At 43.5% G+C, this 57671-nt stretch carries 56 protein-coding genes, 3 tRNA genes and 3 riboswitches (1 of these 62 only partly in view); of the genes, 50 read left to right on the top strand and 9 right to left on the bottom strand.

Translation table 11 applies throughout. From position 1 onward, the window contains the following. Positions 1–470: 470 nt before the first annotated feature. Positions 471–659: a 4Fe-4S binding protein gene (locus V6C27_00920; protein MEG6614987.1), complete on the bottom strand. Its 189-nt coding sequence runs from the start codon at positions 657–659 to the stop codon at positions 471–473. Positions 660–825: 166 nt separating this feature from the next. Between V6C27_00920 and V6C27_00915 the strand changes: the two genes are divergently transcribed. The 5 genes from V6C27_00915 to V6C27_00895 all read left to right on the top strand — a co-directional run bounded on the left by V6C27_00915 (position 826) and on the right by V6C27_00895 (position 2666). Further along, positions 826–1173: a hypothetical protein gene (locus tag V6C27_00915; GenBank protein MEG6614986.1), complete on the top strand. Its 348-nt coding sequence runs from the start codon at positions 826–828 to the stop codon at positions 1171–1173. Between the two features lie 140 nt (positions 1174–1313). Next, positions 1314–1757, top strand: a complete 444-nt coding sequence (locus V6C27_00910; protein MEG6614985.1) for a hypothetical protein — start codon at positions 1314–1316, stop codon at positions 1755–1757. A gap of 19 nt (positions 1758–1776) precedes the next feature. Further along, complete coding sequence (locus tag V6C27_00905) at positions 1777–2271, top strand: hypothetical protein (GenBank protein MEG6614984.1); 495 nt, start codon at positions 1777–1779, stop codon at positions 2269–2271. Between the two features lie 15 nt (positions 2272–2286). Beyond that, positions 2287–2472, top strand: a complete 186-nt coding sequence (locus V6C27_00900) for a cap-binding protein (GenBank protein MEG6614983.1) — start codon at positions 2287–2289, stop codon at positions 2470–2472. Next, positions 2469–2666, top strand: a complete 198-nt coding sequence (locus V6C27_00895; GenBank protein MEG6614982.1) for a hypothetical protein — start codon at positions 2469–2471, stop codon at positions 2664–2666. The genes V6C27_00900 and V6C27_00895 overlap by 4 nt, the downstream gene beginning before the upstream one ends. A 53-nt stretch (positions 2667–2719) precedes the next feature. On the opposite strand, the gene V6C27_00890 is transcribed toward V6C27_00895, so the two are convergent. Next, a complete protein-coding gene (locus V6C27_00890; protein MEG6614981.1) occupies positions 2720–3013 on the bottom strand; it encodes a zinc-ribbon domain containing protein in 294 nt (97 codons plus the stop codon). Between the two features lie 244 nt (positions 3014–3257). Between V6C27_00890 and adhE the strand changes: the two genes are divergently transcribed. From adhE to V6C27_00850, 8 genes are all read left to right on the top strand, one after another. Next, positions 3258–5822 (top strand): bifunctional acetaldehyde-CoA/alcohol dehydrogenase, encoded by a 2565-nt coding sequence (adhE, locus tag V6C27_00885; GenBank protein ID MEG6614980.1) that lies wholly within the window; start codon positions 3258–3260, stop codon positions 5820–5822. A 314-nt stretch (positions 5823–6136) separates the two neighbouring features. Next, the gene (locus V6C27_00880) at positions 6137–6385 is read left to right on the top strand and encodes a hypothetical protein (GenBank protein ID MEG6614979.1); all 249 of its coding nucleotides are present in this window, start codon (positions 6137–6139) and stop codon (positions 6383–6385) included. A gap of 78 nt (positions 6386–6463) precedes the next feature. After that, positions 6464–6661: a hypothetical protein gene (locus tag V6C27_00875; protein ID MEG6614978.1), complete on the top strand. Its 198-nt coding sequence runs from the start codon at positions 6464–6466 to the stop codon at positions 6659–6661. A gap of 58 nt (positions 6662–6719) precedes the next feature. Beyond that, complete coding sequence (locus V6C27_00870; GenBank protein MEG6614977.1) at positions 6720–7004, top strand: hypothetical protein; 285 nt, start codon at positions 6720–6722, stop codon at positions 7002–7004. A gap of 76 nt (positions 7005–7080) precedes the next feature. Further along, complete coding sequence (locus tag V6C27_00865) at positions 7081–7689, top strand: rhomboid family intramembrane serine protease (protein ID MEG6614976.1); 609 nt, start codon at positions 7081–7083, stop codon at positions 7687–7689. 16 nt (positions 7690–7705) lie between these two features. Next, positions 7706–8002 carry a hypothetical protein gene (locus V6C27_00860; protein MEG6614975.1) on the top strand — a complete coding sequence of 99 codons (297 nt, stop codon included), beginning with the start codon at positions 7706–7708 and terminating at the stop codon, positions 8000–8002. Positions 8003–8112: 110 nt separating this feature from the next. After that, positions 8113–8961, top strand: coding sequence for a methyl-accepting chemotaxis protein (locus V6C27_00855; GenBank protein ID MEG6614974.1), 849 nt, complete (start codon positions 8113–8115; stop codon positions 8959–8961). A 61-nt stretch (positions 8962–9022) separates the two neighbouring features. Then, positions 9023–9430 (top strand): zinc ribbon domain-containing protein, encoded by a 408-nt coding sequence (locus V6C27_00850; GenBank protein ID MEG6614973.1) that lies wholly within the window; start codon positions 9023–9025, stop codon positions 9428–9430. Positions 9431–9466: 36 nt separating this feature from the next. Here V6C27_00850 and V6C27_00845 read toward each other — a convergent pair whose 3' ends face one another. After that, positions 9467–9919, bottom strand: a complete 453-nt coding sequence (locus V6C27_00845) for an N-acetyltransferase (protein ID MEG6614972.1) — start codon at positions 9917–9919, stop codon at positions 9467–9469. Between the two features lie 108 nt (positions 9920–10027). On the opposite strand from V6C27_00845, the gene V6C27_00840 reads away from it, so the two are divergent. Further along, complete coding sequence (locus V6C27_00840) at positions 10028–10768, top strand: NAD-dependent deacylase (GenBank protein MEG6614971.1); 741 nt, start codon at positions 10028–10030, stop codon at positions 10766–10768. Positions 10769–10828: 60 nt separating this feature from the next. Then, positions 10829–11536: an endonuclease/exonuclease/phosphatase family protein gene (locus V6C27_00835; GenBank protein MEG6614970.1), complete on the top strand. Its 708-nt coding sequence runs from the start codon at positions 10829–10831 to the stop codon at positions 11534–11536. A gap of 8 nt (positions 11537–11544) precedes the next feature. Here the strand turns inward: V6C27_00835 and V6C27_00830 are convergent, their stop codons facing one another. After that, positions 11545–12333, bottom strand: coding sequence for a LysM peptidoglycan-binding domain-containing protein (locus V6C27_00830; GenBank protein MEG6614969.1), 789 nt, complete (start codon positions 12331–12333; stop codon positions 11545–11547). Positions 12334–12335: 2 nt separating this feature from the next. After that, positions 12336–12466, bottom strand: a riboswitch (cyclic di-AMP (ydaO/yuaA leader). Positions 12467–12646: 180 nt separating this feature from the next. Here V6C27_00830 and V6C27_00825 point away from each other — a divergent pair. The 7 genes from V6C27_00825 (at position 12647) to V6C27_00795 (ending at position 22180) form a co-directional block, all read left to right on the top strand. Further along, positions 12647–12721, top strand: a tRNA-Arg gene (locus tag V6C27_00825). A 162-nt stretch (positions 12722–12883) separates the two neighbouring features. Continuing rightward, a riboswitch (glycine riboswitch) is annotated at positions 12884–12968 on the top strand. Next, positions 12969–13068: riboswitch (glycine riboswitch) on the top strand. A 129-nt stretch (positions 13069–13197) separates the two neighbouring features. After that, entirely contained in the window at positions 13198–14583 is a 1386-nt protein-coding gene (locus V6C27_00820; protein MEG6614968.1) for a sodium:alanine symporter family protein, read from the top strand. 200 nt (positions 14584–14783) lie between these two features. After that, the gene (locus tag V6C27_00815) at positions 14784–14996 is read left to right on the top strand and encodes a FeoA family protein (GenBank protein ID MEG6614967.1); all 213 of its coding nucleotides are present in this window, start codon (positions 14784–14786) and stop codon (positions 14994–14996) included. 11 nt (positions 14997–15007) lie between these two features. Then, positions 15008–16969 carry a ferrous iron transport protein B gene (gene feoB, locus V6C27_00810; GenBank protein ID MEG6614966.1) on the top strand — a complete coding sequence of 654 codons (1962 nt, stop codon included), beginning with the start codon at positions 15008–15010 and terminating at the stop codon, positions 16967–16969. Between the two features lie 15 nt (positions 16970–16984). Next, on the top strand, positions 16985–17143 hold the full coding sequence (locus tag V6C27_00805) for a hypothetical protein (protein ID MEG6614965.1): 159 nt from the start codon (positions 16985–16987) through the stop codon (positions 17141–17143). Positions 17144–17512: 369 nt separating this feature from the next. Next, positions 17513–21958, top strand: coding sequence for an FAD-dependent oxidoreductase (locus tag V6C27_00800; GenBank protein ID MEG6614964.1), 4446 nt, complete (start codon positions 17513–17515; stop codon positions 21956–21958). Positions 21959–22104: 146 nt separating this feature from the next. Continuing rightward, positions 22105–22180, top strand: a tRNA-Val gene (locus V6C27_00795). A 108-nt stretch (positions 22181–22288) separates the two neighbouring features. Here the strand turns inward: V6C27_00795 and V6C27_00790 are convergent. From V6C27_00790 to V6C27_00780, 3 genes are all read right to left on the bottom strand, one after another. After that, positions 22289–24685: a homocysteine S-methyltransferase family protein gene (locus V6C27_00790; protein ID MEG6614963.1), complete on the bottom strand. Its 2397-nt coding sequence runs from the start codon at positions 24683–24685 to the stop codon at positions 22289–22291. Further along, positions 24654–25355 (bottom strand): hypothetical protein, encoded by a 702-nt coding sequence (locus V6C27_00785; protein ID MEG6614962.1) that lies wholly within the window; start codon positions 25353–25355, stop codon positions 24654–24656. The genes V6C27_00790 and V6C27_00785 overlap by 32 nt, the downstream gene beginning before the upstream one ends. Positions 25356–25510: 155 nt before the next feature. Continuing rightward, positions 25511–26740, bottom strand: coding sequence for a LysM peptidoglycan-binding domain-containing protein (locus tag V6C27_00780; GenBank protein MEG6614961.1), 1230 nt, complete (start codon positions 26738–26740; stop codon positions 25511–25513). A gap of 234 nt (positions 26741–26974) precedes the next feature. Here V6C27_00780 and V6C27_00775 point away from each other — a divergent pair, with 234 nt between their 5' ends. The 3 genes from V6C27_00775 to V6C27_00765 all read left to right on the top strand — a co-directional run bounded on the left by V6C27_00775 (position 26975) and on the right by V6C27_00765 (position 28711). Beyond that, positions 26975–27367, top strand: coding sequence for a hypothetical protein (locus V6C27_00775; protein ID MEG6614960.1), 393 nt, complete (start codon positions 26975–26977; stop codon positions 27365–27367). Between the two features lie 72 nt (positions 27368–27439). After that, positions 27440–27643 carry a hypothetical protein gene (locus tag V6C27_00770; GenBank protein MEG6614959.1) on the top strand — a complete coding sequence of 68 codons (204 nt, stop codon included), beginning with the start codon at positions 27440–27442 and terminating at the stop codon, positions 27641–27643. A gap of 123 nt (positions 27644–27766) precedes the next feature. Beyond that, positions 27767–28711 carry a quinate 5-dehydrogenase gene (locus V6C27_00765; protein ID MEG6614958.1) on the top strand — a complete coding sequence of 315 codons (945 nt, stop codon included), beginning with the start codon at positions 27767–27769 and terminating at the stop codon, positions 28709–28711. A 125-nt stretch (positions 28712–28836) separates the two neighbouring features. On the opposite strand, the gene V6C27_00760 is transcribed toward V6C27_00765, so the two are convergent. Then, positions 28837–29772 carry a peptidoglycan-binding protein gene (locus V6C27_00760; protein ID MEG6614957.1) on the bottom strand — a complete coding sequence of 312 codons (936 nt, stop codon included), beginning with the start codon at positions 29770–29772 and terminating at the stop codon, positions 28837–28839. Positions 29773–29934: 162 nt separating this feature from the next. On the opposite strand from V6C27_00760, the gene V6C27_00755 reads away from it, so the two are divergent. From V6C27_00755 to V6C27_00675, 17 genes are all read left to right on the top strand, one after another. Beyond that, entirely contained in the window at positions 29935–30534 is a 600-nt protein-coding gene (locus tag V6C27_00755; protein ID MEG6614956.1) for a GerMN domain-containing protein, read from the top strand. 160 nt (positions 30535–30694) lie between these two features. Beyond that, the gene (locus V6C27_00750; protein MEG6614955.1) at positions 30695–32548 is read left to right on the top strand and encodes an N-acetylmuramoyl-L-alanine amidase; all 1854 of its coding nucleotides are present in this window, start codon (positions 30695–30697) and stop codon (positions 32546–32548) included. Positions 32549–32692: 144 nt separating this feature from the next. Then, entirely contained in the window at positions 32693–33115 is a 423-nt protein-coding gene (gene glmS, locus V6C27_00745) for a methylaspartate mutase subunit S (protein MEG6614954.1), read from the top strand. A 12-nt stretch (positions 33116–33127) separates the two neighbouring features. Further along, entirely contained in the window at positions 33128–34516 is a 1389-nt protein-coding gene (gene glmL / locus V6C27_00740) for a methylaspartate mutase accessory protein GlmL (GenBank protein MEG6614953.1), read from the top strand. A gap of 14 nt (positions 34517–34530) precedes the next feature. Then, a complete protein-coding gene (locus V6C27_00735; GenBank protein MEG6614952.1) occupies positions 34531–35982 on the top strand; it encodes a methylaspartate mutase subunit E in 1452 nt (483 codons plus the stop codon). Between the two features lie 147 nt (positions 35983–36129). Further along, the gene (locus V6C27_00730; GenBank protein ID MEG6614951.1) at positions 36130–37377 is read left to right on the top strand and encodes a methylaspartate ammonia-lyase; all 1248 of its coding nucleotides are present in this window, start codon (positions 36130–36132) and stop codon (positions 37375–37377) included. Continuing rightward, a complete protein-coding gene (locus tag V6C27_00725; GenBank protein MEG6614950.1) occupies positions 37377–38354 on the top strand; it encodes a 2-hydroxyacyl-CoA dehydratase in 978 nt (325 codons plus the stop codon). Before V6C27_00730 ends, V6C27_00725 begins: the two co-directional genes overlap by 1 nt. Before the next feature lie 9 nt (positions 38355–38363). Continuing rightward, entirely contained in the window at positions 38364–39137 is a 774-nt protein-coding gene (locus tag V6C27_00720) for an acyl-CoA dehydratase activase (protein ID MEG6614949.1), read from the top strand. Between the two features lie 31 nt (positions 39138–39168). Continuing rightward, positions 39169–39951, top strand: coding sequence for an MBL fold metallo-hydrolase (locus V6C27_00715; protein MEG6614948.1), 783 nt, complete (start codon positions 39169–39171; stop codon positions 39949–39951). A gap of 24 nt (positions 39952–39975) precedes the next feature. Continuing rightward, positions 39976–40929, top strand: coding sequence for an alanine-tRNA synthetase second additional domain-containing protein (locus V6C27_00710; GenBank protein MEG6614947.1), 954 nt, complete (start codon positions 39976–39978; stop codon positions 40927–40929). Positions 40930–40949: 20 nt separating this feature from the next. After that, positions 40950–41699: a ribonuclease PH gene (rph, locus tag V6C27_00705; protein ID MEG6614946.1), complete on the top strand. Its 750-nt coding sequence runs from the start codon at positions 40950–40952 to the stop codon at positions 41697–41699. Then, positions 41700–42314, top strand: a complete 615-nt coding sequence (locus tag V6C27_00700) for an XTP/dITP diphosphatase (protein ID MEG6614945.1) — start codon at positions 41700–41702, stop codon at positions 42312–42314. Between the two features lie 7 nt (positions 42315–42321). Beyond that, complete coding sequence (locus V6C27_00695; GenBank protein MEG6614944.1) at positions 42322–42795, top strand: metallophosphoesterase; 474 nt, start codon at positions 42322–42324, stop codon at positions 42793–42795. 137 nt (positions 42796–42932) lie between these two features. Next, positions 42933–43006, top strand: a tRNA-Gly gene (locus V6C27_00690). Between the two features lie 465 nt (positions 43007–43471). Next, positions 43472–44446 carry a substrate-binding domain-containing protein gene (locus tag V6C27_00685; GenBank protein ID MEG6614943.1) on the top strand — a complete coding sequence of 325 codons (975 nt, stop codon included), beginning with the start codon at positions 43472–43474 and terminating at the stop codon, positions 44444–44446. A gap of 148 nt (positions 44447–44594) precedes the next feature. Continuing rightward, positions 44595–45722 carry a putative sulfate/molybdate transporter gene (locus V6C27_00680; protein MEG6614942.1) on the top strand — a complete coding sequence of 376 codons (1128 nt, stop codon included), beginning with the start codon at positions 44595–44597 and terminating at the stop codon, positions 45720–45722. A 213-nt stretch (positions 45723–45935) separates the two neighbouring features. Beyond that, positions 45936–47828 (top strand): methyl-accepting chemotaxis protein, encoded by a 1893-nt coding sequence (locus V6C27_00675; GenBank protein ID MEG6614941.1) that lies wholly within the window; start codon positions 45936–45938, stop codon positions 47826–47828. 219 nt (positions 47829–48047) lie between these two features. Here the strand turns inward: V6C27_00675 and V6C27_00670 are convergent, their stop codons facing one another. After that, a complete protein-coding gene (locus V6C27_00670; protein ID MEG6614940.1) occupies positions 48048–49043 on the bottom strand; it encodes a DUF4003 family protein in 996 nt (331 codons plus the stop codon). Positions 49044–49142: 99 nt separating this feature from the next. Here V6C27_00670 and V6C27_00665 point away from each other — a divergent pair, with 99 nt between their 5' ends. The 8 genes from V6C27_00665 to V6C27_00630 form a co-directional block, all read left to right on the top strand. Continuing rightward, entirely contained in the window at positions 49143–49988 is an 846-nt protein-coding gene (locus V6C27_00665; protein MEG6614939.1) for an SPFH domain-containing protein, read from the top strand. An 8-nt stretch (positions 49989–49996) separates the two neighbouring features. Next, the gene (locus tag V6C27_00660; protein MEG6614938.1) at positions 49997–50164 is read left to right on the top strand and encodes a toxin-antitoxin system HicB family antitoxin; all 168 of its coding nucleotides are present in this window, start codon (positions 49997–49999) and stop codon (positions 50162–50164) included. A gap of 203 nt (positions 50165–50367) precedes the next feature. Beyond that, positions 50368–51006, top strand: a complete 639-nt coding sequence (locus V6C27_00655) for a Crp/Fnr family transcriptional regulator (protein ID MEG6614937.1) — start codon at positions 50368–50370, stop codon at positions 51004–51006. A gap of 226 nt (positions 51007–51232) precedes the next feature. Beyond that, entirely contained in the window at positions 51233–52732 is a 1500-nt protein-coding gene (locus V6C27_00650; GenBank protein ID MEG6614936.1) for an SLC13 family permease, read from the top strand. 30 nt (positions 52733–52762) lie between these two features. Beyond that, positions 52763–54523: an adenylyl-sulfate reductase subunit alpha gene (locus V6C27_00645; GenBank protein ID MEG6614935.1), complete on the top strand. Its 1761-nt coding sequence runs from the start codon at positions 52763–52765 to the stop codon at positions 54521–54523. 18 nt (positions 54524–54541) lie between these two features. Further along, positions 54542–54850, top strand: coding sequence for a 4Fe-4S binding protein (locus tag V6C27_00640; GenBank protein MEG6614934.1), 309 nt, complete (start codon positions 54542–54544; stop codon positions 54848–54850). Between the two features lie 74 nt (positions 54851–54924). Next, positions 54925–56802: a methyl-accepting chemotaxis protein gene (locus V6C27_00635; GenBank protein MEG6614933.1), complete on the top strand. Its 1878-nt coding sequence runs from the start codon at positions 54925–54927 to the stop codon at positions 56800–56802. Between the two features lie 184 nt (positions 56803–56986). Then, positions 56987–57671, top strand: the 5' portion of a protein-coding gene (locus V6C27_00630; GenBank protein MEG6614932.1) for a metallophosphoesterase. It continues 470 nt past the right edge of the window; 685 of the gene's 1155 nt are visible here — the first part of the coding sequence; its start codon is at positions 56987–56989; the stop codon falls past the right edge of the window.

Here is a 57671-nt window from a genome sequence, read left to right as displayed (position 1 = left end):
CAATGCCTCTATTAATTATTTGTTAAGGCCGCACTGATTTTAGCTTTATTAAGTATTTATTTATTAAAGAAAAAAAATATGAATTAAGTTAAGTTATTCACAATAGGTTGGTAATTATATATTATTTTAAATGCATTTAACGAATTTTCTTAATAATTATTAGACATTAAAGCTAAAAACCCTTTAAATTTTGTATTTTACAATAAACTTTTTTTGTTAAATGCAGAAGTGCCATTATTTAAAATAAATGATTTCTTTACAAATGTAAAGTAAAAATTACTTTATAATAATTGCAGGTGAAATTGTATGTTGTAGTCACTATCACAAGACTTAAAAAATTAATATTATTGGGTAATTAAATAATTTTTAATGCAGTTCATAAATTATTACTGTATAGATAGCGTATATTGATATAAATATAAGGGGCTGAGAATATTATTCTCAGCCCCTTGGTAAATCACTAAATATTTTTATAGCTCTTGGATGGTGTAGCATTCGTTAGGGCAAATGCCAACACAGGTTTCGCAACCCATGCAGTCAGCAGCATCACCAGTTACTTCTGCTTTACCGTCAACCATTTCCAGAATACGAGCTGGGCATGGATCTACACAAGAACCACAGCCATCACATTTGTCATTGTTTAAATTTACCATGAACATTTCAACATCAACCTCCCTATAGTTATATAACTAGTTAGACAAGCAACAACTAAATTATGCCGTATAGTGTCGAAAAAAGCAAGGGTAAAAAATATATATTTAAAGGATATTATTGTCACGGTGTCAAAATATTAAATCTTGAAACAATAATTAAGGGGGCTTGTAAATGTTAACTGACTATTCCAAGTTACTTGTGGATAAAACCGATCAACAGGGTGTGGTAGAGTTTACTATAAAAGATGAAGAGTTTTTTAATAATGATGTGAAAGAAGTAACCTTGTTCTATAGCATTGTAGGTGCTGCCCGTTTTAAGTTGTTTCGTAACCACAAGTTTGAATTAATCTTGGTGCATGTAACTGATGATTGGATGAGGCAAGCTAAAGTAGATGTTAGCCCATACAAAGATCAATTAGATGTGAAAATCACTTGGGATGATGCCACCGATACATTGTCAATTCGGGGATTAAATGAAAGCGATTTTCATACTGTGCAGGCCATGCAAATTGATAATTGATGAGTTCGGTATGTGGGCATTAAATATGGAAATACTTACAATATCTAGATGGTTTGAAACTTGTTGATTTTATGGTAGCATTAGTTACTATATGGTACATTTAACATAGTAAAATTAATGACAAGACTAGGAGGATATTAATGAAACTACAGCAGTCTATTGAAGAAATTATTGAAGAGTACGGTGGTGCTGCTTACAGCCCAGATTTTGGAGCCTGGGCAGAATTGGCTTACGAAGAGAACGGCCAAGAATATACCAGAACCACCATGATTATTGGCAACCCCCAATGGACCGGGGCTTTGGAATTGGCAGATGGAGAATATTTGTGGAAATGGGCTTACGATAGTGAAAATCACTTGTATTTCTTACTGCTTACTTGGCATACCGGACTGCGTTTGCCCATCGCCTTTGATCAACAAGGTGCTGGCAAAATGTTCAGTGATCCCGAGGCAAAGAAGAAATTTGATGTGATGGTGGTGGACCAGCCAGTAATGCCCAGTAACTGGGATGATGGAAACTTGAAGTTTTCGGTATTGTGGGATGTAGAGTTTAAAAAGGCTGAAGGAGCAACCTGGCCTGAATAAAATTTGCCGGGAGGAAATTATGGCTGCGAGAAGAAAAGAGAGACCCGTTAGTAAGGGATTATTGCAGCGGGTATCTATATACATCAGGGACAATTCCATTAATGGTGTTTGTGCTCAAGATCTGGAGACCATTGCCTACCATCTGGGAATGACGGTGGAACTGGTGGGGAAGGTTATTGATCAATTAAAGGATCAGGGACTGATTATCGCTAGAGAGAACGACAATCCTTTATTGCCCACCGCTTATATTTATGTGGGCGATGGGGCGGCCAGTAAATTGGTTTTAGAAGTGGGGCAGATTAGCGATAGCATTATTAACCAGCTAGATCAAATGTCATTGGATCAGGTTAAAGAAATAATATTAGATTATGACAGCAAAGTCAGGGAACTATTATATGAAATGCAGCAACAAACCCAAGAGGTTGAAGCCTACAGAAGTTTTAAGGAAAACATAGTAAAAACCCTTGATGCTGCAGACGGCTTGGTACATATTATTGCTAAAAAGCGACCTTAACATGGGGGCTGACAGATGACGATACTGGAAGCATTGCAAAAATGGGAGAACGACACAATAGTATATATTCACTATACCAGAGAGCAGAGGGTCAGCGAGTATAACGAGGGTGTTGCCGATGGCATGCAAACGGCTTTGGATTCCCTTAAAGCTTATTTGAAAGATTGTACTGATTATAATGGGGGGAGTGAGAACAGTTGAGTCAGTCAGTATATAGCGTGGTTAAGATTTACAATAATGAGCCCGATGATGTGGCAGTATTTGATAGCGAAGACGCTGCGGTGGCTTACGCTGATGAATTGGCAGACAGAGAAGACTATCAAATGATTTCTATAATATGGACCAAATTAAATAACACCAACATGCAGGTTACTGTAAAAGAAATGAGAAAATAATCAAATATAAAAAAACCCAGGTCAAAGGACCTGGGTTTTTACATTATCTATGCTTAGTAACGTCTGCTAGCGTTAAAGCAGTCACGGCAATATACCGGACGATCTCCGCTTGGGCGGAATGGCACTTGAGTTTCTACACCACATTCTGCACATATTGCTGTGTGCATTTCACGCTGCTGACGAGGACGACCGTTACCATTGTTTCTTTGTTTACGGGCTGCTCTGCAGCCAGGGCAACGTACTGGTTCGTTTTGTAGGCCCTTCTCAGCATAAAATTCTTGTTCGCCGGCTGTGAAGATGAACTCTTCGCCACAATCTCTGCAAGTTAAGGCTTTGTCTGAATACACCAAGGATCTCTCCCACTTGTAATAATACTCCCTAAGGTTAATTAAACTATAGAGGCACCTTGATTATAACCCAATTGCTATATAATTACAACTGGTTGATTAAAAAATTCACAAAATTCGTGCAGCGTAAAACTTACATAGCTTTATTAATTTTAGTAAAAAATAGTTATGAAATAAACGATGTCTACTGTGTTGGAGGTGACCATAATTGACTGATAATAACAGCAATCCACAGGTTTTGGACATGATTAATGGGTTAGTAGAAAAAGCAACTGTGGCTGCAGAGGATTTTTTAAAGCTGGATCAAGGACAGGTGGATAGCGTGGTTAGGGCTATGGCCTTGGCGGGGGTAGAGAAGCACATGGAATTGGCAAAATTAGCAGTGGCAGAAACCCAAAAGGGCGTCTATGAGGATAAAATCACAAAGAATATTTTTGCCACCGAATATATTTATCACAGCATTAAATACCAAAAGACGGTGGGAATTATCAGCGAGAACGAGGAAGAAGATTACTATGAAGTGGCAGAGCCAGTGGGAGTGGTGGCAGCAGTAATTCCGGTAACCAATCCTACATCCACCACCATGTTTAAAGCGCTGATTTGTGCCAAGACCCGGAACCCGGTAATATTTAGCTTTCATCCCGGTGCCCAGCAATGTAGTGTGGAAGCGGCCCGTGTAATGTATGAGGCCGGTCTCAAGGCCGGTGCCCCAAAGGACTTTATTACATGGATAGAGCAACCTTCCATTGAAGCCACCCAAACTTTAATGCACCACCCGGGGGTAGCATTAATTTTAGCCACCGGTGGGGCCAAGTTGGTGTGTGCCGCTTATAGCGCTGGCAAACCAGCATTGGGTGTTGGCCCTGGTAACGTCCCTTGTTATATTGAAAAGACTGCCAAAATTGAACGGGCCATTACCGACTTAATTCTTAGCAAAACCTTTGATAACGGATTGATCTGTGCCTCTGAGCAAGGGGTAATTGTGGATAGGGCGGTGGCCGATAGGGTAGAAATGTTGCTAAAACAAAATGGCTGTTACTTTTTAAGTCCAGCGGAAGTGGAACAGTTGACCAAAATTGCCACCAGTGCAGACTGCTGTCATATTAACCCGCAAATAGTGGGAAAGCCAGCGACGGTAATTGCGCAAATGGCGGGTTTGAATGTGCCCGATACCACCAAAATACTAGTGGCACCCCTTGAGGGGGTGGGGCCGGATTATCCGCTATCCCAGGAAAAGTTGTCGCCGGTGTTGGCATATTATGTAGTGGACAACTATCGACAGGGTATTGAAAGATGTGTGCAGATGGTTGAATTTGGTGGCTTAGGGCATTCAGCAGTTATTCATTCTGAAAACAAAGATGTTGTGCAAAGGTTCTCTGATACCGTCAGAGTGGGACGAATAATTGTCAATTCGCCCTGTACCCATGGTGCCATTGGGGAATTGTATAACACCAATGTACCTTCATTAACCCTTGGTTGTGGTTCCTATGGGCGCAATTCCACCACCTCTAACGTCAGTGTCCATAATTTGATTAATGTTAAACGGGTGGCAAAGCGTAAAGAAAAGATGCAATGGTTTAAAATACCGGAACGGATTTACTTTATGCCCGGTTCAGTGCAGTACCTGACAAAAATGCCCGATATAGAGAGGGCCTTAATTGTCACCGATAGGATGATGACTAAACTGGGTTATGTGGATAAAGTTGCGTATCATTTGAAAAAACGTCAAAATCAAGTGGCCATTGAAGTCTTTGATCAGATTGAGCCAGATCCGCCATTGGAAATGGTGGTTAAGGGTGTGGAAGTGATGCGCAATTTCAAACCGGATACCGTCATTGCCTTAGGGGGCGGGTCAGCCATTGATGCAGCCAAAGGGATGTGGCTGTTTTATGAACATCCAGAGATGGAATTTGAATTTCTGCGGCTGAAGTTTTTGGATATTCGTAAGCGCACCTATAAATATCCAAAGTTGGGGCGCAAAGTTAAACTGGTGGCCATTCCCACCACCAGCGGCACCGGCTCAGAGGTAACCGCCTTTACCGTGATCAGTGATCAGGGAAAACAAATTAAATATCCCTTGGCAGATTATGAGTTGACCCCAGATGTGGCCATAGTGGACCCAGATTTTGTAATGTCCGTTCCCCCTAATGTCACTGCCGACACCGGTATGGATGTACTTACGCACGCCATTGAAGCCTATGTGGCCACAATGGCATCGGACTATACCGATGGGTTAGCGATGAAAGCCATAGAGTTGGTATTTCGATATCTGCCCGTTGTATATCGCAACGGTGATGATGCCAAGGCCCGTATGCATATGCACAATGCCTCTACCATTGCAGGCATGGCCTTTACCAATGCATTTTTAGGTATTAACCATAGCTTAGCCCATAAACTTGGGGGACAGTTTCATATTTCCCATGGCCGGGCCAATGCCATTATGCTGCCCCATGTAATTGCCTATAACGCATCGTTGCCCAGCAAATTTGTTTCATTCCCCAATTATGAATACTATGTGGCCCATATGAAATACCAAGAAATTGCTAAGCACCTGGGACTACCGGCCAGTACGCCGGAAGAGGGAGTGGCCAGCTTGATCAATGCCATTGAAAATTTGATGCAACAGTTGGAAATGCCGCGGACAATTGCTGAATGTGGCGTTGAACCCAACGAGTTTAACGCCGTTGTGGATGAGCTGGCCGAGCGGGCCTTTGAAGATCAGTGCACCACCAGTAATCCGCGGATGCCGTTAATTACAGAACTGGCCCAATTGTATCGCCAAGCCTACGGTCAGCCACTGCCACAATAAAAAAGGGACCCCGTCATAAACCATTGACGGGGTCATTTTACTTCTATTTCACAGGGCTTAATTTCTTCTAAACCTACAGAATCAAGAATTTCATCCATCAGCTCTTTATTGGCAGCAAAAATATCAATGGTGACTTGTTCCTTCATAAATAAATACCTCCTTAAAAAGGTTAGACTTTATCATTATATGCAGACAGGATAAAAAGATTACTAAAAGAAATGTAATATTATAGAATAGTCTACAGGAATCACCATTATACTGTTGAATTCTTGCATTGTTACGGTAGAAACAATTTTAAGAAGGGTGGAAAAACAATGACCATTAAAATTGATGTGGGCGAATTTGTAAAAAAACACCAGGAAGAAATAGAAAGTTTGGTATACATTGCCCTTGATCGTGCCGGTCAAAAAGTAAAGCAACAAGTGGATGCTGGTTTAATCAAAGAAGACTTAGGGGATGTGATGCCAGTAATGCTGCATGAAATGTTGCGTACCCACACGGTATATGTACTGAGATTGGCCGCAGAAATGATTGAAGAAAGCACAAAGGATTTAGAAAAATAAACCAATTTAACCTCTAGACAAAAACAAATGTTTGGTATAATATAAACCAAACATTTGTTTTATGGGAGGTTTTGAGTTATGCAGACAGTGGCTCAAAAACATACGCTAGTTATTGGACATAAAAGGGTGCGGCGCATAAATAATGTGTCCTTAACGGACCAGGTGGCAGACTGGTTAGAAGGGCCAGATACAAATAGCGATAAATTATTTGCTTATGGAGTTTGCCTCGCCTCTGGTATTATGCTTATTGGTAAAATGACCGCATTATTACTGTAAAAATTAGTCTGTATACTAGCTGTTAATTTACCACAACTTATCAAGTGGAGGTATACAAATGGATAACTTAGATGAAGACAAATTGGGAAAACTATTGTTAGAGTTATACAATGCTCAAAAACAGATATTATTTCAAGAAATGATGGTAGAAATCTTTATGAAGCAGACTAAACTGACGGAAGGACAGATGATTACTGTTCTAAAAGCCATGTTGGAACATCGGTGGCTGGTGGCCGATGCTGTTAAAGAAAAGATGTTTTTGCGCCCTGGTTTTGTATTGAGCTTTCCGGTGGTGATAAGCAGCAAAGGCCTCGACTACCTAAAAAGTAAAGGCTTAGTCTAATTGGAAGGCGGAGATTAACACGATACCACTTAAAGATGATATTCCATCTTCGAAGGTACCCATTGTTAATTACCTATTGATTATTATTAATGTTTATGTGTTTATACAACAGGTTTCCTTAGGCCCTTACATGGATGAATTTATTGCCAAATATGCAGTGGTACCCTATCATTTATTAAATTACTACGGACCAATTGAGACCATAGCTAAGTTGACCACCACGATGTTTTTACATGGTGGTTGGATGCATATGTTGGGCAATATGCTTTATCTGTGGATTTTTGGTGATAATATTGAAGGAAGAATGGGGCATGTTAAATACCTTGTTTTCTATTTAATTACCGGTTATGTGGCCACCTTGACCCATGTCTATCTTTTACCAGATTCCACAGTGCCGATGGTGGGGGCCAGCGGGGCCATTGCCGGTGTGTTGGGTGGTTACTTTATACTTTTTCCCCGGGCTAAAGTGCTCACGCTGTTGCCAATCTTTATATTTATAACTTTTGTTCGTATTCCGGCACTATTATTTTTGGGATTATGGTTTATATTACAGGTACTCAATCAAGCCATGGTTTCGTCACCGGATGCCCAAAGTGTTGCTTGGTGGGCACATATTGGTGGCTTTGTGGCAGGGGCAATATTAATCAAGTTTTTTAGTAACAAGCCACAGATTAAATATTATTAAACTTGGGGGTAATACAATGGCAGCAAGGGATGATAAATATTACATAGTAAAGCAACCGGACGAACAATTACACCAATTGCTGGTGGCAGATGTTGAAAATGGTACCCTAAAAGCCCTGAGTAAAATTAATCGAGATCAGTCCATTGTCTACAAAGTATTTATGGAGGACAAAAGCAAAAAAATAAAAGTGCTGGTGGATGGTGAAGGGGATAACGCAGATTACTGCCGGGCCATCAATAACATTGAAGAAAAAATGCTTATTCCCTACGGCAAAACCTGGCAGCGGGTAAAGCCAATAATTATTGAAAGATAACATAGAATTCACCAATTATTGTCTGTGGTTAGCAGGAATGTTCAAAATTTTATAGAAACTTATTAAAAACGTCGGACATAATATTTGAAATATCGTTTTGAGGTGAGTATATGATAACTACGGCAATAGTGGGTGGAGGCAATGGTGGAGCTGCCATGTTGCGGGCCTTTCAGGGAATTCCCGATGTCAAAATCATTGGTATAGCCGATCTAAATGACGACGCGGTGGGTATGCAATTGGCTAGAGAAATGGGTATTGCTACCTACAATGACTTTATGGAAATGTTAAAAATACCCGGTTTGGAAGTAATTATTGATGTAACTGGCGTTAAGGCAGTGCGGGAAAAAATTGAAGCCAATATGTCACCAGAAACATTGTTGGCTGAAGCTAAAGTGGCATTAATGATGTCTTTATTGGCAAATAATAAAGATAACATGTTGGCAGAGTTAAATGAACAGGCCCAGAGTTTGGCTGGCATGGGTGAGGAAATAAGTGCCACCGTTGAACAGGTTCCGGAAATAATTAATGAAGTGTCTGACTTTATCAGAAAGTATGGTGATACTTTAAGCGAAACGATCGCAGATGCTAAAAAACACCTGGATGAAACTGACGAAGTGTTGCAATTTATTCGGAAAGTGGCAGATCAAACCAAATTGTTGGGACTTAATGCGGCCATTGAAGCCGCCCGGGCTGGCCAGCACGGGCGCGGGTTTGCGGTGGTGGCTGAAGAAGTGCGGAAATTAGCGGAACATAGTGCGGTATCCGTGAAGAAAATTGCCACTATTATGAATAATCTAGAGGATGCGATGCTGGCCATTATTAAAAGTGTAGAAGAAAACAGCACGTTGGCAGAGCGCCAAGTGACGGCGGCGGATCAAGTCTCCAATGCCATGACCCAATTATCGCAACTGGCCGAGGACATCAGTAGGTTCTCAGAAAAATTGTCTGACATGCAATAATTAGTTAACAATCCAGCCGGTTTTTAATATAATATGTAAAAACCGTTTAGGAGGGTTCTTGGTGGAATTCTTCAATCGCTTGGGAGAAAGAGCTAAAGAACTTGGGGAGAAGGCAAAGGAAGTTGGTAAACGGCCGACAGAGTTGGTGGAGGTTACCAAGTTAAGATACGAGGTATCTAAGTTAAAAAAGGTGATGGACAACAACATTGAAGCCATTGGTGAGTTGGTATATCGCCAGTTTAAAAATGAACTGGGGCTAGAGGCAGAGATAGAAAAATTATTACAAAATACTAAAAGCCTAGAAGAAAATATCATTTTAACCGAACAGCAAATTGAAAAATTACTGCCTAAGCCGCTGGTTTGCACAAAATGTAACACCGAACTACCCGACGAAGCCATATACTGCCACAAGTGTGGATTAAGGGTTGTCAGCGACCAGAACAACAAACAAGAAAATGAAAGTGAATAATTACTAAACCCACAATTTTGATTGTGGGTTTAATAATTATAGGTTAATGATCACCGCTGTCTCATTGCAATTGGGAAACAACGGACAGTTTACACACTCCTTCCAAACCTTCTGGGGCAGCTGTTCTTTAGCTATGGTACTAAAATTGCAGCGCTGAAAAAAACCAGGTTGATAGGTCAGGGCAAAGACCCGATCAATTTCTAATTCCCTAGCTTCTTGCAAAAATAAGTTAATTAGCTGGCGGCCAATGCCTTGCTTGACGTATTGGGGAGCCACTGCCAGTGATCTGATCTCCGCCAGGTCATCCCAAATGATGTGCAACGAACCGGTGCCAATCACAAGGCCATTATGCTCGGCAACGGTGAATTCCCTCACCCCTTCGTAGAGAGACGACCGTGAGCGGGCAAGCATTTGATTTTGGTTAGCGTACTGGGTTATCAACCGGTGAATTGATTCAATGTCTGAAATCTTTGCTTTGCGGTATAATATCGCCATATTTATCGCCTTCTTTGCTATAAAATTATGCATAATTATAAGTTCTTCTTAATAAATAAAAATCCTGTTTGATAATAATAATTTTAAAAAGGAGAATTGATTTTGAATTACCGAGAGAAAATTGAGCATTTGGTTAGCTTGGTAAAAATTTCAAACAAAACCCTTGTGCTAACAGGGGCCGGGGCCAGTACTGAAAGCGGTATTCCTGATTTTCGCAGTCAAAAAAAAGGTCTGTGGCAAAAGTACAACCCAGAAGAAGTGGCCAGCCTCAATGCCTTAAAAAGAGATCCGGCAAAATTTTATCAATTAAATATGCAATGGTGGCGACGTTGTATAGAGGCGCAGCCCAATGCCACCCATTATGGTCTGGCTCAACTGGAAAAGATGGGGTGGTTGTTGGGGGTAATTACACAGAATATTGATGGGTTGCACCAACGTGCCGGATCCAAACGGGTATGGGAGGTGCATGGTCATTTAAGAACTTGTCGCTGTTTTAAATGTGGCCGGGGGTATGCTTTTAGTCAACTGGAAAGTGGTTATATCTGCCATTGTGGCGGTGTTTTGCGGCCCGATGTGGTACTGTTTGGTGACGCTATGCCAAAGGATTATGCCACAGCAGAAAAGGTGATGTCCGGTTGTCAGCTATTGCTGGTGGTGGGTAGCAGCTTGCAGGTTTACCCCGTGGCCAATTTGCCACAGTTTGCTAGGCGGTTGGTAATAATTAACCATGACCCCACCCCTTGGGATGATCGGGCGGATTTGGTATTAAGGGAATCTTCCGGCCAAGTGTTGGGGGATGTGTTGGCAAATTTGGATGATGAGCAAGGGCCTATACCTTGGTAATATTTTTAGGTTGAAAAACCCCTGTGATGCATAACAATAATATTAGGAGGGATTATTGTTATGTCGGTTTCATTAAGAGTGCTGACACATAATATAAGGCATGGTTTAGGCCTGGATAACAAGGTGTCTTTGGAAAGGATTGCTTGGAATATTTTAACATCTAAAGCCGAGATTTGCGGTATACAAGAGGTGGACAGGTTTTTACCCCGCAGCGGTTTAATCAATCAAGCAAAAAGCTTAGCCAATTTGTGTGGCATGAGTTATGCTTTTGGGGCCAATGTAGGGTGGTCACGGTTGGCTGCCTATGGCACGGCAATACTATCTCGCTACCCAATTATAGCTGTCCATAACTACCCCTTACCAGGGACAGGAGAAAAAAGGGGATTGTTAAAGGTGGTAATTGAGAAGGATAATTTGATAATAAACTTTTTTACCACCCACTTAACCTTAAATGCTGAAGAGCGCATAGCCCAGGTGGCTGCTATAAACGAGGTGCTGGCGACCGTTGAGGGGCCAGTGATTTTAACTGGCGACTTTAATGAAGAGGTGACGGGAAAAGCAGTAAGTTTGTTGCTCTCTGGGGGCATGTTTAATTGCCTGCCCCAGAATGGGGCTGATATACCCACTTATCCCGCAACCAATCCCCAGAAACAGATTGACTATATTTTTGCCAAAGGGCAATGGCAAGTAGCCTTGGCTAAGGTAATAAACAGCAGAGGTTCAGATCATTTACCCTATCTGGTGCAATTGAAAAAAGCTGAGGATTAACCCCAGCTTTATTTGTCATAACTAAATATCAAGTTTCCATGTTGAGTCGCCACCGGCAGTGAACGTAAATAGCTATTTGTTGTACCGGTATCAAAGAAGAAAAGCGCCCCATTGGTGGTGTCGACACCGTTTAATGCCTCTTTAGCAGCAGTGATACAGCTTTGTGGTGCAGCATTATTAATTTTCCCAGTGCGGGCCGGACCAAACTGATTAGGTTGGTAAATTACATCTTTAATGGTACTGGGAAACTTGGGGCTTAGTACTCGATTAACTACCACCGCTCCCACACCCACCTGGGCCTCCCTGGATTCATTTCTAGCTTCGGCAGCAATTAAACGGGCTAGCAAATCCAGCTCTTGGTCAGTGTAGGCAATGGGACGGTTGGTTGCAGATCTGCTGGCCACAGTGTGATTGCCAGGGATCGTTAATACTTGGCCCGGATGAATCGTTGTACCTGAAAGTTTGTTGGCAGCGGCCAATGCTTGGACAGTGGTGTTGTATTTTATTGCAATATCATAAAGGGTGTCTCCCGATACAACGGTGTGCTTTTTTGCAGTTTGGTTTAAGTTGTTGTTTGGGTCCGGTACTTTAAGTTGATAGCCAGGATCTAGAACGGTGGTGGTTAGTTGGTTAAGTTCCATCAATTTATGTACCGTTGTGCCATACTTAGTGCTGATGGAATTTAGTGAGTCACCTGGCGCTACAGTATAGGTACCCGCGCTTGCTGGCATAAAACCAGCAAATGTGATGGTCAATAACGCCCCTATACAAAACAGGGATATTAACTTTTTAATCAATTGCATTTCCTCCTTCGGCCGGCGAGGTTAGTTGACGGGTTCGGGTAGAGGGCACCCTACCAGTTAAGTGGATTCACCCCAAAAAAAATCCCCCGCTCGCTGAAAATTCCCAGCGATTTGGCATTTTAGCAACAGTTACAACATTTTAATTGGTAACAACCAAAAGTAACAACCCGCAAAAAAGCCCTTATTTACATTAAAATTCATGTTTTAGATGTTGACGGGAGTTTAAATTGCGTTTATAATTAATTACTGTGGTATTTATCCTTGATTTTTGTTAAAGAGTTAGCTATAATATTTTAGTAACGCTTTTGCGCCTGTAGCTCAGTGGATAGAGCACCGGCCTCCGGAGCCGGGTGCGCAAGTTCGATTCTTGCCAGGCGCACCAATAATTGAAACCGCAGTTCCTAAAGTAAAGGGAACTGCGGTTTTTTTAATTAGCAATTATTAATTCTGAATTGCAAAAATATAATAACTACTTGGGGGTGGGTTGCACTTTGCACTTCTAAGACTTATAATAACTTTCGTACAATTACATAGCATGATCTGAATGACGCTTATGGGAGAGCGGCCGTTATTGGCCCACCGAAGGAGTTAAACTCTCAGGTGCTTAGTAATAAGTGAGAACCATAAGTTGACAGGACTCTGGAGAGTCCCTGTTTAAACAGGGCGCCGAAGGTGCAAGGCAGCGTTAACGCTGTTCAATCTCTCAGGCAAAAGGACAGAGGAAGAGAAGCGGTTTAGTCAGTTAATTAACTGGCTTACATTTGTTGCAATTATTATTGCTGTATAAACTGCTCCGTCTTTCCCAGAGTCAAATCATTTTGTGATTTGATTTTTTTTATTTTAAAAGGAGATGGAATTATGGATTGGATGACAATGTTGGACAAAATTGACGGTTTCATTTGGGGGCCACCACTGCTGATTTTATTGGTGGGCACTGGTGTTTTATTGACCGTGAGGCTAAAGCTGTTGCAGGTCTTTCGGTTGCCGTTGGCGTTAAAATTAATAGTTAGAGCCAAAAACGAAGGATCTGGTGATGTCAGTAGTTTTGGTGCCCTTTGTACTGCTTTGTCCGCCACAGTGGGAACGGGAAACATAGTAGGTGTGGCCACTGCCGTTGCTGCTGGGGGGCCCGGAGCGGTGTTTTGGATGTGGGTGGCAGCCTTTTTCGGTATGGCCACTAAATATGCTGAATGTTTATTAGCGGTAAAATATCGGTCGGTGGATGCCAACGGACAAATATCCGGTGGTCCGATGTATTATATAGAAAAGGGTTTGGGGAAAAAGTATCGCCCGTTGGCAGTGATGTTTGCGGCCAGTGGCATACTGGTGGCCTTTTTTGGTATTGGTACCTTCCCCCAAGTTAACGCCATTGTTTCTTCGGTGGAATTGACTTTAGGAATTCCGGTTTATGTTACCGCAGGGGTGTTGACGCTGTTGGTGGCATTGGTTACCATTGGCGGTTTAAAACGGATTGCCACTGTTGCCACTAAGGTGGTGCCCTTTATGGCTGTATTCTATGTTTTAATTTGCCTAGGGGTGTTAATTGTCCATGCCAATGCACTGCCCGAAGCTATAAACTTGGTGATTACCAGTGCCTTTACCGGTACCGCAGCAGCAGGTGGCTTTTTAGGAGCTACGGTAATGATGGCTATCCGTAATGGTGTGGCCAGGGGGGTATTCTCCAATGAATCTGGTTTAGGTAGTGCGCCAATTGCGGCGGCCGCGGCAAAAACCAAATGGCCCGCAGAACAAGGTTTTGTATCAATGACCGGTACCTTTATCGATACCATCATTATTTGTACAATGACTGGCCTAACTTTGGTGGTGACCGGGGCTTGGCAAAGTGATGCTGCCGGAGCGGCCATGACCCAAGAGGCGATGGCGGCTGGATTCCCGGTTGTTGGGCCGATTTTACTTACCGTAGGTCTGGCGTTATTTGCCTTCACCACTATTTTAGGTTGGAATTATTATGGTGAGCGTTGCTGTGAATACTTGTTTGGCGTAAAAGCAATTATGCCCTATCGCATTATCTTTATTGGCTTAGTGGCCACCGGTGCATTTTTGAAATTGGATGCCATTTGGCTATTGGCGGATATAGTTAATGGGCTGATGGCCATTCCTAACTTAATTGCTTTGTTGGGCTTATCTGGTGTGGTGGTGGCGGAAACAAATCGTTATCTCCAGCACCTGAAGGCAGAAAGAAGTGTTCAAGTAAAAGGAGAAACATATCAAATAGGAAAATAATGCTTAAAAACCTCACTGGCATTGCCGGTGAGGTTTTTGACTTTAATAATTACAAATAAATTGATGTGTTGACAAATCCCTAGCTACGGACTATAATTTAACTAGCTAATGAAAATGATTTTCAATATTGCCCCAAGGGCATATATTTTTTCGTTAATTGTGAAAATGATTATCAACATCGATTGACAGGGGGAGATATTATGACAATGGATCAAGTAAAACGGGGTCAATTATTCCGTATAGTATCAATACCGGATGAAAGTGTTCGTGCCCAAGCCATTCGCTTTGGTATTGCCGAGGGAGAAGTGGTGGCTTGTGATGAAATCGTGCCGGCAGGACCAATTATTCTGCGCAAAAATCGTCAACAAATAGCTTTGGGCCGGAGGTTAGCAGGCCGCATTATTGTTGAGTAGGGGGAAATTATATGGGACACTGTCATCAAATGGGAATGCATATAGAAGTTCCAGAAAATGCAAAGAAGATAGTTCTAGCTGGCAACCCCAATGCTGGTAAGTCTGTATTCTTTAACTATTTCACAGGTATGTATGTGGATGTTTCTAATTACCCAGGAACGACGTTAGAAATATCCCATGGCAGGATGGGGGATCATGTAATTGTTGATACCCCAGGGGTATACGGAATATCATCATTTAATGATGAGGAGCGAGTGGCCCGTGACGTAATTTTGGCGGCTGATATTGTGGTCAACGTGGTGAATGCTGTCCACTTAGAGCGAGATTTATTTCTCACGCAACAGATCATTGATACCGGAGTGCCGGTGATAGTGGCATTAAACATGATCGATGAGGCGGAAAAACAGGGGATTAAAATTGACGTAGACCTGCTCTCAGATTTACTGGGAGTGCCGGTGTTTACCACTGTGGCAGTTAAAAAAATAGGGCTGGATACCGTTAAAAACAATATTTTTAACGCCCGGCCTGGGCAGATAGATGCTAAATTACAAGGCCAATTGGATCTGATGCTCAATCGGGTGGGCAATCAGGGCGAGGCGCTATTGGTGTTGGAAGGTGACGCTGCTGTTTCGGAACGGCATGGCATTGAACCCGGCAGTGGTCAGGAAGAAATTTATATTAACCGGCGTCAGCGGGTAAATGACTTAGTGCGGCATGTGGTAAAGGAAGAGGGTAAAGAAAGGTCCTTTGCCGCTAAGCTTAGCCGTTTAATGATTAAACCGATAACGGGCATTCCAATGTTGGCGGTAGTGCTGTATATCATGTATAAAGTGATTGGCATCTTTGTGGCCGGTACCATTGTCGGTATTACCGAAGAATCCATTATGCAAGGAATTTATGAACCGGCGATACGCGGTTTGGTCAGTCAATTTGTTGCCGAAGAATCGGTATTAGGTGCAATTTTAATTGGTGAATTTGGCGTTTTGACCATGACCTTTACCTATGTGCTGGGGTTATTACTACCTCTGGTGGCAGGGTTTTATTTCTTCCTCTCGTTATTTGAGGATTCGGGGTATTTGCCAAGGATTGCCGCTTTAACCGATAGGGTGCTCAGCAGTATTGGTTTAAATGGTCGGGCTATTATTCCGCTAATCTTAGGCTTTGGTTGTGTGACCATGGCTACCATTGTGACCAGACTTTTGGGTTCTGACAGAGAAAGAAGAATTGCTATTTTTCTATTGGCTTTAACCATTCCCTGTTCTGCTCAGTTGGGTGTAATTGCCGGCATGCTGGCAGGGATCGGAGCAGGATATGTGTTGCTATATGTAGTGGTTATTTTCAGTGTACTGGTGGTTGCAGGTACACTACTGCATCATATGCTACCGGGGAAGTCTACAGATTTATTGATAGATTTACCAGTGTTGAGATTACCTCGGATTGATAACGTGGTTAAAAAGACTGCCATTAAATCTTATCAGTTTATAAAAGAAGCGTTTCCGCTGTTTGCATTGGGTGCGTTTCTAATCAGTAGTTTTCAAGTTAGCGGTATTCTTAAAGCATTACAAGAATTGCTGGCACCACTGACCGTTGGTTGGCTGAATTTGCCGGCAGAAGCATCTACCGCCTTTGTTATGGGCATAGTCAGACGTGACTTTGGTGCCGCTGGTCTTTCCGAACTAACATTGATGCCTATGCAAACGGTAATAGCTTTAATTACCATTACACTGTTTGTGCCTTGTATTGCATCCATTCTGATACTGTTTAAAGAGCGCAGCAAGGGAGAAGCAGCCATTATGTGGCTGGGTTCATTGCTGGTTGCATTTTTGGTCGGTGGTATTGTGGCTCAATTGTCAAATATTTTTGGTCAAGGTTCACAGGTGGCACCGATTATTGCAATTATAGTCACCGCAGTGGCGCTGGTGGTATTGGGATGCCGATTGCTAAAGAAAAATTCTCCTGCCACCAATCCATAAAAGAAGGTGAGTTTTATGGCAGAGCAAAAAGAATGCGGCGTTATTACTTGTCCCCAATGTGGTTATAAAATAAACGAACTAGATAATTTCCGCTGTCCCCGCTGCAACGCCTCTTTATTGGAAGCAATGAAATGTAGCGGTAACTGTAAAAAATGTGCAGTGAAACATAAGTAAACAGTGGTAAAAAATCGTCTCAAATTTTTTTGAGACGATTTTATTTTGCACACTATTAGGTTATAATTAAGTTGTCCTTTTCGTCACGACCACTAATAGCATAATGGATTTTTATTATATGCATAAATCTTTTTACTAACAATTGACACTTTCGACATAATTCGGCACAAAACTGTTTTGATTTTCGCTGATACATATGGTAAGATTAATTTAAATATAACATCTGCGAAATTATAGTGTATAATAAAGGTGGCATAATAGGGGTATAATTTTTTTTGAATAGTCAATAAGTAGCAAAGCAATCTTTTTTTGTAAGCACTTGTGCAAAAGGTAACAAATGTATAGGTACGGAAGGGGGTTAGTTGGTTAATGAGTGAACATAAGACCAACAAAGAGATGGTTGGATCGGTGATGGTTGTGGGAGGCGGTATTTCCGGCATGCAATCTTCATTGGATCTGGCGGAGTCAGGTTACCGGGTTTATCTAGTGGAGAAGAAACCAGCTATTGGTGGTGTGATGGCTCGTTTGGATAAAACTTTCCCCACCAATGACTGTGCGATGTGTATCATGTCTCCAAAGCTGGTGGATACCGGCAGACATAAGGACATTGATATTTTGGCCGGTACCGAGGTGGTGGATATTGCTGGGGAGCCAGGTAATTTTAAAGTAAAGCTACATAAAGCCGCACGCTATGTTGATTTGACTAAATGTACAGGTTGTGGTGAATGTGCCAACGTTTGTCCGGTTAGTTTAAAGGATCAATTTAATGGCGAATTGGCAGATCGTAAAGCCATATATAAGTTATACGCCCAGGCGACACCAAATGCCTTTGCGGTGGAAAAGAAAGGGGTGGCTCCCTGTAGAGCAGCTTGCCCCGCAGGTATTAATGTGCAGGGTTATGTACAATTAATTAAGTCTGGCAAATTTGTCGACGCTTGGAAGATGATCTATCAAGATATGCCGCTACCGGCCATCTGTGGTCGCGTATGCGCCCATCCCTGTCAATCGGCTTGTAACCGCAAAGATATTGATGAGCCGGTGCAAATCCAGAAATTAAAGCGGTTAGCCGCTGATATCGCCTACGAAAATTTAGATTCACTGCCGCTGCCGGAGCCAACGGCACAACGGGAAGAAAAGGTGGCGGTTATTGGTGGTGGCCCCGCTGGTTTATCAGCAGCCAATTTTTTAGCCAGAAACGGCTATCAAGTGACTATATTTGAAAAGCTGCCGGTTGTGGGCGGTATGATGAGAGTGGGTATTCCGGAATATCGTCTGCCCAGAAAGTGGATTGAATTAGAAGTTGATTTAATTAAAAAACTGGGTGTTGAAATTAAGACAAATACTGCCTTGGGTAAAGATATCACCATTAAAGGCTTAATGGATGAGGGATATAAAGCAGTCTTCTTGGCGGTGGGAGCCCATAAAGGTTTTAACTTACAAGTGCCCGGAGCCGATTTAAACGGCGTGATCAGTGCGGTGGATATGTTACGCCAAGTGAACCTGGGTGAAAAGGTAGAGCTGGGCAAAAAGGTGCTGGTGGTTGGTGGCGGCAACGTAGCCATGGACGCTGCCAGAGTATCCCGGCGCTTAGGTTGTGAAGTCGATGTCCTCAGTTTAGAGGCCGAAGGTAAATTGCCAGCTTCACCGGAGGAAATTCAAGAGGCCATTGAAGAAGGTATAGTTTTCCACTATGCCACCGGCGTAGAAAAAATTATTGGTGCTAAAGGTAAGGTAAAAGAAGTCAATACCGTTAACGTAACTGCGCTATTTGATGAAAAGGGTCGGTTTGCACCCACATATGGCGACAACAAGGGCACCATTACTGGTATAGATAGTGTTATTGTGGCCATTGGCCAAACCCCGGATTTATCATTTGTTGAGGATATGCCGTTGACCAACGAGCGGGGCAACCGTTTGCTGGCAGATCCAGATACTATGGCCACTAATGTTGCTGGGGTTTTTGCCGGCGGTGATGCCCAAAGTGGTCCCCGGTTATTAATTGACGCTGTTGGGGCCGGTAAACGGGCTGCAGAGAGTATCCACCGCTATATTCAAGGGGAAGATTTAAAAGCAAACCGAGAATTTAAAATTCCCGAAGAAAAAATTGCCCCGCTGCGTCAACAACCCGGAGAGGTTGTAAGAGAAGCACCGATGGCCATGAGTTATGCGCCGGCAGAGCAAAGGGCCACTAACTTTGAAGAAGTGGCATTGGGGTACACTGCTGAAGAAGCCCAAAAAGAGGCCGAACGTTGCTTGAACTGCGCCGTATGTTCTGAATGCTTACAGTGTGTTGATGCCTGTGTAGCTAAAGCCATCAATCATGATATGCAAGATGAAGACATTGAGCTTGAGGTGGGGGCGGTTATCTTAAATCCAGGTTACGAAACTTATGACCCCAGTAATTTGGACTACTATGGCTATGGCCGTTTCCCCAATGTGTTAACCAGTATGCAATTTGAGCGGATATTATCGGCCTCTGGGCCATATAAGGGACATATGGTGCGTCCGTCCGATCATAAAGAACCAGAAAAAATTGCCTGGATACAATGCGTTGGTTCCCGTAACGAAAAAGAGTGCCATGGTTACTGTTCTTCCGTTTGCTGTATGTATGCCATTAAGGAAGCGGTTATCGCTAAGGAACACAGTAGTCAACCGCTGGATACCACCATCTTTTTCATGGATATGCGTACCCATGGTAAAGACTTTGAGCGTTACTATGACCGAGCCAGAAACCAACAGGGCGTAAGATTTGTACGTTCCAGAATATATGAAGTTACCCAGGCCAGCGATGGCAGCAATGACTTAATTATTCGCTATGCCAATGAAGATGGTACCATTAATACCGAGCGGTTTGATATGGTGGTTCTATCCGTTGGTTTCAACCCCAATAGTGATGCGGCCCAGTTGGCTGAGGCTGCCCATATCGAACTGAATGAATTTGGTTTTTGTAAAACCGATGAGTTTGACCCCGGTTGTACCACCAGAGATGGGGTATTTGTCAGTGGTGCTTTCTGTGAGCCCAAGGATATTCCAGATACCGCTGTGGACGCCAGTTCTGCCGCTGCCTATGCCTCCAGACTGTTGGCTCCGGCCCGAGGTAGCATGATTCGGGTGCAAGAGTACCCACCGGAAAAAAATGTAGAGGGTCAAAAGCCGCGGGTTGGTGTATTTGTCTGCAACTGCGGTATCAACATTGGCAGTGTGGTTAACGTGTCCAGCGTGGTGGAATATGCTAAGACGCTAAAGGACGTGGTGTATGCCCAAGAATTCCTGTTTACTTGCTCCCAGGACAACATCGTTAAAATTAAAGAGGCCATTATTGAACACGATTTAAATAGAGTGGTGGTGGCATCCTGCACCCCCCGCACCCACGCTCCGTTATTCCAAGCCAGCCTGCGGGAGGCCGGATTGAACCCGTATTTGTATGAGCACGCCAACATTCGGGAACAGGTATCCTGGGTGCACCGGGAAATGCCAGAAAAAGCCACTGAAAAGGCCAAGGATCTGGTGAAAATGACGGTTGCTAAAGTTAGGTTATTAAAACCTGTACAGACCAAGACCTTTACCATTAACCAAAAGGCGCTGGTGGTTGGTGGCGGAGTTGCCGGTATGACCAATGCCCTTTCATTGGCTGAACAAGGTTTTGAGGTGTTCTTACTGGAAAAAACCGGTGAATTAGGCGGTCACGCCCGGCACATTCAATATACTATCAATGGCAATAGGCCAACAGAATTAGTTGACAAGTTAATTGCAGAAGTAAACAGCAATGACAAAATTCAAATATTGTTAAATGCTGCAGTGCAGGATGTTTCTGGTTATCTGGGTAACTACCGCACAGTGGTTAAGTTTGCTGACGATTCCACCACCGAAATTGAACATGGTGCGGTGGTAATTGCCACCGGTGCAGACGCAGTGGTGCCGGATGAATATCTCTACGGTCAACATCAAGCGGTATTAACCCAACAGGAGTTAGAAGAACGGGTGGTCAACGGGCAACTGGGTAAGCCCAATACTGTGGTGATGATTCAATGTGTGGGCTCACGTCAGGAGGATCGACCCTACTGCAGTAAAATTTGCTGCACCCAGGCGGTTAAAAATGCCTTAAGATTAAAAGAAGAAAATCCCGAGACTAAAGTCTTTATCCTATACCGGGACATCAGAACCTACGGATTTAAAGAAAAATATTATACCGAAGCCCGCCAAAAGGGCGTTATCTTCATTCGCTATAATGTAGACAACAAGCCGCAAGTGTCAGCCGATGGCGATAAAGTAACGGTACAGGTAACTGATCACGTTTTAGGCATGCCGGTCAATATCGGTGCCGATCTATTGGTATTGTCCAATGGTATTAAACCGAACAGTGATAACGAGGTGCTGAGCCAGCACTTTAAGGTGCCGTTGAATGCCGATGGTTTCTTCTCCGAGGCCCATATGAAGTTACGTCCCGTTGACTTTGCCGCTGATGGTTTATACCTTTGCGGTTTGGCCCACGGACCTAAGACCATTGGAGAAAGTATCGGTCAGGCCAATGCGGCGGCAGTTAGGGCGGTAACGCTACTTTCTAAGGAAAACCTAGAATCCCTGGGGATCACTGCCGAAGTAGATGAGGAACTATGTAAAGGCTGTGGACTATGTGTAGAAGCCTGTGCCTATGGTGCCCGGGCTCTGGACGAAAAGACAAAGGTGGCCATGGTGCGGGATGTACTTTGCCAAGGCTGTGGCGCTTGTGTATCAGTATGCCCCAGCGGTGCTTGCCAGCAGCGGGGCTACGAAAAGAACCAGTTGTTGACAATGATAGATGCGCTAATCAGTTAAATAGAACATTGAGGGCGGCCCAGCAAGCCGCCCTCAACATATTAATGGCTTTCTGAGTGAGACTTCAATTTTTTTAAGACAAACTATTGACGGGTGTCATCCTTTATGATATATTATGTAACGTAGCAAGTGAGCAAAACATGTGAGGGCGATTAGCTCAGCTGGGAGAGCGCCTGCCTTACAAGCAGGATGTCGGCAGTTCGATCCTGTCATCGCCCACCAGAAAACCTGTGGTTTTTAACCACAGGTTTTTTTATTTTTTGCTATCCTAAGCATTAAGTCTGTAGTAAGGGCCGTTGCCAAAAGCAACAGCCCCTTTAGGTTATAGCTTTAAAATATTCTTTGGGCCACTCTAACCCCTTCCCGGGCGTCTTTGACATAATAGTCGGCTTCGATCATATCTGCATAGCGTTGATTTAGTACCGCGCCGCCCACCATCACTTGGCAATCCAGCTTAGCTGCCTTTAATTGAATAATGGTTTCTTTCATACTGGGGATGGTGGTGGTCATTAAAGCACTTAAACCCACCAGTTTCGCTTGATGTTCTTTAGTTGCTTGCACTACCACCTCTGGAGGCACATCTTTCCCTAGATCAATGACGTTATAACCGTAGTTTTCCAACAATACTTTGGCAATATTTTTGCCAATATCGTGAATATCTCCCTTAACGGTGGCCACAACGACGGTGCCCTTATCCACCGTATTGGTGGCGGACAATTCTTGACGCAACCGGGCAAAGGCCAGTTGTACCACCTCTGCCGACTGCATTAATTGAGGGAGGAAAAACTCACCCTTTTCATATTTTGTACCCACATCGTCTAGGGCTGGAATTAAGATTTCGTCCACCACTTCCAGCATATTTTTACCGCTGGCCAACACCTCCGCCACCAGTTGGGTAACACCTTCCTTTAAACCGCTGACCACTGCTTTATAAAGGGCATCTGCCGGACTAGGTGGCGCATCTGTCTGGGGTTGTTGGGCAGTATTCTGGGGCTGATTGGCAAAGGCGGCAATGAACTGCTTAGAATCCTGATCCCGATAGGTCAGTACTTGGCCCGCCTTAATGGTGTTCACCATTTCGGTGTCATGGGGGTTAATAATGGGGGCATCCAAACCGGCAGCCAGGGCCATGGCTAAAAAGGTTTTGTTTAACAGTTTACGGTTTGGTAAGCCAAAGGAGACGTTACTGACACCCAACACCGTGCCCACACCCACCTGTTCTTTCACTAACTGAGCCGCCTTGATGGTTTCCAATACCTCTTGTTGTTGGGCACTGGCGGTAAGCACTAGGCAATCTATCAACACATCCTCTTTGGGGATTCCGCACTGCTCAGCCCGGGCCACTATCCGTTGGGCAATTTTTAATCTGTCCTCAGCCTTCGGCGGAATGCCGTTTTCATCCAGAGTTAAGCCCAGTACGCAGGCGCCGTATTTTTTCACCAGCGGCAGCACGGTGGATAAACTTCCTTCCTTACCATTTACCGAGTTAACCAGCGCTTTGCCGTGATAGGCTTGCAGTGCCACTTCCAGTGCCTTGACATCGGTACTGTCTATTTGTAAAGGTACGCTGACAACCTTTTGTACCGCATTAACCGCTTTCACCAACATGGCGGGCTCATCAATATCGGGCAAACCCACATTGACGTCCAATATGTCGGCACCCTTTTCCACCTGTTGCACCGCTTCCTGCACCACCCGGGCCAGTGAACCTTGACGCAGTTCTGCCGACAATAATTTTTTGCCGGTGGGATTGATGCGTTCGCCAATTATTCTAACGGGGGCGCTGCCTCCCACCGTTAATGTTTTAGTGCTGGATGTGAGATAGGTTTTCGGTTGATACCCCGGTGTTATGGGGGTTAAACCAGCCACCTGCTTTTTAATGGCCGCTGTAAATTCCGGCGTGGAACCACAGCAACTGCCCACTAACGAGGCACCGGCCTGTACCAGCAGAGGAGCATAATGGCCCATTTCGGCAGCGGTTAGCGGAAATATTGTTTGATCCCCTTCTAACACTGGTAACCCGGCGTTGGGTTGTACCAAGAGGGGCACTTTGTTCACGGTGGCCATGGTGGCAATTACCTGTTCCAACTCTTTGGGACCACCGGAACAGTTGGCCCCTAAAATATCTGCTCCCAGCGACTGTAGTGTGATGACTGCAGTCGCTGGGTCGGTGCCCATCAAAGTGCGACCGTCCGGTTGGAAGGTCATACAGCAGATTACAAGTAACTCTGGCGCCGCCTCCTTAGCGGCCAGTACAGCCGCCCGGGCTTCCCCCAAATCTGACATTGTTTCAATACAGACTAAATCCGCCCCGGCCTCGACGCCGGCGACAATTTGTTCTTTGAATACAGCAAAGGCCTCGCCAAAGGTTAGCGGGCCACTTGGTTGCATCATTTTACCCGTTGGTCCCACCGATAGGGCCACTAAGGTGTCTTGATGGCAGGCCTCTTTGGCGGCCCTAACACCGGCGGCATTTAATTCTGCCACTCGATTTTCTAAGCCGAATTCCCCTAATTTAATTCTGTTGCCACCAAAGGTGTTGGTTTCAATAATGTCGGCTCCGGCTTCCACATACAAACGGTGGATTTCTGTAATGGCCTGGGGCTGTTCCGCATTTAAAAGTTCTGGGCACCCTTCGTCCAGCAGGCCTTGTTTTTGCAACAGTGTACCCATAGCTCCATCAAAGACCAACACATTATTCTTTAGTATTTCTGCTAGTTTTAGCACACATTTCCCCCCTATTTCGATAAGCACAATTTTCGGCACCGCAATTTGCACATTTATTTAGTATCGGCACATCTTGCTCGCCGACGGTAAAACCAACAATGCCAAAGATACTCTTTTCCGGTTGCAATGCGCAGGTTTCGGTAATATTTATACCAATGCTGGCGGCATTAACTATTTTAGCAAAAGGGCGGTTTACTTCCAGCGGCAAATCTCCATAGCCACTACAATAGCGCCAAGTTAGGTGGTAACCTTGTTTTTTAGCCTTTAATTTTAATTGCTCTTGCAGTTGGTCGGCCACTTTCTCCACTGCGTCACTGCCCACAGCATCTAAAATGGTGCCGGCGGCATACTCATTGCTCTTAAAGAGCTGGGAAACTTTAGCCTCCAACTGAGGACCGATGGTGGCTGCCACTAGGCAGACTTTTTTGGCGTTTCTAAGTAAGTTGGAGATATCATTGCCTGGTAACACCAACCCTGCCTCAGCTATCTCCACCCCTCGGTCGGTGATGTCGAGGTGATTAAATATGCGGTAGGTGGTGTTGGGCTCCAACAGAGTTATACCCAGTGATATGTAATAGTCAATCTTTGCCAACATATCTGGAGTAAATTTAGTGCTATTGGGTTTATAACCTAGGTAACGTAATACTTCGTTTTTATCGACGTACAACATTATTATTGCCCCTTTTATTTTGTAAACTTACTTTTTCCATAATTAGCGAAGAAATCCTGCATTTAATAAAAAATAGTTTATCTATTATAACATTTATACACAAGAAAAAGGCGTGATTAAAGTCACGCCTTTTTCTTGTGTATAAATTTATCAAACTAGTTACCGGCAGCTTTTTTAACGGCCTCTTGGTGTTTGGGGTCTTCGGAATTGGTGTTATGGGTGCGACTGTGTAAAAAGTGCAGGTCGAACATACCATCAAAATTGTTACCAGCAATACTGTCAAAGGAATGGGGCATGCCAGCCATAGAAGCGGCAATTTGTCTACCTTGATATTCTAGAATCACTGGACGGGTCTGCCAACTCCAGGATCCACCATATAAACCTTTCATAATGGCAGTATCGCTGGCTGTTAGCGGTTCACAGTCGGCATGGTTGCCGCCGCCAATGCGTTTTATCTTAAAGGTGGTTCCGGTGGCCAAATCTTTAATTACCCCGGTACTTTCGTGGTTAAAAAACCAGTTGGCAAATTCCCAAGGCAACAGCTCGCCATAGCCAGTTTTTTGTGGCCCCTTTGGTGCGCTAATGGAAACAGGATTTTGGGAGTTGGGCACAAATAGTGGCATTCCTGGGGTGATTAGTTGGCTTTTCATGTTGTTGGTTTTGATAATGGCATTCACAGAGGAGCCATATTTTTGGGCAATGCCGCTTAAAGAATCGCCCGATTTAACATAGTATAGATTTACCCCGGTGGGGATCTGCCAACTGACTTTGTCAGGTGTTGTTGCTGGCGGTTTCGGTGTTGGTGTCGATGATTGACTATTTGCAGAAATAATTAATTGCTGGCCGACGTATATGCTGTCACTGGTTAATTGGTTAACATTCATCAGGTTGTCCACAGTGGTACCAAAACGCTTAGCAATAAAATACAGGCTATCGCCAGGGACTACGGTATATTTTTGATTTTGGGGATTGTCCACTGTTGCTTTAGAGTTAGGGATAGTTAATTGTTGCCCAACTAAAATTTCATTGGCAGCTAAATTGTTGGCAGCTTTTAAATCGCTAACACTGATGCCATGGGCTTTGGCAATTAGATATAAACTGTCGCCTCGCTGTACAGTATAAGTGTTACTGTTACTTGCACTATTATTAGTATCTACAGCCACTGCCAGTTTTTGTCCTACCCAAATTTCATCACTGGTTAAATTATTGAGCTTCTTTAATTGATTAATTGAAATGTTATATTTCTGTGAAATTTTCCAAAGGCTGTCGCCAGGTATCACTGTATATGTCTGTCCTGCGTCAGCAAAATGACTAGAAAAAAACAATAAACCCGTAATTAAGGTTGAACACAGAGTAACCTTAATAAACCCACGTTGCTTTAACATTATGGCCTCCTTAATTAACTCCAATTTTTAATGAGGTCGCTATGAAATTGTAAAAAGCATATGTTAGTATCACCACCCTGTTGCAAAATTTGGAGTCCTGGTTATATTATACACTAGCAAAAACCAGAAAGGTAGAATATTCACATATATGGTAAAAATTACATGAAACCTGTAACAAATTCTTATATTATGTGGGAAAACTAAAGCAAACAGAGATGAGGAGGTTATGAAAAAATGCCAATGTCCCCTGATGAAAGGGCAATTTTAGCTTATTTTTCTTCCAGTGATGATGCCCAAGCGGCAGCAAAATCTTTAAAACAACTGGGAATTGAAGAGGTACAGGTTGATCGGGTATCACGGTACGGCTATGCTCCGGATGCAGAAATAAATAATCCCTTTAGCGGTGAACCCAGTCAAACCAACCTGATAATTTTCTCTGGTACTTCCGACCGCTTTTACAGTCAAGATGCCCGGATATTAATGGCGGCTGATCCTTCGGTTAGCGGTATCGGTGATACCAATTACGGTGTTGCCGGTGGCAACAGCTTTTTAGTGACCGCGGTGACTGACGAGGCCCATTTGGACAAAGCATTGCAATTGGTAAAAGAAAAGGGAGGAACCATATAAAAACCAATATGGAAGTAGGTGGTGCCTGACTCCACCAAAGCAATCTAAACTAAACAAGGGGGGTGGATCAGTTTGAAAAAAATAGAGCGGCCTAAAGATTTTAATGAGGCGGTGAAACGGCTTAAAGAACGGCAAGAAGCACCGTTATTAAATGACACCTTGGTGAATGTAATGCAATCGGGGTATGTAGACAGTATGGGTGATGTGATTGCAGTTATGGAAAGGTCAGAACGGCAACCAGCAACTGATATCAACCGGTACCGACAAAAACGGTAACTATTACTTCGATGCAGGTGGCATTTGCCAGGCTAGTAAAATTAAATTTGTAGAATTATGGTTACAATGTTAATATATTTTTGTAATATTAAATTAGATTGCAATAAGATGGAGGCCTAGGCGTTGAAAAGGGTTATTAGCGTTAGTCTCGGTTCATCCAAACGTGACCATACCATTACGGTGGAACTGTTGGGAGAATTATTTGAAATGAGCAGGGTGGGCACCGATGGTGATATGCAAAGGGCAATGGAAAAGTTACGCCAACTGGATGGCAATGTAGACGCCATTGGGTTAGGCGGCATAGATATATATTTGTATGCTGGCAAAAAACGCTACCCCATAAAGGATGGGTTGCGTTTAAAACAAGTTGTATCTAAAACACCGGTGGTGGATGGCAGTGGCGTAAAAAACACTTTAGAAAGGGAAACCGTCAGCTATCTCTTAGCCAAAGGTTTAATAGGCAGTGGCAGCAAGGTGCTAATGGTTAGTGCGGTGGATAGATTTGGCATGGCAGAGGCTTTTAATGAAGCCCAATGTGATATTACCTTCGGTGATTTAATGTTTGCTGTTGGTATTCCTTGCCCGCTATACTCCATCGAAAAGCTGGAAACCATTGCCCGTAGGTTATTACCCATCTTCACTAAAGTACCATTTAAAATGCTTTATCCCACCGGCAATAAACAGGACAAAAACGACATTGCTAAGGCAACTAAGTACGCTAAATATTATCACCGAGCAGAAATAATTGCTGGTGATTATCACTTAATTCGCAAATACCTTCCGGAAAAACTTAATGGCCAGATGATTATCACCAATACCACCACCGCTGCCGATGTTGACATGCTAGCCCAACGGGGTGCGGGCACTTTGGTAACCACTACCCCCGAATTTAACGGCCGCTCCTTTGGTACCAACGTAATTGAAGCCGTTTTAGTGGCAATGTTAGAAAAGAGCTGGGAAGACACCACCCCAGAAGAATACAGCCAATTGCTAAGGAGACTAAACTTTAAACCCAGAATTGTACAGCTAAACCCAGTGAAAAGTAATGAAGAAACAATTAGAAAATAAACAAACCCAAAAAGGCCCCTGCACATTGATATGCAGGGGCCTTTTGCGTCAACACTGAATATTTTCTTTAAAATATGTCATTCAAAATTCAGAATTCATAATTGAAAATTAAGGGCGCAGCCCTTTTATAGTTTCATCACTTCATACATTTCCCGATCCACTCGGTTATCCCGCACCAAGTTATGATCTGCTCTAAAATTAAATATCGCCTGTTCCATACCAGGGCCAAAAATGCCATCCACCTCTTGATCATAATAGCCTTTGCGCTTCAAATAGGCTTGGACCATGGCGACATCGGGGCCCTTTTCTCCTTTACAAATGGTGCGATGGGTATGACCCGGAACGCCAAAGGGATTGCCCACTATGTACACCGGGGCATTAACCGGTACCCAGGGGTATAATTGTTCTACTTTGCTGTTATGCATTCTAATGCAACCGTGGCTGGCATAGCTACCAATGGAACCTGGTTTATTGGTGCCGTGAACGCCGTAGATGCCCCAGCGGACATTAAGGCCGATCCAACGGGTGCCAAAGCCGGTGCCCCAATTCATCGCTTTACGGGTCACTTTCCAGGTGCCAATGGGACTGGGGGTCTCTGGCTTTCCCACAGCAACATGAAAAGTATGGTAGGGTTCATTATCACTAAACACCGTTAATGTGCGATTGACTGTATCCACCACCAGGGCAATATCACCGCTGGGGGGAGGGGGAAGCTCGTTAACCACCGGTTTTTCTAAATAAGTAGCTAATTTGTCCCAGGTTTCTGCTTTAACGGCCCCGGTCACCACCAGTTTTTCATCTTCCTGAAAATTGGCTACAGCGGCAGCGGTTTTAGGTCCGTAGACACCGTCTAATTTACCATCATAATAGCCCAGTTGCATTAATTCCAACTGTAAAATTGAAATATCAATGCCCGTTAAGTAGGGTTGCTGCAGTGATAAAGTATCTTCCGCCTGACAGTGAATTGGGCAATAATGATAATTGGCCAGGGCGGTGCAGGGTAAGAAGAAACTAATTATTAGCAAAAACAGACAGACAATAACTGTGTTAAAAACTGGCATTTTGATCCCTCCTATAATCCTCAATATCAAAATTATGACTAAGTTGAGGCCAGATTATGCAGTCAAGACAAAATTTTAATAATAATCCATATATTGGTAATATTTGTTGTGTTTGAAGCATAAATATATAAAAATTGCACTGTTTTAGGGGAGGATTAGATAATGGACAAAAAAATAAAAAGCAGGTATCTGTTAATCTTTTTGCTGTTGTTCATTACCAGCGTGTTAATAGCCTGTGGTGACGAAGGTGAAAGTGCCGAGGAGACAATATCCCTTAGCGATGCAGAGACCCGGCAGGAAGTTACAGCGGAAGATGTAACAGTTTTAAATGATGTGGTGGATAAAACATCAGTGGTGTTGTTTTTTGCCAATGATAACGGCTACTTGGTGGCCCAACAGCGGGAAATTCCAAAGGTTGATGGCTTGGCCAGAATGACCATGTATGAACTGGCAAAGGGGCCCGCTGCCAACTCGGGATTACTGCCCACTTTACCGCCAGGTACTGAGCTAAAGGACATTAATATCAAAGGTGGGTTATGCACAGTGGATTTTAGCTCGGAATTAAAACAAAACCACTCTGGTGGCAGTGGCAATGAACAATTGACAGTATATTCCATTGTGAATACCTTAACCCAATATGCCAGTGTACAAGAAGTACAAATTCTTATTGATGGTGAAGTGGTGGAAACCTTAGCCGGACACATTAATTTAGCTAAGCCTTTAACCAGAGAAGATTCTATTATAACCAGCGCCAACCCTTAGGGGTTGGTTTTTTTACTTATTTTGTAAAGAGCCACTCCCCAAAGTATGTCTAATGACAAGTATTTTCAAGGTTAATTTTGGTTTATTAGGAGGGTAATTGGAACGTTATGTAGAATTTCCCCGTCTATAAGGAGAAAAACTATCAATGGGGATGATGACAATGAATAAATTATTGGTACTGGCCCTTAGCGCTTTATGTTTAACCATGCCAATAAGTAACCATATTGCAGAAGCAGCCACCAACCAAACAGCGGTGGTAAAGGGTAGCTATGTTAACTTAAGGAGCGGTCCGGGCACAAATCATGCCAGCCAAGGACAGGTAACCCAAGGGGACAGGCTTGTTGTTTTAAGTAAACAAGGTGATTGGTATCAAGTTAAAAAAAGTGATGGTCAAACAGCTTGGATTGCCAGTTGGCTGGTGGCAATAGAGCAAAAGCCAGCATCAAATCCCCCCCAAAAGACCACCGAAATGGCAGTGGTAACCGGTACCGATGTCAATCTGCGGGGTGGTCCGGGAACCAGTTATCCCATAGCTGGACAAGCTAACCAAGGGGACAAGTTACCGATTTTAGCTAAGGAGGGTGATTGGTTAAAAGTAAAGCATAGTGATGGCAAAGAGGTTTGGATAGCCGGTTGGTTGGCCCAAGTGGATAGTGCCCCTGTTGCCACGCCTAACCAGTCAGCACCGACACAGACGATACCAAACACCACATCTACCACCACTGAAATGGCAGTGATAACCGGTACCGATGTCAATCTGCGAGGCGGTCCGGGAACCAGTTATCCCATAGCTGGACAAGCTAAGCAAGGGGACAAGTTACCGGTTTTAGCTAAGGAAGGTGATTGGTTAAAATTAAAGCATAGTGATGGCAAAGAGGTTTGGTTAGCCGGTTGGTTGGCTAAGGTAGAAACTGTTAGCACAACAGTCACTCCGCCAACAGCGTCAACTTCAACCCCTCCCGCCGGTGGCCAAGCAACCTCCAGGGGCGATGATATTGAACGGAACTTAGTCTCTTGGCTGCCGGCACCAACGGATGATGAAGAAACCAATGGTGATGATCGCAGTGATAGGGATGGGGACAAAGATCAATTGGATTACGACGGTCATCAGTTGACAGATATTGAAGTAGTAACAGATGGTGATAAAACAGTAATTACCGTTGAGGCCGATACTAAATTAAGCTATAACACTTTCTTCCTCAGTAATCCCAATCGTTTAGTGGTTAATTTTGAGGGGGTACATTTAGGTCAATTACCAGAAGCTCAAAAGGTGAACTCGTCAACTGTAACGGAAATTCGTATTGGACAATTCAGTACCCAACCGCTAATTACCAGAATGGTATTAGATTTGGCAAATCCAGTTAGTTATCGTACCGATACCACTAACCAGGGGCAGTCTTTAGAAATTCAATTAAATAAAGTGAATTATACAGATGCTGTTGAGGGCAAAGTAATCTTTATTGATGCCGGACATGGTGGCAGTGATCCTGGCGCTCCTGGCTACAGCCGCAACACTTGGGAGGAGGACGTAAACTTAGATATGGCCTTAAAGTTGGCGGCCATCTTAAGACAACAGGGTGCCCAAGTGGAGATGAGTCGCACCGGTGATCAAACCGTTGACCTTACCGAAAGACCCTATATGGCCAACCGCATTAATGCAGATATTTTTGTCAGTATTCATTCCAATGCCAACACCAACAGCAGTATACGGGGCACCAGTACCTATTTTTATGCCCCCAGCAGTCGAGCGGATCTTTATGCCCAAAGGGCTGACCGCCAGCGCTTAGCGCAAAATATACAAAATGAAATGGTGCAATATGCTAATCTGCCGGACAAGAACATTAGGGAGGCCAATTTTGCGGTGCTCCGAGAAAGCAAAATGCCTTCCGTTTTAGTGGAGACAGCCTATATCAGTAATCCCGAAGAGGAAAAGTTGTTAGCAAACAGTAATTTCCGCCAGCAGGTTGCCGAGGCCATAGCCCGGGGAATAAATGCATACTTTAGTGGCAATTAAATTTTGGCTCAGAGCTATTCTCTGAGCTTGATTTTTTTGATATGCTGGGATAAAAAGCAGGAACAATTTACAAGCTAGAGAAAAGTATAACTTACATAGTATTTTTTATTTATTGGTAAGTCTGCTGCTGATGGAGGGGATAAGATGAGCGACAAGAAAAAAGTTACCATTGTACTGGGGGTAATTGGTGCTGATGTACATGCAGTGGGTAACCGCATTTTGCATTTTGCACTGAGCGAAGCCGGCTTTAATGTGGTAAACATTGGTGTTATGGCCTCCCAAGAAGAGTTTATTAACGCTGCTGTGGAAACCAATGCCGATGTGATTGCGGTTTCGTCACTATATGGACACGGGGAAATAGATTGTCGTGGGCTGAAGGAAAAGACGATAGAATCTGGTTTGGACAACATTAAACTTTATGTTGGCGGCAACCTGGTGGTGGGCAAACAGGACTGGCAAGAGGTGGAAAAAAGATTTAAGGATATGGGTTTTGATCGGGTTTATCCACCGGGAACTATGCCGCAAGAATTTGTGGATGATTTAAAAATAGACTTTGATTTAGATTAAGAGGTGTTAGCAATGCAATTAGCCTTATTGCTTGACTTTGGCAGCACCTATACCAAAGTGACAATTGTAGACTTAGTGGCCGAAGAGGTGGTGGCAACTGCCCGGGGGCGTACCACTGTAGAAAGCAATATAATGGATGGTTTAGACCGAGCCATGACAGAAATACATAAACAGCTGGGCACTGCGGAGCTAAACTTTAAATACAAGCTGGGGTGCAGTAGTGCCGCTGGTGGCTTGCGGATTGCGGCCATTGGACTGGTCAAGGATTTGACGGTGGAAGCGGCTAAACAGGCGGCATTGGGTGCCGGTGCCAGAGTGTTGGGTGTATACGCCCATGAACTGGCCATTAAAGAGATTAATGAAATCGAACTTGTCAAGCCGGACATTGTGCTGCTGGCGGGCGGCACCGATGGTGGTAATAAAGAAGTGCTTTTGCACAATGCCAGTATGTTGGCAGAAAGTATAATTGAATCCACCGTCATAGTGGCTGGAAATAAGTCGGTGGCGGATAAAGTGGAACAAATTCTTACCCAAGCTGGTAAAAAGGTGTTGGTTACCGAAAACGTACTGCCACAGTTGGACAAGCTCAATGTTTTACCGGCCCGCAATTTAATCCGACAGGTGTTTTTAGATACAATTATAGAGGCCAAAGGATTAAAGAAGGCAGAGGCTTTTATTGAAAGAATTTTAATGCCCACGCCGGCGGCGGTATTAAATGCGGCCCAATTGTTGGCAACAGGTTATGGCAACGAAAAAGGACTGGGTGAATTAATTGTGGTGGATATTGGTGGTGCCACCACAGATGTGCATTCCCTGGCAAATGGTTTGCCAACTAAATCCGGAGTGAATTTTAGAGGATTACCACAGCCCTTTGGCAAACGAACGGTGGAAGGCGACTTGGGCATGCGGGTTAGTTCTCTATCCTTGTTTGAGTCTTTACCCCCAGGCAGTTTGGAAAGATACACCCAAACCTCTGCGGAGAAGGTAAAACAATACATTGACGATTTGCAGCAGGACTATAGCTTACTGCCCAGGGATGAGGAAGAAAAGCGCATAGAAACGGCGATGGCTGCTTATTGTGCAGGGCTGGCGGTGGAGCGTCACGCCGGTGTGTTAGAGGTGGTTTGGACCCCCTTTGGTGCCAGTTATGTACAAACCGGCAAGGATCTGACCGAGGTTCCTTATGTTATTGGCACCGGTGGTGTTATTGCTAATCACCCTAACCCCAGCGATATTTTAAAGACTGTTCTTTTTCAAGAAGAGAATCCCACCATATTGAAACCAAAACAACCAGAATTTTTAATTGATAGCCAATATTTATTGGCATCAATGGGATTATTGGCAGAGGTTGAACCAGAGAAAACTTTGCGCATAATGAAAAAATATATAAATAAGCGTTAAAGGGAGAGGATAAGGTGAAACTGGTCAACAAAAAAATAGATTGGGAGCAATTCAATAATATACGCCAAGAGGTGCTGCAATCTTGGCCAACAGGTAGTGACGTGGATTTCGATGAGGGCTTGGAATATCAAAAACAAATCGACGTCAATCGGCGGTTTTCCGAACTGCTGATCAAGGCTGAAGCCGAAGGTCGGACACTAGCCCAACCCAGAGCTGGGGTGGCTTTGGTGCAAGAACACATTGAACTGTTGCAGTATTTAGAAAGAGAAGGGGAGGCAGATTGCTTGCCCACCACCATAGACAGCTATACCAGGCAGAATCGCTATGGTGAAGCACAAACCGGTATTGATGAAAGCCGGACGGTGGGACGTTCTATGCTTAATGGCTTTCCAGCAGTTAACCATGGCATTAGCGCCTGTCGTAAAGTGGTGGAATCGGTGAAAGTTCCGGTGCAGGTACGTCATGGCACACCAGATGCTAGACTATTGGCAGAGATCACCGTTGCCGGCGGATTTACCAGTTTTGAAGGTGGCGGAATTTCCTATAACATTCCCTATGCTAAAGATGTGCCGTTGGAGCGTTCCATCATCGATTGGCAATATGTGGACCGTTTAATTGGCTATTATGAGGAACAGGGTATTTGTATTAACCGGGAACCCTTTGGCCCGTTAACCGGTACCTTGGTGCCCCCTTGCATATCCCACAGCGTGGGCATTATTGAGGCCCTTTTGGCAGCCGAACAAGGGGTTAAAAGCATTACTTTAGGTTATGGTCAGTGTGGTAATTTAGAGCAGGACGTGGCTGCAGTGATCACCCTGAAGGAACTGGCCCAAGAATACCTAGATCAATTTGGGTTTAAAGATGTTCATCTGTCCACAGTGTTTCACCAATGGATGGGCGGTTTCCCCCAGGATGAAAGCAAAGCCTTTGGGGTAATTAGTTGGGGTGCGGCCACAGCTGCATTGGCCAAGGCCACCAAAGTTATTGTGAAAACTCCCCACGAAGCCATGGGTGTGCCCACCAAAGAGGCCAATGCCTCGGGCATAAAAGCCACTAAACAATTACTAAATATGTTAAAGGACCAAAGTTTCCCAGACAACCAGCAGTTACAACAGGAAAAAGAGATGATTAGAAAAGAAGTAAGAGCTATTTTAAATAGAGTACTAGAATTTGGCGAAAATGACATCGCTTTAGGTACTGTACGGGCCTTCCAAGCGGGGATTATCGATGTGCCCTTTGCTCCCAGCAGATTTAACTTAGGACGCCTGCTGCCGGCAAGGGACAACAATGGCGCTGTAAGGTTGCTGGACTTTGGCAACCTGCCCTTTAAGCGGGAAATTATCGATTTCCACCAAGAAAAAATAGCCAAACGTGGTGAAAAAGAAGGCCGCCAACCTAGTTTCCAAATGGTAATTGACGATGTTTACGCCATCGGCAAAGGCATGCTGGTTGGCAGACCAAGATAAAAGCAATTATGAATTAGGAATGTTGAATTTTGAATTAAGAAAAACTAGCTATTCAAAATTCATAATTCAGAATTCAAAATTAAACAGTAGCGTTTGTTAGAAACAAAAAATAATTACACAAAAAACTGTGTAAGGAGACCGATAACAATGAAGGTAATAAGTGCTTATGCTTCACCGGGCTTAACTGGATTTTATTTTGATGATCAAAAGGCGATTAAAAAGGGGGCAGCCCAAGACGGCTTTACCATATTGGGTGAGCCCCAAACCCCAGGTTTTACCGCCGTTAGACAACGGGGCGAATCCATTTCCATCATACTGGTGTTGGAAGATGGCAGTGTGGCTTACGGCGATTGTGCGGCGGTGCAGTACTCGGGAGCCGGGGGACGGGATCCACTGTTTTTAGCCAGCGAATTTATTCCAGTTATTGAACAAGAAATTTTTCCACGCCTAATTGGCAGAGAACTGACCGAATTTAAAGCCTTAGCCGAAGAATTTGATCAATTACAACATGCTGACGGTACTCGGTTTCACACCGCCATTCGCTACGGTGTCACCCAGGCTTTGTTAGATGCGGTGGCCAAAAGCCAAAAAATAACCATGGCCGAAGTGGTGGCCAAAGAATATCATACGCCACTATCTGCCCAACCGGTGCCAATTTTTACCCAAACCGGTGACGACCGCTACATTAACGCCGATAAGGCAATAATTAAAAGGGTTGATGTGTTACCCCATGGGTTAATTAACAACATGGAAACCAAGTTGGGCACCGATGGCAGTAAATTGATAGAATATATCAGCTGGTTAAAGGGCAGAGTGAAAAAACTGGGGGGCGATCAATATCGCCCGGTGTTACATATCGACGTTTATGGCACCATTGGCCAATTGTTTGCCGATGACACCGAGGCCATGGCCGATTATTTGGGTAAACTAGAACAGGCGGCCTCGCCATTGCAGTTGCGCATTGAAGGTCCAATGGATGTCGGCAGTAAGGAAGGGCAAATTGCAGCCCTGGCCAACCTCTGTCAAGCAGTAAAGGCCAAAGGCATTAACGTGCAAATAGTGGCCGATGAATGGTGCAACACGTTAGAAGATATTCGAGAATTTGTAGATGCCGGCGCCGGTGATATGGTGCAAATAAAAACCCCAGATTTAGGTGGCATCAACAATACCATTGAAGCAATCCTATATGCCAAAGCAAAGGGCATCGGTGCTTACCAAGGCGGTACCTGTAACGAAACTAACCGTTCTGCTGAGGTGTGTGTTCATGTGGCCATGGCCACCAGACCGGACCAAATGCTGGCTAAACCCGGCATGGCAGTGGACGATGCCATTATGGTGGTTTATAACGAAATGAGTAGATTACAAGTGTTGCTAAGGGCAAAGGGTGTAAATTAATGAAAAAAATTGGAATTACCACCACCATTCCGTCAGAGGTAGTTTATGCTGCCGGAATGGTGCCAGTGGATTTAAACAACATATTTATTACGCACAATAATCCACAATTGTTGGTAGAAGAAGCCGAGTTGGCTGGCTATCCCAGAAACTTGTGTTCTTGGATTAAGGGTATCTACACCACTGTGTTGAACAACAAAGATATAGATACCGTCATTGCCGTTACCCAAGGAGACTGCAGCAACACCCATGCTTTGATGGAAACGCTGGATCTGGCTGGCATTAAAGTAATTCCCTTCGCCTACCCCTTTGATCGAGACTATGATTTGTTAAAATTACAAATAGAAAAACTGATGACAGCCTTAGGTACCGACTGGGAGCAAGTGAATGAAACCAAAAAAACACTGGACGCGGTGCGGAAAAGACTATGGCAGATGGATCAGCTAACTTGGCAGGACAATAAAATTAGCGGTTTTGATAATCACCTGTTCCAAGTTTGTTCCAGTGACTTTAACGGCAATCCCGAGCAATTTGCTAAAGAGATGGACGATTACCTGGCTAAACTGCCCCAACAACCGGAAATAAAAACTGAACTGCGGATTGGCTATATTGGTGTACCGCCAATTATGGATGACCTTTATGATTACCTGGAAGAACGAGGGGCCCGGGTGGTCTACAATGAGGTGCAACGTCAGTTTGCCATGCCCTTTGATACCGATGATCTAGTGGAACAATATCGGCTTTATTCTTACCCCTATGGTATTTTTTACCGCTTAGAAGATATTATAGAGCAAATTAAATTGCGGCAATTGGATGGGGTAATTAGTTACGCCCAAAGTTTTTGCTATCGGCAAATCGAAGATTTAATTATTAGGCAAAAAATTGATGTGCCAATATTGACCTTGGAAGGGGATAAGCCTAACAAACTAGACGCCCGGACCAAAATGCGGTTGGATTCATTTTTAGAAATGCTGAGGTGACAAAACAAAGTGTATGCTGGCATAGATTTAGGCAGTAGAAATGTTAAAGTTGCAATACTAGATGACCAGGGTCAGCTAAAATTACATAAATTTGATACTGTATCCTTTTATCGAGAACATGGACACATGGAGGACGGCCAACTGCTGGTGGATTTATCAGCCTTAGGGCTAGGTGACATTGGTTGGCAACAAATTGTGAGTACTGGTTACGGACGGCAAACCATTAACCTTAAAGGGGCAAAGAACATTGCCGAAATTAAAGCCCACGTCACTGGAGCGGTGTATCTCACCGGTAAAGAAGATTTCACCATGCTGGATTTAGGTGGGCAAGATAGCAAGGTGGCTTTGGTCAGAAAAGGGCGCATGGTGGATTTTGAAACCAACGATCGTTGTGCTGCCAGCACCGGCAGATATTTGGAAAATATGGCAGCGGTATTAGATATTGATTTGGCTGAACTAAGTAAACATTATCAGCATCCGGTGGAATTATCATCAACCTGTGCTATTTTTGGAGAAACAGAATTAATCGGTAAAGTGGTTGAGGGCTATTCGGTGGCCGAACTGGCGGCGGGAGTTAACTACACCATTTTTAAAAGGGTAAAACCAATGTTGTTAAAATTGGCCAGCCCCACCATTGTTTTTACCGGCGGGGTGGCTCAAAACCAAGCGTTAAGACAGATTGTCACCCAAGAGCTGAACAAAGAAGTGTTGGTGCCGGATAATCCGCAATACAATGGGGCCATTGGCTGTGCGGTAACAGCTAAAAAGTTAGCTTTGCAGTAAACCAATATTGCAGGGACAGGGAGATGACAAAATGCAGCTTACGGTTTTAGGATGTTGGGCACCTTATCCGGCCCCAGGGGGGGCATGTTCTGGTTACTTGATTCAAAATGGCGAAACCTTCATTATGCTCGAGGCTGGCAATGGCAGTTTTGGTAAACTACAAAAGCAGTTGGATTTTCGCCGGTTAGCAGCGGTGATCATCACCCACTTACATCCCGATCACTATCTGGACTTGTTTTGTTTACGTCACGCCATTGCGGGAGCAATCAGAGATGGTCAACGGACCGGCCCTTTGGCGCTGTTTGTTCCCAACAAGCCCACCGCAGATTTTGAACGGTTGGCTCAGTATACCGACGCCTTTATCATTAACCCGATAGAAGACCTGCCGTTGGTGCAGTTAACCGATGATATTAGGGTCAGACAAGCCCGGGTAGGTATGATGCAGTTGCAGTTTGCCACCAACTACCATCTACTGCCAGCCTATGCAGTCAGTGTAGATGGTGGCCAAGGAAAACTGGTGTTTTCCGGTGATACTGCCCGGACAAAGGACTTGGCACAATTGGCGGCGGGTGCTGATCTATTTCTTTGCGAGGCCAGTGGTTTGGATAAAGACATTGAATTTGTGAAAAGTGGCCATTTAACTGCCCGACAGGCGGGCGAACTGGCCCGAGAGGTGGGTGCCAAAAAGCTGATGATTACGCACTTTTATCCGGAGTATGATTTAAACACCCTTGGTGCCCAAGCCAGCGCAGCATTTGGCAAAGCAGTTATGTTAGCCAAAGAAGAAGCCAAATATGACATCAGAAAAACCTAGATTTTTAAAGTGGGAGGTTTTTTTATGATAAACCTTGTTCATGAATATTTATCCCATGCGGTTTATTTTGCCCCCAGGGGGCGACGACGTTTAATGGCTTTGGGTTCCAGCATATCTCAGCGGTATTTAGATCCTCAGGATAAACTAATTGGCTTTATTGGAGATGCTGGGGCAGGTAAATCGCTGCTTATCCGGGGCATGTTTCCAGGGTTAGAACTAACCAATGATGATGATGGTATTAACCTGCGCCCATTACCTTTGCTCGATGATGCTGAGCGAGGTCATTTCCGCAGTTATACCTATCATTTAGATATGCGTTTTGAAACTGCCTTTGCCCAGCCCTACCAATTGGCAGAGGCTGTCAAAAAAGCGGTGGATGCAGAACACCGGGTGGTGGTGGAACACTTTGATTTGCTTTATCCCCACCTTAATTACAACGCCAGCATGTTAATTGGTATTGGGGAAGAAGTAATAGTTACTCGGCCCAATATTTTTGGCCCCAAACCTCAGGAAATAGCGGATATAGTTTTTGAATCACTAATCTATCGCAAAATGGCCCATACAGCTGAAGATATGACCAGTTTTGTGTTGCGGGATATGGGGCTGGAAGAAGCCGTTGAGCACGATGATTTAGTGCATGGTTTTGTGCTGGAATTTAGAGAAAAACCGGACATAGATTTGGTAGAGGTGGAAAGACGCGTTAAGGAAATGATTGCCAAGGATATTAGTATTCATTATAAAGATGAACAACATATCAGTGTCGGTGGCAAGGAGGTAAGATGTACCGGGCCCCGTTTACATGTCACTAGCACTAATAAAATTGAAAACTTTAGGCTGTTAAAGGAGTTTAAATGGGACTCAATTAACAAATTCTATACCATAGCTGGCTTAGTTGGGCCGGTAGATGAGGATGAAACCAGTGATTATCCCAACCAGTTTAAATTTGCCACTAAAGCCAATAGACGGCCCAGAACATAAAATTATAAGGGGGACTAGTATTGCTGAGATCCGATGGCAGAAAAGTAGGAGAAATTCGTCCAGTAAAAATAACCAGGAAATACACCAAACATGCAGAGGGTTCAGTATTGATCGAAGTGGGGGATACCAAGGTTATCTGTAATGCCACGGTGGAAGAAAGGGTGCCACCATTTTTAAAGGGGACAGGCAAAGGTTGGGTGACAGCGGAATACTCTATGTTGCCTAGGGCCACCGGTGTCCGCACGGTCCGTGAGGCGGCCAGGGGTAAGTTAGGTGGACGCACGATGGAAATTCAGCGGTTAATTGGCCGGGCACTGCGCTCGGTAATAGATTTAGAGGCTTTGGGAGAGAGAACCATCACCATTGATTGTGATGTCATTCAAGCTGATGGGGGTACCAGAACAGCTTCCATGACTGGGGGCTTTGTGGCCTTGGTTGATGCCTTAAATTTATTAGTGGAAAGAAAAGTGTTAAAACAAATTCCCCTGCGGGATTTCATGGCGGCCGTTAGTGTTGGAAGATTAAATGGCGAAGTGATATTAGACTTAAATTATCAAGAGGATTCTGCTGCCGAAGTGGATATGAATATTGTCATGACCGGTGGGGGTGAATTTATAGAAATTCAAGGTACCGGTGAAGAAGCTACCTTTTCCCGCCAAGATATGGAAGCCATGCTCAATTATGCCGAAGCGGGCATTAAAGCACTGATTGCCAGCCAAAGGGAAGCCTTGGGGAAAATTGCTGATAAAGTAGGAAAGGTGCGTGTTTAGGTGCAAAAACTGGTATTGGCCAGTGGCAACAAAGGTAAATTAAAAGAATTTAATACATTACTGGCACCGCTAAATATTAGCGTTTTGTCTCTGGCGGATTATCCTGGCATGCCGGAAACAATAGAAGATGGCAGTACCTTCAGTGAAAATGCCATTAAAAAGGCTAAAGAGGCGGCACAGCATACAGGTTTACCGGCGTTGGCAGATGATTCCGGTTTGGAAGTGGACTATTTAAACGGGCAACCGGGGGTTTACTCTGCGCGGTTTGCCGGCGAACCTAAGGATGATGCGGCCAATAATCGCAAACTATTGGCGTTGATGAAGGATGTACCCTGGGAACAACGCACCGCCCGGTTCCGCTGTGTTATTGCTATCTGTACCCCAGAGGGAACGGTGGAAACCAGCGATGGCGCTTGCGAAGGGTATATTCTAGAGGAAGAAAGGGGCAATGGTGGTTTTGGTTACGACCCCTTGTTTTATGTGCCCCAGTTTGACAAAACCTTTGCCGAACTGGACATGACAGAAAAAAACAAAATTAGTCATCGGGGCAGAGCATTGCAGGGTATGGTGAATATACTAACTAAAAGAGTAAAAAGTGTAAATAAGGAAGAGTGAGAATAAGGTGCGTATTGGGGTATTAAGTGACACCCATGGTAATATAGAACTGGCTAAACTGGCCTTAACCCAAATGGGTCCGATAGATTGCTTGCTACACGCCGGTGACCACTTTAGAGATGCCAAAGAACTAGGGGTATTAAAAAAACTGCCTGTATATGCGGTGGCAGGAAATTGCGATTGGGATATACTGGAGCCCGAAGATATCACCATTAATGCCGTTGGTAAAAGAATTTGGCTTATCCATGGTCATCGACATCGGGTCAAGGCAGGGCATGATACGCTGCTGCACGAGGCCAAAAGTCATAACATAGATGTGGTAATTTATGGTCATACGCACGTTGCTGTATCAGAAGTTGTTGATAACATATTAATTTTTAACCCCGGTAGCCTAACCCAACCCCGTGGTCCACAGGGGCCAACCTATGGAGTAATTGAGATATTTAACGGTGAAGTGATACCGTACATTTTTCAACTATAGCATTACTTTGGTGGGCTCAAGGCATTGAGCCCTTAAACCACTTTACAGTAAAAATAATAACCTTTTCTATAAAAACCTTGACGGCGCAACGAAATTTAGTTATAATAACTTTTGTCAGTTAAACAAACTATTGTTATGCGGGTGTAGCTCAATGGTAGAGCACCGGCCTTCCAAGCCGGGTACGTGGGTTCGATTCCCATCACCCGCTCCATTTATTTTTACAACAATGTATATTATAAAGCACCACTTCCTAGAAGGGGTGCTTTTTTCTATGTGCGCCCGGCATGGGTATTATCTATAGGGTGAAAGTCCCGAACGGTGAAGGTAGTAGTAGCCGTAGCTTAAGACAAGGGTGTCTACCGCGAGGTAGAATCTGAAGGAAGTCGGCGGCAAACCTCCGGCCCGAGGACCACGAACTCCAGGTGAGGCTAGCGACAGTTGGATGAATCTGCATAGCAAGATAAAGTCCTTGCTACCAAAGGCTGTCGAGAGTAAATGGAGCGGGTAGATATCCGATTGGGATGTTAAATTTTGAATTTATAAAAACCCTCCACAATTTGATAAATTATCTAGCATATGAATAATGCGATAACTTCTGCGCTACTGAAATCACCACATTGATCCGCCAACATATAATATAGAAATATTTCCCTTATTACCAGATGGAGGTGTCCCTATGCCTAATTCAAGTTGTCGGCGACCTGCTAGTTGTCCAGCGGGGTTCAAATGCCTTTATACAGTAGTTGCCGGTGATACTATGTATTGTATTGCCCGGCGTTTTGGCATTACTTTAGAAAGACTTATTTTAGCTAACCCCCATATAACTAACCCTGAGCTAATTTACCCTGGTGACAAGCTATGTGTACCAAGTAAAATTGAACCTAAAGAAGAGTTGGTTTTAGCCACCACCACCAGTACAGTGGATACCGGGTTGTTGGACGTATTAATACCTATGTTTGAAAGGCAAACAGGTTGCAATGTTATAGTTTATGCTGTGGGTTCTGGTTCTGCTTTAGCGATGGGGGCCAGGGGCGAGGCTGATGTGGTTTTATCCCACTCGCCGGACTTGGAACAAAGATACGTGGAGCAAGGCTATTTCACCAACTACCGTTTAGTGATGTACAATGACTTTATAATCGCCGGTCCTGCAGAGGATCCGGCAAACATTAGGGGAATGCAAAGGGCGCCAGGGGCATTGGCGCAAATAGCTGCCAGTGAGGCAACCTTTGTATCCCGGGGGGACTACTCGGGTACCCACCTTAGAGAGCTCGAACTGTGGGAACGAGCAGGGGTGGTTCCCGGCGGTGATTGGTATCGGCTAGCCAACGCCGGCATGGCAGAAACCCTTAATATGGCTATAGACCTAGGGGCTTATACCCTGTCAGATCGGGGCACATACCTAGCCCAAAGAAAAGATATAGAATATGCCATTATGGTAGAGGGAGATCCCTTGTTGTTAAACTTTTATCATGTAATGCAGGTTAACCCAAGGAGATTCCCGACAGTAAATGCCCAGTGCGCCGCAGCCTTTGTGCAGTTTATGATCAACCCACGCACTCAACGGATAATTGGTGAATATGGTATAGATAGATTTGGTGAACCTTTATTTATTCCGGCTGCTGGTAAAAGTATGGAAGATATTATGGGGTAATTAAATAGGGGCTGTGGCAACAGCCTTTATTTTTTTGATAATTTTTACTGAAAAATTATTATAAAACAGAAAACATAATCTCAAAGGGAAAAATCATGTTTTATCTAATATAGTAATTGCAGATAAAAGCATAAAGTGAGGTGTTAGCATGGCTTTAAAAAATCGCTTTGACAAAACCGAATGGGCAGGTGCCTTTGGGGACCTGGGAACGTTAATACCCTTTTTGGTGGGCTATATCACTATTATGAAGATGGACCCGCTGGGTGTATTGTTTATGTTTGGCATTATGTTAATTGTTGTGGGTTCTTATTATAAAACGCCCATTCCTGTGCAACCAATGAAGGCAATTGGTGGTGCTGCCATTACCCAGGCAGCGCTGATCACTCCGGGAATGGTTTGGGGTGCAGGTATCTTTACCGGGCTTTTTTGGTTAATTATGGGGGCAACCGGTGCGCTGAACGTGGTTTCTAAAATTACTACCAAACCGGTAATCAGAGGGATAGTGCTTGGCTTAGGTCTCTCCTTTATTTTGCAAGGGACCCAAATGATGCAAACCGACTTTGCAGTGGCGGTTGTTGCGCTGGTGCTAACATTTATTTTATTAAGTAATAAGAAAATACCGGCAATGTTTGCCTTAATTGTTTTTGGTGTGGTAGTTGCTCTAGTTAAAAACCCAGGATTGGTTCAAGAACTGTCCAATATTCGTTTTGATTTTCGTCTACCACAGTTTGCTTTAGGAGAATTTACTTGGAATGACTTTTTTATGGGGGCTCTTATTTTGGGCATTCCTCAGGTACCGATGACATTGGGCAATGCTGTTATCGCTGTTACTGCGGAAAACAACCGCCTATTTCCTGAACATCCCGTCACTGAAAAGAAAATCGCTATTTCCCAGGGGTTTTTAAACCTATTTTCCCCTATCTTTGGGGGTGTTCCCATGTGTCACGGGGCAGGGGGGTTGGCAGGCCACGTGCGCTTTGGTGCCCGTACTGGTGGTTCCACTATCATCTTAGGAGGCCTATTGATATTGGCTGCCCTTTGTTTTAGCAGTTCGATTTTGCTGATCTTTAAAATATTTCCAGAGAGCATACTGGGTGTAATTTTATTTTTTGCTGGCCTGGAACTTGCTGTTACTGCCAGAGATGTTGCTAAAGAAAAGGATGCTTATTATACACTGCTGGTGACTGCTGGATTTTCTATGTGGAACATGGGTATTGGTTTCTTAGCTGGCATTGTGATGCAAGAATGCTTAAAAAGAAAAATATTTAAGGTCTAATTAAAGCAGTATTTGTAAGTTTTAGGGAATTGGGATATTAAATCTGTCCCTCATGTCCCTGTCCTCTGAAAGAATTTTTGTGAATTTTGTCACTACATGTCATATGGATGACTTTATTTTATCAACGGGGTTAGTAAAATATACTTGTGATTACTATCATAACCATATTGTGGCAACAAATGCTTAATGATACATAACGTTAGGGGGATATGTATGCATTTAAGTCTGAAAATAAAGATTGTTACACCAATTGTGTTTATAGTAGCAATAATTTTGTTGACGTTAATTTGGCAAAATTATAATGAAAAGGTAGAATTGCAGCTGGCGGCGGAAGAAAGTAAGTATCAACTAATAACTCAAACGATAAACAATGATTTAAACAGTATTTTTAACCAAGCCCGAATAGGTCTCAAAGGGGTTGCTGAGAACCCAGAAATTCAAAGGGTTTTTGCTGAACGGGATCGGGAGCGTTTGCAAGCCTTAGCCATGCCGATATATCAGCAGGTGGCTAATGAGGGGATAGAGCAATTTCAATTTCACTTGCCGCCGGCTACCACTTTTTTACGCCTACATATGCCGGAGAAGTATGGTGACGACCTGTCATCATTTCGCAATACCGTGCTGGAGTGCAATGACAAATTGACACTGGTCCAAGGCCTGGAAGAGGGGGTCGGTGGCTTTGGCTTTCGGGTGGTAATGCCAGTATTTTATCAGGACAACCATGTGGGTAGTGTGGAATATGGATTGGGCTTTACCGAACAACTACTTAATAAGTGGAAGCAAAATATTGGTGGCGAGTACTATATCTATAGCCAGAGTAGCGGTGTATCTTTGGAGACTAATGAAAATGGCCTGTTAATTGCCACCACTAAAGATGATCCTTTTAAAATTGATGACCAAGAGGTAGCAGAGATTTTGAAGTCTGGTGAAGCTAAAACAATATATGCTGAAGATAATAGCCAAGTGGCGTTGATTGTGCCATTAAAGGATTACAGCGGAAAGGCAATTGGTTATGTTAAAAGTGTTAATAGTCGTGTGGAAATATTAAAGGAATTAAAGGCCACCCTTAACACAACAATAATGGAGGCATTAATAGCTATCTTATTGACACTGGCGCTGACTTTGTTTATTGCTGGTGCAATTATTAAGCCGCTAACCAAATTGAGTCAAAGGGCAGAAAAGGTTGCTAATGGTGACTTAAACCAGCAAATAGATATCCAAAGTCAAGATGAGATTGGCGTTTTGGCAACTGCTTTTCAGCACATGATTGACAATCTTAACTACATAATATCCGACCTGCAACATAACTCAGACAAACTCAGTGCCCAAAGTCAAGAACTGGCCGCTTTCAGCCAGCAAGTTAATGCCACTGTGGAAGAAATGGCCAGCACTGCCGATGAAGTGGCGACCACATCAAGTCAAGGAGCATTAAATGCCGAGGAGGTAGTTAAGGATTCACAACTACTGCAGCAAGTGGCTGAGGAAGGTAATAAAACCATTTCGGAGACTGTGGAGAGCATTAATAATGTGGCCATCGGTGCCAAAGGGGTAGGGGAATCGGTTGGTAGATTAGGTAATAAATCAGATAGAATTGGAGAGATTATTGAAGTCATTACCACCATTGCAGATCAAACCAATTTGTTGGCCCTTAATGCGGCCATTGAAGCAGCCCGGGCCGGAGAGCATGGCAGAGGTTTTGCGGTGGTGGCTGAAGAAGTGCGTAAGCTAGCCGAACAATCTGCCCAAGCTTCAGGTGAAATTGCGGTAATAATAAATGATATTCAAACGGAAGTTACTAATGTGGTCAATTTAATGGCTGCTCAGCAAAAAAGGGTGGGCCACGGGCTGGAATCTGTTACCAATGCCGGCGCTTCTTTAAAACAAATTATTAAAGCTGTTGAGAAAAGCACGGTGGAAATTCAACAGGTTGCCCAAGGCTTTGAAAAGGCCAATGAAGGAATGCAGCAGTTGTCTGCGGGAAACGAGCAAGTGGCTTTAACAATACAGCAAGTTTCTTTGGCGGCCCAAGAGCTGGCCACCATTGACGGCCAATTAAATCATCATGTGGCAAAATTTAAGCTGATGGAAACAGACACTAAAAATTGATAATTTTTTGCTGATAAGCCCCAGTGGTTAACATGTTACTATCACTGGGGTATATCTTTGTCTGTTATCACGATGGGATATTGGTCACCTGACCACGGTACACCCACACTTTGACTATCAGCGACGGCAAATTTTTAACTACATCACTGGTTTTTCATTGAAGAGCTTTCCCCTTTGGTTCCCATGGAGATCATTTTGAATAATACACAAGACTTATTTTTAATTTGACGAAGCCGCTGCCGTTGCTGCTGCTGCCGAGGTGGCGGCAATTAGGGCAGCAGTTTGGGCCGCCACCATTGTTTCGATGGAGATGCCCATGGTGGTGGCCATCATTTGTCGGTGCTTTTTATCTTCCAGATACTTATTGCATACCAGGGATGCGGTGATTAAAATATTTAATTCTTTGTTAAACCATTTAAATCCCTGTTGCTTTTTAAGATAGTTGACAGCGGTAACCACTTCCGGTAGCGCTTTTTTAGCATCGTTACCCAGCAGCGCTAAAAAGCCAATGGCCCCATAATAAGTTGCAGAGATACCTAATTTGCGTTGTTTTAAATAATCTACAATTTCTTGACACAGAATGGCCTTTGATTCAGCGGGTGCGGGGTTAAAAGTCAGTAAGTGTGAGAGAAATTGTAAACCGTTACTTTTTTTGAACCCCACTTCATTTAACTGGTGGTAACACCTCTCCATTTCACTTTCTATCTGACCAAGGTCATCCTTCATATCTGCCAACAGTATTGCCACAGGGTAATCATCGGCCGATGTTAACCAATAATGGTTTCCTTTCATCCGTTTGTAAATATCATAGGCCTTGGCGATGCGCTGCGGTACTTGTTTTGGCGGGCAAGTTAGCATTAACGCATAGGCGGCTATGGTCAAGTAAGGGCTCTTTTTAAAACCTGTATCACGCATTAACTTTTCATAATCAAGCAAATGATCAAATGCATGTTTAGCATCGTCGAAGCTGGTAATTAATAGTGGTGCCAGGGCAAAGCTTTTACTTCTGTGGGTGGAAAATACACCAGTGTTGTTTTTAATATACATAATCACTTCTTCAAAATTAGTTTCGTCAAAGGGTTTGTCCTTTAAACAGAAAAGAAACGATCCGAAGCGAACAGTAAGGTCATTTGCTCGCCAACGATATTTTTTATTCATTAATATATATAACTGCACCAGCTCGTCCAACTGACTTTTTATTTGGTTATCTAACATAATTTTCACCTCTATCTATAGTATAAACTATTTCCAATTGCATTTCCAGTATCAAAGTGATATCATATGTATATCATTGTGAAATGGGGGTTGAAAATATTGACAGAACAAAAGGTGTGGAAGGTAAATGGGTTTCTATTTTTGGTATTGCTGCTGGGGTTACTAGTTGGCGCTGCCTTTTCGTTATTCAACGGTAGCATTGTTTTAGTTGGGGCTTTGGTTTTAGTGATGTTGATTCTTTGTACTGGTTTAACTTTAGTACATCCCAATGAGGCTAAGGCAGTGCTGTTTTTTGGGCGTTACATGGGCACCATTCGAGAAAACGGTCTTTGGTTGACGATACCACTTTCAAGTGCTAAAAAAGTATCTTTAAAAGTACGCAACTTTAACAGCGAAACCCTGACAGTGAACGATGTTGAAGGCAACCCCATTGAAATAGCAGCGGTGGTGGTCTTTAAAGTGGTGGATAGTGCCAAAGCTTTGTTTGATGTTGATGACTATAGCGCCTTTGTCACTATTCAATCAGAAACGGCATTGCGCCATGTGGCTTCTAAATACCCTTATGACAATTTTACAGACCAAGGTTGTTCCCTAAGGGCAAACACCGAGGAAATTGCTGCTGAGTTAGCCCAAGAGCTACAGGAACGTTTAAAGGTGGCTGGGGTGGAGGTAATGGAAACCAGATTAACCCACCTTAAGTACGCCACTGAAATAGCCAGTGCGATGTTACAAAGACAACAGGCCAGTGCCATTCTAGCGGCCAGGCAAATAATAGTTGAAGGGGCGGTGGGCATGGCCCAAATGGCCATTGAAAAATTAACTGAGCAAGGCACTATTGAGTTGGACGAGGAAAGAAAAGTGGCGATGATTAATAACTTAATGGTGGCCATTGTATCCGATAGATCAGCACAGCCCGTTATTAATACCGGAACCCTTTACAGTTAAGGTGCAGTATGGCTTCCAAAAAGAAAAGCTTTCCGCTACGAATTGACCCCAATTTATATGAAGTGTTGGAAAAATGGGCTGCTGATGAGTTTCGCAGTGTTAATGGCCACATAGAATTTTTGCTAAGGGAATCCGCCAAAAAGGCAGGCCGGTTGCCCAAAAAGGAAGATCGGTGAATATTTCGCTTCGTGAAATTAAAAACCAGGACAACGGTGTGAACACCTTGACCTGGTTTTTAATTTGTAGCTAACATGTAAAATGCTGTGTGGAATAATATATAGGCTTGCGAAAGTGAGCACTATTAACACAACGTTAAAATAATGATATACTAATCCTAGCCAATAAACGAGGGAAGGTGACAAATTTCATGCAAGAATTGATGTTGACAGCACAAGAAGAGCAAAAATTGTTGTCAATTAGTTCGATAATCAACTACCCTAAAGGCCAAATAATATTTACCGCCGGCCAAAGAACCAATGAGGTTTATTATATTAAAAGTGGTTGGGTAAGAATTTATCGAACAGTGAATGATGGTCGCCAAGTAACAGTGGCACTCCGTTATGCCGGAGACTTTATTGGCCTAGCTGAGATACTTAGTGGCGGTGAAAGAGAATGTAGTGCAGAGGCAATGGATGATATTTGCCTTCATGTGATTTATGGCAGTGAATTCAGAAAAATGCTTAGCGAAGACAGAGCTTTTAATATGAAGATCATGGGCTTATTGGGAGATAGACTGAGAGAAGCGCAGAATACTATCCACGATTTCATCAGTAATCAGGCACAAGGACGGCTGGCTGTAATAATCAAAAAAATGGCTGAACGCTCCGGAGAATTAGATGGTGAATATATAAAGGTTAATTTAAAGATAACCCAGGTGGAATTGGCTTGCATGATTGGGGCTGCCCGGCAAACAATCTCCTCATTAATAAATCTTTTTAAAGAAGATGGTTGTTTAGTATTTGAGGGTAGAGAGATAGTGGCAGTAAATTTAAAAAAACTAGAAACTTGGATAGAATAAATAAAGTCAGTTCATGGAATTAGGGCGTTTAAGAATCGGTACAAAGGGATTCTTAAACGCCCTTTGTATTTATTTATATTGGTCTTTAAATTGTCGCGTAAGCGACAAATGAACATCTAAAATATGACAACAAACTGTCTTAACTGTGGTGTACCATTTTAAAATGGATTGTTAAAATTATGACAATCACAAGGCGCCTAAATGTTAACAAAGGAGAGTGATTGAAATGGCAAATGGCAGTACCGACATTGCCGTTACAGCTAACAATAGTTTAATCCACTCAAATATTAAAGAGGCGGGGCTAAACAAATTTGCTCTACCTGGATTTATTCTTTCTTGGGTGGTATTTGCATCCATATTAATTTTGGTTCCCACTTCCGAAGGGCTCACTGCCGCAGGAAGGGCTTCGTTGGCCGTTATGGGATGGGCCACAACAATTTGGTTAACCAGTGCTCTGCCCCTTAGCATTTCAGGTCTTGGTATTCCTGTGTTGTTAATGTTAACTGGGGCAATGCCCAAGATACCTGAAGCCTTTGGTGGTTTTACACAAAATGTAACCTTTTTAATTTTGGGTTGTTTTATTCTGGCTGCTGTAATGCAGACCACCGGTTTAGATAGGCGAATTGCACTGGGAATAGTCTCAAAAGTAAAACCCAAGGTGGGTAGTTTGCTTAAGGGGGTATTGGGGGCTCACTTGGTAACAGCAGTACTGGTTCCGGCCACCAATGCCAGAGGGGCAGTGTTTCTGCCAATTATATCTGGCTTAAATAGTCTTTTTGACAAAAAGGGTGAAGGGGCACGAGCAAGAAAGGCCCTCACCATGGTGGGAATTGGATTTGCATCGCTGGCTTCTGGAATAGTACTAATGCACAGTCATATGTCAAACGTTATTGTCGCCCAAACCATTAACCAAGCAATGGGTAAAGATGTTATTACCTGGGGTACTTGGGCTTGGATGAATTGGCCACTGCTGGGCGTTATGGTAATTCTTTACTACTGGGTTAATTGGGTGTTAAAAACAAAAAACATTGAAGTGCCTGGTGGCATGGAGGAAATTCAACGGCAAAAAAATTCCCTTGGTAAAATGACTTTTACTGAATGGGTTGTATTAATAGCATTCTCCCTAGCAATTATTTTGTGGGCTACCGAAAAAATACATGGTTTAAGTATGGCGGTGGTGACTTTAGGTGCGGTAATGCTGTTATTCATTCCTGGCTTGACAAACCTGTCATGGAAAAAAGTACAGTCAAACACCATTTGGGGTACTTGGTTATTGCTCTGTGGTTCGCTTTCATTAGTAAGTGCCTTTAGTAAAACAGGGGTTGATACTTGGTTGGCATCACATTTGGTAGGTGTAGCCCCTGCCTGGGGTTGGATTGGCGTTACCTTGTTTGTTTGCATCGTAGTGCAAATTCTCCGGCTAGGCATAGTTAGCAACGTGGCTGCAGTGACGCTTTTAGCTCCAGTGGTGGCAGCGATGGCACCAATGCTAGATTTAAACACCGTTTCATTTACCATGGCGGTGCTAAATGTAGACAGCTTTGCTTTTATTCTACCAATTTCAGTGACCGCATGTTTAATTGCCTACGGTACCGAAGAATTCAGCTTTATGGAATTTGTTAAAGTAGGTGCACCCCTAACTTTGATGGTTATCCTCTACATGGTGTTTGTAATGTTACCTTGGTATGCATTCTGCGGATATCCAATTTGGGTGCCCATGAGTTAATAAATTGTAATTAATAAGGAGGTCATCGTTATGGCGAGAGCAAAATTGCCCAATAACATTAATCAAATTGAAGAAGTGCGGATAGACACAGATATCCTGATTATTGGTGCTGGTAATGCTGGATGCTTTGCTGGCATTGAAGCTAAGCGCGTAAACCCTGAATTAAGGGTAACGCTGATGGAAAAAGCTCATATTGACCGCAGTGGTTGTTTGGCCGGTGGCATGGATGCCATCAACACCTATATTAAAAAAGACCGCACTATAGAAGAATTTGTCCGTTGGAGTCGTTCCCAGGCCGGTGGTTTGTTAAGGGAAGATTTGACCATCAGCATGGCAGAGGTTTTAAACAAACCAATTGAAGAGTGGGAAGAATGGGGTATGCCCATTAAATATGAGGAAGACAGTGAGGAATATAAAACCCGGGGCAAGTGGGATATCACCATTAGAGGAGCCGAAATGAAAGTCATTTTGGCCGAAAAGACCAGAGAAGTGGGTTGTGAAATTTTAAACCGGGTGGTATTTACTAACTATTTACTTGATGGAGAAAGAGTGGTTGGCGCCATTGGTTTCGGGGTTAGAGATGGCAAATTATATGTGATTAGAGCAAAATCCACTTTAATTGCCACCGGTGGGGCAGCGGGATTATATAAGCCTTACCAAAATGATGGTAACGATAGTCATCACCAGTTGTGGTACTGCCCCTTTAACGTGGGTACCGGCTATGCTGCCGGAATACGCGCCGGTGCAGAAATGACCACCTTCGAAATGCGCTGGTGTGCAACCAGAACCAAAGACTTTAACGGCCCCATTGATACCATTTCTGTGGGCTATAAAACACCGATGATAAACTGCAAGAATGAGCAAATCTTAAAAACCCGTTACGCTCACCTGGGTGGCGATGCCGCCCCAAGGTTCATTAGGGCTAATGCGCCAATGGATGAATGGCGTGAAGGTAGAGGGCCATGTTTTGTGGATACCACCCACATGACTGCTGAACAAATTCGTGATATGAAGATGGACTACTTAAATGAACGCCCTAGCTATGTATTGTTTTTAGCTGGTAGAGGTCAGGATTTAACGAAAGACCCCATTGAAATTTACGGTTCAGATCCATATATTGTTGGTGGCCATACAGCCAGTGGTTATTGGGTGGACGTAAAGAGACAAACCACTTTACCAGGTTTGTATGCCTGCGGTGACGTTGCCGGTGGCACACCCAATAAATTTGTTGGTGGTTGTGCTGCAGAGGGTTTATTGGCAGCAAGGGCAGCGGCTGAAAATGCTGCCAATGTTGAACTGGGACAAGTTACTGATGAACAAATCAAAGAAGAAAAAGAAAGAATTTTTGCCCCAGGCTTTAGACAACAAACCGTTGGGGATGGGGTTAAGCCAAGGGAAATGGAAGAAAGATTGCAGCGCCTAATGGATGAATATGCCGGTGGTGTGCACCAATTCTTCCGCATGAATAAAGAAGGTTTAGCATACGCCTTGCGCCATATCAAAATAATGAAGGAGCAAGTGAAGTATCTGGTTGCTGAAGACCTGCACGAACTAATGGAAGCCCACGAGATCATTGATAGGTTAGATGTTGCCGAAGTGTTAGTGCATCACTTGTCCTTCCGCGAAGAAACCAGATGGCCGGGTTGGCAAACCAGAGCGGACTTCCCAGAAAAGAACGATGAAAAATTTGATTGCTTTGTAAACTCCCGTTATAACCCAGAGACTGGAGAAGTGGAAATGTTTACCCGTCCATATGAACAAATTATTCCTGGTGATAGATTAAAAGCATAGAATAGGAGGTTGATATTAATGCCACCAGTAATTATTAAGGAAAAATGCAAAGGTTGCGGAAAATGTGAGGAAATTTGCCCCGGTGACTTGATGGAAATAGATGAAAACACTAATATAGCCTTCTGCCGTGCTGCCAGAGACTGTTGGGACTGCATGGCCTGTGTTAAAGAATGTCCCACCGGAGCAATTGAAACCAGAATTCCATACCAATTGGGTTACTACCCGGCAAAATTAATTCCTAAAAAGAAAGAAAAAGAAATTGAGTGGACAATAATTGATATTAACGGCAATGTGGAAAAGGTTACGGTAGAGACGCATAACAAATAATTATAAATAACACTCAACCTCACTCAAATTAGCGAGTGAGGTTTTGGTGTTTAAAATAATGGGGGATCAAAATAATGAAGTTATCGCTAAAATTTAAATTTACCTTTATGGTTATTTCTTTGATGTTACTGGTGGTAAGTGTTAGTACTTACATTGGTGTTAACAACGTTAAAGATAATATGGATTACCAAATGCAAAGGAATATAATTGCCAAAGAGGCATCAGTAAAGGCCTTTATAGAACAGCAAAAGGATACAGCGCTCAATTTAACTGAAACCTTGGCCCTGAATCCTGATGTGATTGCGGCAACCAAGGCTAAGGATCATGAGCAATTGCTGACAGTGACTACACCAATTTTAAAGGAGTCGGGATTGGAATACATGGTTATTACAGACCCCCAAGGAAATACACTGGTTAAAACCCATCAGCCTGATAATTACGGAGACAATATTTTTAAACAATATGCCATCAAGACAGCGGCCGCCGGACAATCAAATGTGGGGATAGAAAGTGGTAAGCTGGTTAGGCTGTCCATTAGGCCAGGGGTGCCAATAAAAGATGACGCTGGAACAATTGTTGGGGTGGCCACAGCAGGGTATGTTTTTAGCCAAGACAATGTGGCTCAAATAATTACAAATTTATTTGGTGTAGAAGTATTTGTTACTGAGGGAGAGGAAGTAGTCAGCTCCAGTTTTGATGGAATTAAGACTGGTACTGAAATAAGTGAAAAAAATGTCTTAACTAAAGTTTTACAAAACGGCGGCACAGAAACAAAAGAAGAGAACATCAACGGCACCCAGTACCTCGTTCGTTACATGCCGTTGGTGGGCGCAGATAGCAGTATAATTGGCGTGATTGCCATAGGCCTTTCTTTAACAGATAATATTAATATGGTTAATGAAACCCAGTCGCACATGATTATTGCCTGTTTAATTTTATTAGTTATTGGCAGTTTGGTAAGCATTGTGTTAATTGACAGATCAATTAAACCATTAACTAAACTAAGTCAAGCAGCGGAAGCTGTGGCTGAAGGGGATTTAACCCAAGAAATATATTTACATAATAGTCAGGATGAGATTGGTAACTTATCTCGGGCATTTAAAAATATGGTGGACAACCTGAGGGTTATTGTGGCTGACATTCAAAGGAACTCAGACCAGCTAAGTTCCCATAGTCAGGAATTAGCCGCCACAAGTGAAGAAGTCAATGCCACCGCAGAAGAAGTGGCCGGCACATCGGCTGAATTTGCCAATATATCTAGCCAGAGTGCCAAAAGTGCCGATACATTGGCCTATGAGTCGGAACAGGTACAGCATATTGCCGAGCAAGGTTATCAAGCTGTGCAGCAAACTGTTGCTAAAATGCAATCCATTGCCGCTGTTTCAGAGACTACCTACGATGCAATACATAAATTAGGTGAACAGTCTAGCAAAATCGGCGAAATTATTAATACCATTACAAACATAGCAGACCAGACAAATTTGTTGGCACTTAATGCAGCCATTGAAGCCGCCAGAGCAGGTGAGCATGGGCGTGGATTTACAGTGGTGGCTGAGGAAGTGCGTATACTGGCTGAACAATCAGCTACTGCCGCCAATGAAATTACAAGCTTAGTAAAAGAAATTCAGGTGGGAGTCGATGAGGCGGTAGATAAAATTGGGACTGGAAATAAAGAAGTATTTGATGGAGTACAAATTGCTAACAATGCCAACAAATCTTTAAATGAAATAATTAGGGCTATTGAAAAGAGTACTGCGGAAATAAAAGATGTAGCTAAAAAATCAAGAACAGCTAATGAGTGTACACAACAGCTTACTACAGCCAATGGACAGATTACCGCAGCAGTGCAACAGGTATCTGTTGCCGCTCAGCAGTTAGCTGGAATAGCTACTGAACTACAAAGCACCGTCATTAAATTTAAAGTTGATACTATAGAAATGGAAGGTAATTAATTACAACTAACCATTAAATTCTATAAAATAATAGAGAGATGCTAACGGCACATTGTGCGGTGGGCATCTCTTTTTATTATGGTAAAAACTATTGACTATTCTGAAGGGTTTATGTAAAGTTTAAAATTAGACTATATATTTGTGTAGTGTGTAAATACTTTAAATGACGGAGTTGGCCAAAAATATGATAACAACCTTAGCACTAATTGGGGTATTTTTTGCCTATGGCTTAATAAATTATTTTTTGGGACGGTTGGCCTGGCATGGTATATTTAAACACCTAAGCCATTCAAATAGATGGGTGTTTTGGCTACTGTTTTGGTTAACGTCTTGGGCCTTTGTGATTGTTAGAATAGGAAATGAATTTTTGCCCAGCTCTGTACAGTTGGTACTCAGCTGGCTGGGGGGCTATTGGCTGGCCGCCCTTTATTATCTGATTTTAATATTACTGGTAATTGGATTGCTTAAAGTACTGGATAAACGGTTACGGTTTTTGCCCAGTTGGTTTAGGTTTCAACCAAACAAAGTGAATCCGTTGGCGGTGGGGGTGCTGGTTTTAATGGTGGCTGTTTTGACTTACGGCACTTGGAACGCCCACAACCCATGGGTTAATAGTTATCAAATCAATATTGACAAGCAATCTAATTTATCCCCACTCCATGTGGTCATGGTGTCCGATACCCACCTGGGCAAAATTGTAGACGACGATCGGTTACAGGTGATGGTGGACATGATAAATGAACTGCAACCGGACATTGTGTTGCTGGCGGGTGATGTGGTGGATAGTGATATCAGTTTATTTACCGAGCAGCGGGTGACCGATGTCTTTAAGGAACTACAGCCCCCTTTGGGTGTGTTTGCGGTATTAG

It is taken from the genome of Peptococcaceae bacterium 1198_IL3148, assembly GCA_036763105.1.
In the GTDB taxonomy this organism is placed as follows: domain Bacteria; phylum Bacillota; class Desulfotomaculia; order Desulfotomaculales; family Desulfohalotomaculaceae; genus JBAIYS01.
Note: the sequence above shows the minus strand (reverse complement) of the source record. Positions and strands in the feature narration are given on the sequence as shown.

Coding starts and splice junctions, on each gene's coding strand:
- V6C27_00920 (MEG6614987.1), bottom strand. CDS start 659: ATGTTCATGGTAAATTTAAACAATGACAAATGTGATGGCTGTGGTTCT.
- V6C27_00915 (MEG6614986.1), top strand. CDS start 826: ATGTTAACTGACTATTCCAAGTTACTTGTGGATAAAACCGATCAACAG.
- V6C27_00910 (MEG6614985.1), top strand. CDS start 1,314: ATGAAACTACAGCAGTCTATTGAAGAAATTATTGAAGAGTACGGTGGT.
- V6C27_00905 (MEG6614984.1), top strand. CDS start 1,777: ATGGCTGCGAGAAGAAAAGAGAGACCCGTTAGTAAGGGATTATTGCAG.
- V6C27_00900 (MEG6614983.1), top strand. CDS start 2,287: ATGACGATACTGGAAGCATTGCAAAAATGGGAGAACGACACAATAGTA.
- adhE (MEG6614980.1), top strand. CDS start 3,258: ATGATTAATGGGTTAGTAGAAAAAGCAACTGTGGCTGCAGAGGATTTT.
- V6C27_00880 (MEG6614979.1), top strand. CDS start 6,137: ATGACCATTAAAATTGATGTGGGCGAATTTGTAAAAAAACACCAGGAA.
- V6C27_00875 (MEG6614978.1), top strand. CDS start 6,464: ATGCAGACAGTGGCTCAAAAACATACGCTAGTTATTGGACATAAAAGG.
- V6C27_00870 (MEG6614977.1), top strand. CDS start 6,720: ATGGATAACTTAGATGAAGACAAATTGGGAAAACTATTGTTAGAGTTA.
- V6C27_00860 (MEG6614975.1), top strand. CDS start 7,706: ATGGCAGCAAGGGATGATAAATATTACATAGTAAAGCAACCGGACGAA.
- V6C27_00855 (MEG6614974.1), top strand. CDS start 8,113: ATGATAACTACGGCAATAGTGGGTGGAGGCAATGGTGGAGCTGCCATG.
- V6C27_00835 (MEG6614970.1), top strand. CDS start 10,829: ATGTCGGTTTCATTAAGAGTGCTGACACATAATATAAGGCATGGTTTA.
- V6C27_00820 (MEG6614968.1), top strand. CDS start 13,198: ATGGATTGGATGACAATGTTGGACAAAATTGACGGTTTCATTTGGGGG.
- V6C27_00815 (MEG6614967.1), top strand. CDS start 14,784: ATGACAATGGATCAAGTAAAACGGGGTCAATTATTCCGTATAGTATCA.
- feoB (MEG6614966.1), top strand. CDS start 15,008: ATGGGACACTGTCATCAAATGGGAATGCATATAGAAGTTCCAGAAAAT.
- V6C27_00805 (MEG6614965.1), top strand. CDS start 16,985: ATGGCAGAGCAAAAAGAATGCGGCGTTATTACTTGTCCCCAATGTGGT.
- V6C27_00800 (MEG6614964.1), top strand. CDS start 17,513: ATGAGTGAACATAAGACCAACAAAGAGATGGTTGGATCGGTGATGGTT.
- V6C27_00785 (MEG6614962.1), bottom strand. CDS start 25,355: ATGTTGTACGTCGATAAAAACGAAGTATTACGTTACCTAGGTTATAAA.
- V6C27_00780 (MEG6614961.1), bottom strand. CDS start 26,740: ATGTTAAAGCAACGTGGGTTTATTAAGGTTACTCTGTGTTCAACCTTA.
- V6C27_00775 (MEG6614960.1), top strand. CDS start 26,975: ATGCCAATGTCCCCTGATGAAAGGGCAATTTTAGCTTATTTTTCTTCC.
- V6C27_00760 (MEG6614957.1), bottom strand. CDS start 29,772: ATGCCAGTTTTTAACACAGTTATTGTCTGTCTGTTTTTGCTAATAATT.
- V6C27_00755 (MEG6614956.1), top strand. CDS start 29,935: ATGGACAAAAAAATAAAAAGCAGGTATCTGTTAATCTTTTTGCTGTTG.
- V6C27_00750 (MEG6614955.1), top strand. CDS start 30,695: ATGAATAAATTATTGGTACTGGCCCTTAGCGCTTTATGTTTAACCATG.
- glmS (MEG6614954.1), top strand. CDS start 32,693: ATGAGCGACAAGAAAAAAGTTACCATTGTACTGGGGGTAATTGGTGCT.
- glmL (MEG6614953.1), top strand. CDS start 33,128: ATGCAATTAGCCTTATTGCTTGACTTTGGCAGCACCTATACCAAAGTG.
- V6C27_00730 (MEG6614951.1), top strand. CDS start 36,130: ATGAAGGTAATAAGTGCTTATGCTTCACCGGGCTTAACTGGATTTTAT.
- V6C27_00725 (MEG6614950.1), top strand. CDS start 37,377: ATGAAAAAAATTGGAATTACCACCACCATTCCGTCAGAGGTAGTTTAT.
- V6C27_00715 (MEG6614948.1), top strand. CDS start 39,169: ATGCAGCTTACGGTTTTAGGATGTTGGGCACCTTATCCGGCCCCAGGG.
- V6C27_00710 (MEG6614947.1), top strand. CDS start 39,976: ATGATAAACCTTGTTCATGAATATTTATCCCATGCGGTTTATTTTGCC.
- V6C27_00685 (MEG6614943.1), top strand. CDS start 43,472: ATGCCTAATTCAAGTTGTCGGCGACCTGCTAGTTGTCCAGCGGGGTTC.
- V6C27_00680 (MEG6614942.1), top strand. CDS start 44,595: ATGGCTTTAAAAAATCGCTTTGACAAAACCGAATGGGCAGGTGCCTTT.
- V6C27_00675 (MEG6614941.1), top strand. CDS start 45,936: ATGCATTTAAGTCTGAAAATAAAGATTGTTACACCAATTGTGTTTATA.
- V6C27_00670 (MEG6614940.1), bottom strand. CDS start 49,043: ATGTTAGATAACCAAATAAAAAGTCAGTTGGACGAGCTGGTGCAGTTA.
- V6C27_00660 (MEG6614938.1), top strand. CDS start 49,997: ATGGCTTCCAAAAAGAAAAGCTTTCCGCTACGAATTGACCCCAATTTA.
- V6C27_00655 (MEG6614937.1), top strand. CDS start 50,368: ATGTTGACAGCACAAGAAGAGCAAAAATTGTTGTCAATTAGTTCGATA.
- V6C27_00650 (MEG6614936.1), top strand. CDS start 51,233: ATGGCAAATGGCAGTACCGACATTGCCGTTACAGCTAACAATAGTTTA.
- V6C27_00645 (MEG6614935.1), top strand. CDS start 52,763: ATGGCGAGAGCAAAATTGCCCAATAACATTAATCAAATTGAAGAAGTG.
- V6C27_00640 (MEG6614934.1), top strand. CDS start 54,542: ATGCCACCAGTAATTATTAAGGAAAAATGCAAAGGTTGCGGAAAATGT.
- V6C27_00635 (MEG6614933.1), top strand. CDS start 54,925: ATGAAGTTATCGCTAAAATTTAAATTTACCTTTATGGTTATTTCTTTG.